This window comes from Pontibacter actiniarum (genome assembly GCF_003585765.1).
GTDB classification, from domain to species: Bacteria; Bacteroidota; Bacteroidia; order Cytophagales; family Hymenobacteraceae; genus Pontibacter; species Pontibacter actiniarum.
In genome coordinates this window covers 3334411-3391487 of record NZ_CP021235.1, presented here as the reverse complement: position 1 = coordinate 3391487, position 57077 = coordinate 3334411, and the positions used below count along the sequence as shown (strand labels likewise).

The 57077-nt window shown below is 53.4% G+C and carries 50 protein-coding genes (1 of these 50 running past the window's edge); 18 read left to right on the top strand and 32 right to left on the bottom strand.

Translation table 11 applies throughout. From position 1 onward, the window contains the following. The first annotated feature begins 185 nt into the window (after positions 1-185). From CA264_RS14500 to CA264_RS14490, 3 genes are all read left to right on the top strand, one after another. Positions 186-1319, top strand: coding sequence for an endonuclease/exonuclease/phosphatase family protein (locus tag CA264_RS14500; protein WP_025608115.1), 1134 nt, complete (start codon positions 186-188; stop codon positions 1317-1319). 106 nt (positions 1320-1425) lie between these two features. After that, entirely contained in the window at positions 1426-2922 is a 1497-nt protein-coding gene (cysS, locus tag CA264_RS14495; protein ID WP_025608114.1) for a cysteine--tRNA ligase, read from the top strand. After that, positions 2912-3922 carry a M28 family peptidase gene (locus tag CA264_RS14490; protein ID WP_025608113.1) on the top strand — a complete coding sequence of 337 codons (1011 nt, stop codon included), beginning with the start codon at positions 2912-2914 and terminating at the stop codon, positions 3920-3922. The genes cysS and CA264_RS14490 overlap by 11 nt, the downstream gene beginning before the upstream one ends. Before the next feature lie 78 nt (positions 3923-4000). On the opposite strand, the gene CA264_RS14485 is transcribed toward CA264_RS14490, so the two are convergent. Continuing rightward, a complete protein-coding gene (locus tag CA264_RS14485) occupies positions 4001-4663 on the bottom strand; it encodes a DUF4136 domain-containing protein (protein ID WP_051364445.1) in 663 nt (220 codons plus the stop codon). Between the two features lie 426 nt (positions 4664-5089). Here CA264_RS14485 and CA264_RS14480 point away from each other — a divergent pair, with 426 nt between their 5' ends. From CA264_RS14480 to CA264_RS14465, 4 genes are all read left to right on the top strand, one after another. Then, a complete protein-coding gene (locus CA264_RS14480; protein WP_036776254.1) occupies positions 5090-6148 on the top strand; it encodes a class I fructose-bisphosphate aldolase in 1059 nt (352 codons plus the stop codon). A gap of 154 nt (positions 6149-6302) precedes the next feature. Then, positions 6303-7199, top strand: coding sequence for an acetyl-CoA carboxylase, carboxyltransferase subunit beta (gene accD, locus CA264_RS14475; RefSeq protein WP_025608111.1), 897 nt, complete (start codon positions 6303-6305; stop codon positions 7197-7199). A 255-nt stretch (positions 7200-7454) separates the two neighbouring features. Then, complete coding sequence (locus CA264_RS14470) at positions 7455-8165, top strand: YiaD family glycine zipper/OmpA-like lipoprotein (RefSeq protein WP_036776787.1); 711 nt, start codon at positions 7455-7457, stop codon at positions 8163-8165. A 315-nt stretch (positions 8166-8480) separates the two neighbouring features. Beyond that, the gene (locus tag CA264_RS14465) at positions 8481-9167 is read left to right on the top strand and encodes a YiaD family glycine zipper/OmpA-like lipoprotein (RefSeq protein ID WP_036776249.1); all 687 of its coding nucleotides are present in this window, start codon (positions 8481-8483) and stop codon (positions 9165-9167) included. A 318-nt stretch (positions 9168-9485) separates the two neighbouring features. On the opposite strand, the gene CA264_RS14455 is transcribed toward CA264_RS14465, so the two are convergent. Both CA264_RS14455 and CA264_RS14450 read right to left on the bottom strand, forming a co-directional pair. Next, a complete protein-coding gene (locus CA264_RS14455) occupies positions 9486-10121 on the bottom strand; it encodes a DUF2238 domain-containing protein (protein WP_025608107.1) in 636 nt (211 codons plus the stop codon). Positions 10122-10226: 105 nt separating this feature from the next. Then, a complete protein-coding gene (locus tag CA264_RS14450; protein WP_025608106.1) occupies positions 10227-10919 on the bottom strand; it encodes an MBL fold metallo-hydrolase in 693 nt (230 codons plus the stop codon). Positions 10920-11114: 195 nt separating this feature from the next. Here CA264_RS14450 and CA264_RS14445 point away from each other — a divergent pair, with 195 nt between their 5' ends. Further along, complete coding sequence (locus CA264_RS14445; protein WP_025608105.1) at positions 11115-11822, top strand: endonuclease III domain-containing protein; 708 nt, start codon at positions 11115-11117, stop codon at positions 11820-11822. A gap of 18 nt (positions 11823-11840) precedes the next feature. Here CA264_RS14445 and CA264_RS14440 read toward each other — a convergent pair whose 3' ends face one another. Both CA264_RS14440 and CA264_RS14435 read right to left on the bottom strand, forming a co-directional pair. Further along, positions 11841-13505, bottom strand: coding sequence for a MutS-related protein (locus CA264_RS14440; RefSeq protein ID WP_036776245.1), 1665 nt, complete (start codon positions 13503-13505; stop codon positions 11841-11843). A gap of 70 nt (positions 13506-13575) precedes the next feature. Further along, positions 13576-14469, bottom strand: a complete 894-nt coding sequence (locus CA264_RS14435) for a S66 peptidase family protein (protein WP_025608103.1) — start codon at positions 14467-14469, stop codon at positions 13576-13578. 195 nt (positions 14470-14664) lie between these two features. On the opposite strand from CA264_RS14435, the gene CA264_RS14430 reads away from it, so the two are divergent. After that, positions 14665-16191 (top strand): AbgT family transporter, encoded by a 1527-nt coding sequence (locus CA264_RS14430; RefSeq protein ID WP_025608102.1) that lies wholly within the window; start codon positions 14665-14667, stop codon positions 16189-16191. Between the two features lie 58 nt (positions 16192-16249). Here the strand turns inward: CA264_RS14430 and CA264_RS14425 are convergent, their stop codons facing one another. Together CA264_RS14425 and CA264_RS14420 are read right to left on the bottom strand one after the other, a co-directional pair. Then, positions 16250-16858: a porin family protein gene (locus CA264_RS14425; RefSeq protein ID WP_036776241.1), complete on the bottom strand. Its 609-nt coding sequence runs from the start codon at positions 16856-16858 to the stop codon at positions 16250-16252. 372 nt (positions 16859-17230) lie between these two features. Further along, positions 17231-17650: a RidA family protein gene (locus tag CA264_RS14420; protein ID WP_025608100.1), complete on the bottom strand. Its 420-nt coding sequence runs from the start codon at positions 17648-17650 to the stop codon at positions 17231-17233. A gap of 104 nt (positions 17651-17754) precedes the next feature. Here CA264_RS14420 and CA264_RS14415 point away from each other — a divergent pair, with 104 nt between their 5' ends. Both CA264_RS14415 and CA264_RS14410 read left to right on the top strand, forming a co-directional pair. Next, positions 17755-18753, top strand: coding sequence for a radical SAM protein (locus tag CA264_RS14415; RefSeq protein ID WP_025608099.1), 999 nt, complete (start codon positions 17755-17757; stop codon positions 18751-18753). Between the two features lie 43 nt (positions 18754-18796). Next, the gene (locus CA264_RS14410; protein ID WP_025608098.1) at positions 18797-19321 is read left to right on the top strand and encodes a gamma carbonic anhydrase family protein; all 525 of its coding nucleotides are present in this window, start codon (positions 18797-18799) and stop codon (positions 19319-19321) included. A gap of 32 nt (positions 19322-19353) precedes the next feature. Here the strand turns inward: CA264_RS14410 and CA264_RS14405 are convergent, their stop codons facing one another. The 3 genes from CA264_RS14405 to CA264_RS14395 all read right to left on the bottom strand — a co-directional run bounded on the left by CA264_RS14405 (position 19354) and on the right by CA264_RS14395 (position 21636). After that, entirely contained in the window at positions 19354-19809 is a 456-nt protein-coding gene (locus tag CA264_RS14405; RefSeq protein ID WP_025608097.1) for a hemerythrin domain-containing protein, read from the bottom strand. 3 nt (positions 19810-19812) lie between these two features. Next, positions 19813-21126 (bottom strand): hemolysin family protein, encoded by a 1314-nt coding sequence (locus tag CA264_RS14400; RefSeq protein ID WP_025608096.1) that lies wholly within the window; start codon positions 21124-21126, stop codon positions 19813-19815. Positions 21127-21327: 201 nt separating this feature from the next. Further along, on the bottom strand, positions 21328-21636 hold the full coding sequence (locus CA264_RS14395) for a hypothetical protein (RefSeq protein ID WP_025608095.1): 309 nt from the start codon (positions 21634-21636) through the stop codon (positions 21328-21330). A gap of 474 nt (positions 21637-22110) precedes the next feature. Between CA264_RS14395 and CA264_RS14390 the strand changes: the two genes are divergently transcribed. After that, positions 22111-24300 (top strand): protein-disulfide reductase DsbD family protein, encoded by a 2190-nt coding sequence (locus CA264_RS14390; RefSeq protein WP_025608094.1) that lies wholly within the window; start codon positions 22111-22113, stop codon positions 24298-24300. Positions 24301-24356: 56 nt separating this feature from the next. On the opposite strand, the gene CA264_RS14385 is transcribed toward CA264_RS14390, so the two are convergent. The 5 genes from CA264_RS14385 to CA264_RS14365 form a co-directional block, all read right to left on the bottom strand. Then, positions 24357-25619, bottom strand: a complete 1263-nt coding sequence (locus tag CA264_RS14385; protein ID WP_025608093.1) for a DUF3999 family protein — start codon at positions 25617-25619, stop codon at positions 24357-24359. Beyond that, positions 25606-28044 carry a DUF2339 domain-containing protein gene (locus CA264_RS14380; protein ID WP_025608092.1) on the bottom strand — a complete coding sequence of 813 codons (2439 nt, stop codon included), beginning with the start codon at positions 28042-28044 and terminating at the stop codon, positions 25606-25608. The genes CA264_RS14385 and CA264_RS14380 overlap by 14 nt, the downstream gene beginning before the upstream one ends. 163 nt (positions 28045-28207) lie before the next feature. Next, positions 28208-28816: a superoxide dismutase gene (locus CA264_RS14375; RefSeq protein ID WP_025608091.1), complete on the bottom strand. Its 609-nt coding sequence runs from the start codon at positions 28814-28816 to the stop codon at positions 28208-28210. A gap of 78 nt (positions 28817-28894) precedes the next feature. Further along, positions 28895-29353: a nucleoside deaminase gene (locus CA264_RS14370; protein WP_025608090.1), complete on the bottom strand. Its 459-nt coding sequence runs from the start codon at positions 29351-29353 to the stop codon at positions 28895-28897. A 130-nt stretch (positions 29354-29483) separates the two neighbouring features. Then, positions 29484-30038, bottom strand: coding sequence for a hypothetical protein (locus CA264_RS14365; RefSeq protein ID WP_025608089.1), 555 nt, complete (start codon positions 30036-30038; stop codon positions 29484-29486). Between the two features lie 189 nt (positions 30039-30227). Between CA264_RS14365 and CA264_RS14360 the strand changes: the two genes are divergently transcribed. Next, the gene (locus CA264_RS14360; RefSeq protein WP_025608088.1) at positions 30228-30662 is read left to right on the top strand and encodes a hypothetical protein; all 435 of its coding nucleotides are present in this window, start codon (positions 30228-30230) and stop codon (positions 30660-30662) included. A 118-nt stretch (positions 30663-30780) separates the two neighbouring features. Here CA264_RS14360 and CA264_RS14355 read toward each other — a convergent pair whose 3' ends face one another. Then, on the bottom strand, positions 30781-34413 hold the full coding sequence (locus CA264_RS14355; RefSeq protein ID WP_025608087.1) for an ABC transporter permease/M1 family aminopeptidase: 3633 nt from the start codon (positions 34411-34413) through the stop codon (positions 30781-30783). 68 nt (positions 34414-34481) lie between these two features. Between CA264_RS14355 and CA264_RS14350 the strand changes: the two genes are divergently transcribed. Then, entirely contained in the window at positions 34482-34841 is a 360-nt protein-coding gene (locus tag CA264_RS14350; protein ID WP_025608086.1) for a four helix bundle protein, read from the top strand. Between the two features lie 3 nt (positions 34842-34844). Here the strand turns inward: CA264_RS14350 and CA264_RS14345 are convergent, their stop codons facing one another. Further along, a complete protein-coding gene (locus tag CA264_RS14345; RefSeq protein ID WP_025608085.1) occupies positions 34845-35756 on the bottom strand; it encodes an ABC transporter ATP-binding protein in 912 nt (303 codons plus the stop codon). 250 nt (positions 35757-36006) lie between these two features. Between CA264_RS14345 and CA264_RS14340 the strand changes: the two genes are divergently transcribed. Next, complete coding sequence (locus CA264_RS14340; protein WP_025608084.1) at positions 36007-36402, top strand: GtrA family protein; 396 nt, start codon at positions 36007-36009, stop codon at positions 36400-36402. Positions 36403-37267: 865 nt separating this feature from the next. On the opposite strand, the gene CA264_RS14335 is transcribed toward CA264_RS14340, so the two are convergent. Next, positions 37268-38902 (bottom strand): glycosyltransferase family 39 protein, encoded by a 1635-nt coding sequence (locus tag CA264_RS14335; protein ID WP_025608083.1) that lies wholly within the window; start codon positions 38900-38902, stop codon positions 37268-37270. Positions 38903-38987: 85 nt separating this feature from the next. Here CA264_RS14335 and CA264_RS14330 point away from each other — a divergent pair, with 85 nt between their 5' ends. Next, a complete protein-coding gene (locus CA264_RS14330) occupies positions 38988-39884 on the top strand; it encodes a glycerophosphodiester phosphodiesterase (RefSeq protein ID WP_025608082.1) in 897 nt (298 codons plus the stop codon). 74 nt (positions 39885-39958) lie between these two features. Beyond that, positions 39959-41719, top strand: a complete 1761-nt coding sequence (aspS, locus tag CA264_RS14325; protein ID WP_025608081.1) for an aspartate--tRNA ligase — start codon at positions 39959-39961, stop codon at positions 41717-41719. 690 nt (positions 41720-42409) lie between these two features. Here the strand turns inward: aspS and CA264_RS14320 are convergent. Genes CA264_RS14320 through nuoK form a run of 4 tightly spaced genes read right to left on the bottom strand, consistent with a single transcriptional unit; the run spans position 42410 to position 47630 of the window. Then, entirely contained in the window at positions 42410-43795 is a 1386-nt protein-coding gene (locus CA264_RS14320) for an NADH-quinone oxidoreductase subunit N (protein ID WP_025608080.1), read from the bottom strand. 39 nt (positions 43796-43834) lie between these two features. Beyond that, positions 43835-45286 carry a complex I subunit 4 family protein gene (locus CA264_RS14315; RefSeq protein WP_025608079.1) on the bottom strand — a complete coding sequence of 484 codons (1452 nt, stop codon included), beginning with the start codon at positions 45284-45286 and terminating at the stop codon, positions 43835-43837. Positions 45287-45298: 12 nt separating this feature from the next. After that, entirely contained in the window at positions 45299-47260 is a 1962-nt protein-coding gene (gene nuoL, locus CA264_RS14310) for an NADH-quinone oxidoreductase subunit L (protein ID WP_084196238.1), read from the bottom strand. Between the two features lie 40 nt (positions 47261-47300). Continuing rightward, positions 47301-47630 (bottom strand): NADH-quinone oxidoreductase subunit NuoK, encoded by a 330-nt coding sequence (gene nuoK, locus CA264_RS14305; protein WP_025608077.1) that lies wholly within the window; start codon positions 47628-47630, stop codon positions 47301-47303. A 255-nt stretch (positions 47631-47885) separates the two neighbouring features. On the opposite strand from nuoK, the gene CA264_RS14300 reads away from it, so the two are divergent. Next, positions 47886-48932 (top strand): DUF6929 family protein, encoded by a 1047-nt coding sequence (locus CA264_RS14300; protein ID WP_025608076.1) that lies wholly within the window; start codon positions 47886-47888, stop codon positions 48930-48932. Positions 48933-48994: 62 nt separating this feature from the next. On the opposite strand, the gene CA264_RS14295 is transcribed toward CA264_RS14300, so the two are convergent. From CA264_RS14295 to CA264_RS14250, 10 genes are all read right to left on the bottom strand, one after another. Continuing rightward, positions 48995-49513 (bottom strand): NADH-quinone oxidoreductase subunit J family protein, encoded by a 519-nt coding sequence (locus tag CA264_RS14295; RefSeq protein WP_025608075.1) that lies wholly within the window; start codon positions 49511-49513, stop codon positions 48995-48997. A gap of 4 nt (positions 49514-49517) precedes the next feature. Continuing rightward, positions 49518-50027 (bottom strand): NuoI/complex I 23 kDa subunit family protein, encoded by a 510-nt coding sequence (locus tag CA264_RS14290; RefSeq protein ID WP_025608074.1) that lies wholly within the window; start codon positions 50025-50027, stop codon positions 49518-49520. Between the two features lie 84 nt (positions 50028-50111). Further along, positions 50112-51167, bottom strand: a complete 1056-nt coding sequence (gene nuoH, locus CA264_RS14285; RefSeq protein ID WP_025608073.1) for an NADH-quinone oxidoreductase subunit NuoH — start codon at positions 51165-51167, stop codon at positions 50112-50114. 2 nt (positions 51168-51169) lie between these two features. Further along, positions 51170-52150, bottom strand: coding sequence for an NADH-quinone oxidoreductase subunit G (locus CA264_RS14280; RefSeq protein WP_119570448.1), 981 nt, complete (start codon positions 52148-52150; stop codon positions 51170-51172). A 258-nt stretch (positions 52151-52408) separates the two neighbouring features. Beyond that, positions 52409-53755, bottom strand: a complete 1347-nt coding sequence (nuoF, locus tag CA264_RS14275; RefSeq protein ID WP_025608072.1) for an NADH-quinone oxidoreductase subunit NuoF — start codon at positions 53753-53755, stop codon at positions 52409-52411. Positions 53756-53907: 152 nt separating this feature from the next. Beyond that, entirely contained in the window at positions 53908-54441 is a 534-nt protein-coding gene (locus tag CA264_RS14270) for an NADH-quinone oxidoreductase subunit NuoE family protein (protein ID WP_025608071.1), read from the bottom strand. Between the two features lie 67 nt (positions 54442-54508). Further along, positions 54509-55753, bottom strand: coding sequence for an NADH dehydrogenase (quinone) subunit D (gene nuoD / locus CA264_RS14265; protein WP_025608070.1), 1245 nt, complete (start codon positions 55751-55753; stop codon positions 54509-54511). 57 nt (positions 55754-55810) lie between these two features. Beyond that, positions 55811-56317, bottom strand: a complete 507-nt coding sequence (locus CA264_RS14260; protein ID WP_025608069.1) for an NADH-quinone oxidoreductase subunit C — start codon at positions 56315-56317, stop codon at positions 55811-55813. A 5-nt stretch (positions 56318-56322) separates the two neighbouring features. Then, complete coding sequence (locus CA264_RS14255) at positions 56323-56877, bottom strand: NADH-quinone oxidoreductase subunit B (protein WP_025608068.1); 555 nt, start codon at positions 56875-56877, stop codon at positions 56323-56325. Between the two features lie 80 nt (positions 56878-56957). Continuing rightward, a protein-coding gene (locus CA264_RS14250) for an NADH-quinone oxidoreductase subunit A (protein WP_025608067.1) crosses the window boundary here: on the bottom strand, positions 56958-57077 show its 3' portion. 261 nt of this gene lie beyond the right edge of the window; only the last 120 of its 381 coding nucleotides appear in the window; the start codon falls outside the window, past its right edge; the stop codon is at positions 56958-56960.

Below are 57077 nucleotides of genomic sequence, written 5' to 3'. Positions count from 1 at the left end.
GTAAAAGCGTACCGCACACCGGGGTGTAGCAGCCGAAGCCTTGTTGTGTAACATGAGGTACTATATTTTAGTTCGCCTATGGTTTATATGTACGCACAGGGGGCTTTGTGCCGTTGGGCAAGGGAGGCAGATATTCTGCCTCCGGACATGGTAGAGATAGGTGCATAATTCGTAAGTTTGCTTTTGTGACGGGTACATTCAAAAAAATACGCAGGAGGGTTTGGCTCATTCTGAACATCCTGGTGGTGTTCTGGATGCTGGCGGGGGTGCTGTGCATGCAGGTGCCGCCGAGCGAGTTCTGGCCCGCAGGGTTCGTGGCGCTTTCGCTGCCCGGCGCGCTGGTGCTCAATTTTCTGTTCCTGCTCTACTGGGTGTTCCGCCGCTCCTGGCTGCTGGTGCTGCCGCTGGCTGCGCTCCTGCTTGGCTGGAACTACTACGGCCGCTTGCTGGCCATCAACTTTGCGGAGGAGGTGCCGAAAGAGGCCAAGACCCTGCAGGTGCTGAGCTTCAACACGCACGTCTTCAATGCTTACGATAAGATTGTGGAGGGGGTGCCACAGGTCTCCAACGACATGGTAGACTGGGTGGCCACGCACCCGGCAGACGTGTTTTGCCTGCAGGAGTTCTACAGCCGCGTCAACTCCATTGAGTACAACAACTTTAACAGGATCGGCACCCGCTACGGCAAGTACAAGTTCGTCTCCACACTTGAAACAGATCGTATCAAGGCAAACCTTGGAATTGTCATTTTCTCTAAGTATCCCATTTTGCAGGGAGGAACGATACACTTTCTCAACAAGCAAAGAGAAAGTGCCAACAGAGCTGCCTGGGCAGACCTGGATGTGAACGGGGACACGGTCCGAATCTATGCCGTGCACCTGCAGTCCATGAGTATAAAGTCTGAGGACATTGAGAACACCTATTCGGCCATCGGTAATGAGGAGAGTTTTAAGAAAGAGGGCCGGAATGTGGCGCGGCGCCTGAAGCGCGGGTTTATAGCCCGGGCCCAGCAGGTGGAGCAGTTGCTGGAGCATGTGCGGCAGTCGCCTTACCCGGCGATCGTGTGCGGCGACTTTAATGACATTCCCTTTAGCTATACGTACCAGGAGCTCGCCGAGGAGTTGGAGAACGCTTTTGTGAAAGCCGGTAATGGCGTGGGGGCGACGTACAACGGGCCGCTACCTTTTTTGCGCATCGACAACCAGTTCTACAGCCCCGGGCTGAGGGCGGTTAGCTTTGAGACTCACTACGAAATGGGCCTGTCCGACCACTTCCCGATCTCTGCTACCTATGTGCTGGAGCCAAAGGCGGCTGAATAGCGTTAGGAGAAAGGAGGCAAACTTTTTAGTTTTGAACAACCATTGGCCTGTATGGCCATAACCATAGCAAGTGCGGCACCCACGCGGTGTTTATACTTAGTAAACCATGCAACAGAAACTGAACCTGTACAACACGCTGACGCGGAAGAGAGAGGAGTTTGAACCGCTGCACGCCCCGTTTGTGGGGATGTACGTTTGCGGCCCGACAGTATACGGAGAGCCGCACCTGGGCCATGCCCGCAGCGCCGTGACCTTTGATGTGCTGTACCGCTACCTGAAGTACCAGGGCTATAAAGTGCGCTACGTGCGCAACATAACCGATGTGGGGCACCTGGAGAACGATGCAGACGAGGGAGAGGACAAAATCCAGAAGAGAGCTAAGCTAGAGCACCTGGAGCCGATGGAGGTGGTAAATCACTACACCAACATCTACCACGAGGAGATGCACAAGCTGAACGTGCTCTCGCCGGACATCGAGCCGCGCGCCTCCGGCCATATCATCGAGCAGATAAACATGATACAGGAGATACTGGACGCTGGCCTTGCCTACGAGGTAAACGGCTCGGTATACTTTGATGTGGCGGCTTACAACAAAGACCATAACTATGGCAAGCTTTCCGGCCGTAACATTGAGGACCTGATCGGCAATACCCGCACGCTGGAAGGGCAGGATGAGAAACGCTCGCCGTTTGACTTTGCCCTCTGGAAAAAAGCCTCCCCGACGCACATCATGCGCTGGCCTTCGCCCTGGAGCGACGGCTTCCCGGGCTGGCACCTGGAGTGCTCGGCCATGAGCCGCAAGTACCTGGGCACTTCCTTTGACATCCACGGCGGCGGCTTAGACCTGATGTTCCCGCACCACGAGTGCGAGATTGCACAGAACCAGGCAAGCTGCGACCACAGCGACGGTGCCCGCTACTGGGTGCACAACAACATGATCACCGTGAACGGCCAGAAGATGGGCAAGTCGCTGGGGAACTTCATTAACCTGAGCGAGCTGTTCAGCGGCAACCACGAGATGCTGGAGCAGGCCTACAGCCCGATGACCATCCGCTTCTTCATCCTTCAGGCCCACTACCGCAGCACACTGGACTTTAGCAACGAGGCGCTGCAGGCGGCCCGCAAAGGCTACACCAAAATGATGAACGGCCTGCGCGTGCTCAAGAAGCTGAAGTACACCGAAGAAAATGCGGCGGCGGAGCCGGACGCAAAGCTGAACGAGGAGCTTCAGAAGCTGGCACAGGATTGCTTCCGTGGCCTGAACGATGACCTGAACACGGCCAAAACCATTGCCTCCCTGTTTAACCTGTTGAAGAAGATCAACAGCCTGTACTTAGGGCAGATACAGGTAGAGCAGCTTACCAGAGGCACTTTCGACCTGGTGCGTGACACCTACCAGGAACTGGTGCTGCGTGTGCTGGGCCTGGAGGAAGAGCAAATCGGCGACATGGATGAGGTGCTGAACCTGGTGCTGACCTTTTACAAAGAAGCCAAGGAGCAGAAGGCCTACGATAAGGTAGATGCCATCCGCGCTGAGCTGAAAAAGCAGGGCATCGTTATCAAAGACATGAAAACCGGCATCGACTGGGCTTATGAAGAATAGAGTGAAGGCACTGGCGGCGTTGCTGTGCGGTGCGCTCCTGACCTGTGCCAGTTGCGACTCGCCGGAGAACGGCAGTAGCCAGGTGGCCAGGGAAGGGGAGGAAGCCGTGGCCACAGTGGCAGTTCCGGTGTTTAACGCGGATTCGGCTTATGCCCTCGTGGAGCAGCAGGTGGCTTTCGGCCCGCGCGTGCCCAACACAGCCGCCCATTCCCAAACGGGCGAGTGGATTGTTTCCAGGCTGAAGGCGTACGGGGCGCAGGTGCAGGAGCAGAGGTTTCAGATGCGTGCCTATGACGGCACCATGCTGAACCTGCGCAACGTGATCGCCTCCTACAACCCGGAGGCGGCAAACCGCGTGCTGCTGGCCGCCCACTGGGACACCCGCCCCATTGCCGAAAAAGATGAGAACGACCCGGAGTCGCCGATCGATGGAGCCAACGACGGAGCCAGTGGTGTGGGCGTGCTGCTTGAGATTGCCAGAACCCTGCACCAGGCACAGCAGAAGCCGGACGTGGGCGTAGACCTTATCTTTTTTGACGGAGAGGATTACGGCCAGCCGGACGGAAGCACGCAGCCTTACATCGCCGATTCGTGGTGCCTGGGCTCGCAGTACTGGAGCAAGAACAAGCATACTCCGAACTACAGCGCCAACTATGGCATCCTGCTCGATATGGTGGGAGCCAGAAACGCTCGCTTCGCCCGGGAAGGCTATTCGATGCAGTACGCAAAGGAAATCGTTGATAAGGTGTGGAAAGCGGGCAACAGCATCGGGTACTCCGACTACTTCCAGTATGTAAATGCGCCCGCTATTACAGACGATCACTTTTATGTGAACACCCTGGGCAACATCCGCATGATTGATATTATTGCGCTGGACGTAAACGGTGCCGATCTCTTTGGGCCGTACCACCACCGCCACACCGACACGATGGATATCATTAGCAAAAACTCGTTGGAGGCAGTGGGGCAGACGGTGCTGCATGTGCTCTACAACGAATAGAACACACCGGCCTCACAAAAAGCAAGGGGAGCTACTTTAAACGGTAGCTCCCCTTGCTTTTTGTAGCTGTTGCCCTGCCTAGGGGATTATACTTTCCCGGGCCATCTGGGCAACCGTTAGCTCCGCCAGTGTCTCAGAGGCTTTGCGCAGGCTGGCCGGGCTGTAGGACTTGGACTGGGCAGACCACAGCAGACGCTCTGTTTCCGTATCGTAGAGGTTGGTCTCCAGGAAGTATACTTTCTCTTCTGTGTAATAGCCCGGGTCGTAGAGCGTGGGGTACCAATAGGTGTAATAGCCCCGGAACCTGCCGTACCAGCCATACCGGGTCATGGGGGTGTAGCCGTAGCCGCCGGGTACATAGCGGGTGTCAGTCTCCTCATCCAGCAGGGCCACTGTTAAAATAGCGCCGTAGTGCTGATCCTTTACCTTTTGCAGCAGCAGGTTAACGTCAGGCCCGCTCCTGCTCACGGTGGGCGGAAACAGGTCTATACTTCGGGTGGCGGTGATGCCGCGCTGCTGCAGTTGGTTTTGCATGTCCGTCTCCACGGTTTGCCTGGCCCGTATGTTGTCTGTCAGGGCAGCTACCACAACTTTATCATAGCTCCTGCTTTCGACCTCGGGGTTCTTCCAGGTGCCTGTTATCCGGGTAGATGGCGTGCAGCCCCACGAGCAGGCAAGTATAAGTACGGCAAACACGCGTGCTGCAATTCTTGCTGGGGCGGAGGCGGTTGTTTTAGTCATCACAAAACGGCTGCGTTGTACCTGAGTGCCTTTCCTGTTTAACGGAATCGCGGTGCATTGGGCCACCCGGCGCGCCCAGAGTTGGGGAGTGCTGGGTGTGGGCGGGTGGGCGCAGCTCATAGCTGGTTCATTGGCTATGCCTTATTATGCCTTATAAAGAGTGTTCGGCCGCGGACATGCGCAGCAAGCTGTCTGCGCCAGGTGGGGGCGTAATTTATACCGGCTGCAGGCACAACTTTTTTAGGGATGTTAAAGTATAGGTGTGGGCAAGCCACTGGCTTGCCCACACCTAATTACTGGTGCCTGCCATGCTATGAAAAACACTGCGGCATTAAGCCTTTTAGGCTTTGCTGCAATGGTAGATTTGTATCGTATCCTATTTATTTACCATACACAGTTAAGTATCTACCCAAAACTATCAACCCAATGACCTACGATAACATCGTTTCGATGCTCGGATCTGAAGCAGAGAGCCTGCTGCAGTATGAAAGTAAAACTATTGCCAGGGAGCAGCTGCATTTGCCGGGGCCGGACTTCGTGGATAGGATCTTCGCCCAGTCGAACCGCAGCCCGCAGGTGATGCGCAGCCTGCAGCAGCTCTACGACCACGGCCGCCTGGGAGGTACGGGCTACCTGTCCATCCTGCCCGTAGACCAGGGCATTGAGCATACGGCCGGTGCCTCCTTTGCGCCAAACCCAATCTACTTCGACCCGGAGAACATCATTAAGCTGGCGATGGAAGGCGGCTGCAACGCGGTGGCTACTACCTTCGGTAACCTGGCCATGATGTCGCGGAAGTATGCGCACAAGATCCCGTTTGTGGTAAAGATCAACCACAACGAGCTGATGACCTACCCAAACAAGTATGACCAGATCATGTTCGGCTCCGTTGACGAGGCCTGGAACCTGGGCGCAACGGCTGTGGGAGCCACCATATACTTTGGGTCAGAGGAGTCTACCCGCCAGATAATGGAGGTGGCCGAGGCTTTTGAGCGCGCCCATGAGTTAGGTATGGCCACCATCCTGTGGTGCTATACCCGCAACAACGCCTTTAAGAAAGACGGCACCGACTACCACGTGGCCGCCGACCTGACTGGCCAGGCCAACCACCTGGGGGTAACCATACAGGCCGACATCATCAAACAGAAGCTTCCGGAGAACAACGGCGGCTTTAAGGCCATCGGCTTCGGCAAGACGAATGAGAAAATGTATTCGGAGCTCTCCAGCGATAACCCGATTGACCTGTGCCGCTACCAGGTGGCCAACTGCTACATGGGCCGTGCCGGCCTGATCAACTCCGGCGGCGAGTCTAAAGGCGAGTCTGACCTGGCGGACGCGGTGCGTACGGCGGTGATAAATAAGCGCGCAGGCGGCATGGGACTGATCTCGGGCCGCAAGGCTTTCCAGAAAGACATGAAGGTTGGCGTGGAGCTGCTGAACGCAATTCAGGACGTATATCTGGCAAACGAGATTACTGTAGCGTAATTTGTAGCACAACTGCTGATTATTACATATTTTTGTGGCCTGCTTTAGCTAACATCCTTACAGGGTGGCTGGGGCAGGCCACTTATTTTTGTACCTTGCCTTGTGGCAGAGTGCCCATTAACTAAAAAGTGCGGAAAGCACGCTGATAACTATGATGCCTTGGTTTAAAAGAGCAGATAAAGGAATCCAGACGCCAACGGAGCAAAAGAAGGAAACCCCAGACGGATTGTGGTACAAGTGCCCGAACTGCAAAACCGTGACAAGTATGGCCGAGCACCGCAAGAACCTGAACACCTGCGTGCAGTGCGACTACCACGACCGCATTGGTTCCAAAGAGTACTTCGCTATTTTGTTTGATGATAACGACTTTACGGAGCTGGACGAAAACCTGACCTCAGGCGACCCGCTTAACTTCGTGGACTCAAAGCCATACCCGCAGCGCATTGCCTCCACCCAGAAGGCCACCGGCCTGAAAGATGCCGTGCGCTCTGCTTACGGTAAGATAAACGGGCAGAACATTACCATCGCCTGTATGGACTTCGCCTTTATCGGCGGCTCTATGGGCTCGGTGGTAGGCGAAAAGATAGCCCGTGCCATAGACCATGCCCGTAAAACACGCACGCCTTTCCTGATGATATCCAAGTCAGGCGGTGCGCGGATGATGGAGGCCGGTTTCTCGCTGATGCAGATGGCCAAGACCTCTGCAAAGCTGGCACTGCTGAGCGAGGAGAAACTGCCTTACATCTCGTTGCTGACAGACCCGACTACCGGTGGGGTAACGGCCTCCTACGCCATGCTGGGCGATTTTAACATTGCTGAGCCGGGCGCGCTGATCGGTTTCGCCGGGCCGCGCGTTATCAAAGAAACCATCGGGAAAGACCTGCCAAAAGGCTTCCAGAGCGCTGAGTTTGTGCTGGAGCACGGCTTCCTGGACTTTATCGTAGACCGCAAGCAACTGAAGAACAAGCTGAGCGAACTGCTGAGCATGGTGCTGTTGCCACAGGATATAACCACTGCCCCTAAGGCAAAAAAAGTAGCAAAGGCATCATAAAAACGTTGCCCTGATGAAGTGAAAAAAGCCTGCTGCCATAAGCCAGCAGGCTTTTTTATTGCCCTGGCCTAAGAATAGTTTTCCTAAATATATTCAGTTTAAAATATTTTACGGAGCTTGCCATACGTTTTGGCACAGGACTTGCGTTTGCTGTGGTAAGCATGAAAAAGAACCGTGCCCGAGACATCAACTTTAAACTAAAAACATTTACCAAACTCTACTACCATGAAATTTATCAAACTATCCCTGAGCTCTATGCTGGCTGCTACTTTGCTGTTCTCATCTTGCCAGACAACAGCACCAGTGGCTGGCTCAGGTAATACCCAAACTACCACCCAGGCCAAGACCGGTGAAAAGCAGGGCATGTCCAAAACCACGAAAGGCGGCCTGATTGGTGCCGGTGGCGGTGCCGTGTTGGGTGGCCTGATAGGTAACAGGCTGGGCAACACAGCGGCCGGCGCCATTGTGGGTGCAGCCGTGGGTGGTGCTACCGGCGCCGTGATCGGCCGCCGCATGGACAAGCAGGCCGAGGAGCTGGAGAAGTCTATGGAGAACGCCAATGTGGAGCGTGTGGGCGAAGCCATCCGTGTAAACTTTGACTCAGGTATACTTTTCGCGGTTAACTCTGCCGAACTAAGCGCCACTGCCAAGCAGGACATCCAGAAGCTCGCCAAAACGCTTCAGGACTACCAGGGTACAAACGTGATCATTGAAGGGCACACAGACAACACCGGCTCTTATGAGCTGAACCAGAAGCTGTCTGAGCGCCGCGCCGAGGCGGTGGCCTCCTATGCGCGCAGCCTGGGTGTGGCCGGTTCGCGCCTGCAGGCCAAGGGCTATAGCTACGACCAGCCTATCGCTGACAACAGCACGGTAGAGGGCCGCAAGCAAAACCGCCGCGTGGAAATCATTATCGTGGCGAACGAGGAGCTGAAGCAAGCCGCCGAAAACGGTGAACTGAAATAAGCTGCCTTTTACATACAGCCTACAGCGCCTGCCTCTGCAAAGGGGCAGGCGCTGCTGTTTTTGGGGCCTTTTAAACAGATAGGGGCACTTTTATAACTCGATCCGGAGAATGTCGTTTATACTTAAAAATTAATGTGTTTTATACTTAGGCTTAAGTGTAAGATGCTTGTGATCAGGTATTAGTGCGGGTCTGGAGATGTGGCATGAAGCCAGTGCAAAATGTTGTAGGGAATTTAATATAACATTTGCGCAATATATGGAGTACAAGTGTCAGAATCTTCGGATTCCTTAAAAGAAGATTTAAAAACGAGAACTATGAAGAATTTTAGAATAAGTCTATCCATAATTGCCCTTATCGCAGTGTTCCTTTCCTCATGTGCCAGCTCCCAGAATGGCGGCGGCATGAGTAAAACAGCCAAAGGCGGCATTATTGGTGCCGGTTCCGGTGCCGTGGTAGGGGGTGTAGTAGGTAAAATAGCCGGTAACACAGCCGCTGGCGCCATTATAGGTGCAGCTGTGGGCGGTACGGCAGGTGCTGTGATCGGCCGCCGCATGGACAAGCAGGCCGAGGAACTTCGCCGCGACCTGGAAGGCGCTAACGTAGAGCGTGTGGGAGAAGGTATCAAAATTACGTTCGACTCCGGTATTCTCTACCCTATTAACTCTGCGGAGCTGCAGGCAAACGCGAAAACAGAGATTTCGCAGCTGGCGCAGACCCTGAAGAAGTACCCGGATACCAACATCCTGATCGAGGGCCACACAGACAACACCGGCTCCCGTCAGATCAACCAGCCGCTGTCTGAGCGCCGTGCACAGTCTGTTGCCGATTACTTGGCCTCTATGGGCGTGGATCGCAGCCGTATGAGCACAATGGGGTATGCTGATGATCAGCCTGTGGCGGATAACAGCACAGCGGAAGGCCGCAGACAAAACCGCCGCGTAGAGATTGCCATCTACGCCAACGAAAAAATGAAGAAAGCCGCAGAGCGCGGAGATCTATAAAAGTTTAGTAGTAGTAGATTGATTGGATAATTGGTGATTTTTACCAGCCGCACGGGGGTGCGGCTGGTTTTTTTGTGGGTACTGCCGGTTGGTGTAGGGCGGTAACTTTGGCTTTCTTATGCAGGCGTGTGCCTGTTGGCCTGGTAGACACCCGGTGCTCTTGCTGCCTTAACCGGCGCTGCCCTGGCGATCTGTGCTGTGCCTTTCGGGCTTCTGCTCAGGCACGTTAGGGAAAGGCCTTCTTTGCGGAGGAGCGCTTTCGGCTGTGGTGTTGCGTTGGAGCTCTTGGCAAGAGGAGTGCCGTACATACCACCAGAGCTACTTTTGCCTCCACCTCCTCAGCAAAAGCGCTGCGGCCATCACCGCAAAGGCACCGGTAAACGCCAGGGCCATATCCTTCTGTGCATCCCAAATATCGCCCTGCATCCCCAGGAAATCCATTCCCTGCTCCCCTCCCCCGTAGACCCACTCGGCCACAATCCACTCCACCAGTTCATACAGCGCGCTGAGCGAAAGGGTAAACTCCACGGGCAGCAGGTAACTCAGGAAACGGCTTACCTTAAAGCCATAGGCCAGCACCTCATGCATCGGGAATGCCAGCAGCAAACCGAAGCCAAAGTGCACAAAGCGGTCGTAGTGGTTGCGCTCCAGGTGGTACCGGTCCTTTAGCCACTCGCCAAAGGGGTTATCGGCATACTGGTACTGGCTGCCGTACACGTGCAGTAGCAGGAACAGGAAGATTAAAGTATAGCTGGTGTCCGAGAAGCGGAAGATGTTATAAAAGGCGACCAGGAAAATAAGGAGCGAAAGCGTTAGCGTGCTTTCCAGCAGCCAGTTCTCCAGGTCGGGGGTGGTAAGGCCTGTATAGCCCCAGAACGCCAGAAACAGCACACTGTACGTGATGTGTAACGGCTGTTTCAGGTACGGCTTTTGGGCGTTGGGTGTGGCGGTCATGGTTGCGTGCCTCGAGCTTAGAGCAAGAAGGTTTTGGTCCGCTCCTAAAACTCCGAATACCGGCAAAGGTTTTAGAACTGTCTGTGGCTAAAGTATAAGCCCTGCCTAGGCTAAGAACTCATGCTGGTAAAACACCAGCCGGATGGGGTTGTCGGAAGGGTTGCGGGTGGGGTCGCAGTGATAGCCGAAAATCTCCACCCCGTTCATGTACGGCAGCAGTTTTTTATAGTACGTGTGGCCCTTGTTCTCTGGGTTAAAGGTGATGTCGTGGAAGACGCAGGTCTTTTTCTCTGCCATTTTCGCGAGCCGGTCAAAGAGCGCTTCCGGGCGGGCCAGATCGCCGGAGTAAGCGATGCGCATGGTGTCGTTGTCGAAGATGTAGGCGTAGGTCTGCATGCCTTCCGAGTGCTGCCCGTAGGTGTCTATGCAGGAAATGCCCTCGAACTGCTCCAGTGGCACGAACTCGGCGTACTTTTCAGGGTCTTTCACCTGTATCTCCAGAAACTTAAACAGCTGCTGCTTAAACTGCTCAGAAGGGTAAAGTATGACCGGTTTTGGAGACTGCTCCACGATGCTTTTGTACAGCAGCAGGTTTGCCAGGCTGCCGCTGTGGTCGTTGTGCAGGTGCGTGAGAAGGATGTGGTCTACTTTCTGCACCAGGTTCTTTCGCATAAGCGCGGGGAAAACGGTAAAGCCGCAGTCGAGCAGCAGGTTCATGCCTCTGAACTCCAGCAGCGCCGCAGAGTTGAGATAGTCGGTGTCGAAAGCACCGCCGGTACCTAAAAACTTAATCTTCATAAACTTGTGAGCAAGCAACAGCTAAGCGTTATAACAAAAAGTATAGCGTTATACAGATAAAATAGTTGTCTGGAAAGCGCTGGAGCTTCATATTCTTAGTTTAAACAGCGGTTTTGCCCCTTCCGTTGTGGAACCGGGCGCGCTAACAGAACCCTTTTGTGCACCGTAGAGATAAACCTGACGAAAGCAAAGCCTATGGATGCCCATGAACTGCCTGCGAAGGAGAAAGCGCTGCTGACCCACGAGCTGCTAAACCAAGCCTATGAGCGCCTGAAACTGGAGAGCAGGCGGGAGCCCATGCACGAGCTCATCTCCACCATGCTCTCGCACCGCACCAACCATAAAGACGAGGAGAAAGCCTACTACACCATGCTGGAGCGCTTTGGGGATTGGGAGGGGGTGATGAATGCCCCTTTCGAGGAACTGGTAGATGCTATCGCAACCACACGCTACCCGGGGCAGAAGGTGCCGCAGATACAGGAAACGCTGCGGATCATTAAAGAGGAGCGGGGAGAGGTCAGCATCGACTTTCTGGCCGACATGCCCGTGGAAGAGGCCGTGGACTGGCTCACAAAGCTCCCGGGTGTCGGCCTGAAGACAGCCACACTGCTGCTGCTTTTCAACTTTAAAAAGCCGGTGATGCCCGTGGACACGCACGTGCTGCGGATAAGCCAGCGGGTAGGGCTGCTGGGGGCAGAGGTGACGGCAGGCAAGGCACACGGCCTGCTGCTGGAGATGCTGCCCCGGGAGCCCGTCGAGCTTTACAACTTCCACATCCACATGCTGCGCCACGGGCAGCGCATCTGCACCTTCTACAGCCCCAAATGCGCGCAGTGTGTGCTCAACAGCATCTGTAACTATTACCAGGATGTGCGGGAGAAGGGTATAGACAAGGCCACATAAAAGAAGTGCCGCTTGCGGCTACCCTCTTTCCATTGCACCAATAACGCGGTTTGCCTCGGCTATGATCTCTTCGGGGTAGTGGCTCATCTCCAGAATTTTGATGGCGTTTCTGGTGGTAAGCGGGCCCGGCTTGATCTTGTGGTCGAACAAAAGCGCTGTCCCCTGCACTGACTCTGAGAAGTGATGCAGGGCAAACTCCTCCGTTAGCAACGCTGTCAGCTCTGTATCGTGCGTCGACACCAGCACCAGATGGTTGCCCTTGGCCAGGTACGACAGAATAGCCTTTCCGCCCGCGATGCGCTCCACGGTGTTAGTGCCTTTAAATATTTCGTCGAGGATAAAGAGGGCCGGCTCGGTTTGCTGGGAGCACTCCAGGAAGGCTTTGATCGTTGTCACCTCCTCAAAATAATAACTCTTCTCCGAAAGCAGGTCATCCGTTATGTTGATGGAAGTATGAATCTTCGAGAAAGGGGCCTCAAAGCGTTCGGCCGTGCAGCAGTAGAGCGTCTGGGCTAAGAGCATGTTTAACCCGACCGCCCTGATAAAGGTCGTTTTGCCGGACATGTTTGAGCCCGTCAGTAGCAGGCTCTTCCGGGAAAGCCGTAAATCGTTCGGGATGCAGTCCTTGAGAAGCGGGTGCCTGAGGCCGCTCACGTTGAGCTGCTTGGGAGGGCAGAACGTTGGCGTGCAGCACACCGGCAGGCCCGCCCGCAGCGAGGCCGTAGAGATGGCCGCATCCAGCTGCCCGATAAACACAAACAGCTCATTAAGTGGGGCCGCTTTTGCTTTTATACTTCTCGTCAGGCTAAAGAAGAAGAGTATCTCCAGGTTAAAAGCTATTTTGAGGAGCTCGAACAGCGCATAGAATATGGAGGTGCTGTCGCTCTCGAACTGGCTGCTGAAGTTTACCCACCTCATCTTTTTCTTTAGCGGTGTAAGCGCCTGCAAAAAGTCGCTGCTGGCACCATGCTCCTTTACTATGGTTTGCTCCTGTAGTTTTCCAGCTGCCGTGTAAGCCTTGTCAAACTCGCTTAGGGCAATAAGGTAGTAGTTAATGTTCTCTTTGTTCCAGTAGTGCACTAGCAGGTTAACGATAAACAGGGGCAGCAGAAAGAGCAGCAGGCCGGGGAAAGCAAAGGCAAGTACGGCGAGTGCCAGCACAGCGAAAGAAAGCACATAGACTAGCGGCAGCCATTTCGGGGCCTGCACCGGCTCGCCGTGGAGCATTTCCTCAAAGTAGTAGGAGTCGCCTTTCTCCAGGGGCTTCAGCAGAAGCTGGCACTGGGTGCGCTGCGCATCATGCTGCAGAAAGGCCTTTACCAGCCTGTCAAACCGCTTCAGTTTTTCGATATCGCTGTCCACTGCCCGGAGTTTATAGTACAGGTACTGCTGCCCGATCCTGGAGGTGGTTCTGTCAATGTACTTAAACACTTCATCCAGGTACAAATCTTCGCTTATCTGGTGCGAGATGATCTGAAAGTAGCCCGCCCCCAGCCTTGTTCTGTTCTTAAAGTACCGGCCTATCAGGTGAAAGTTGAAGTACTGCCCTTCCTTGGGTTTTGCCCAGCCAGCGCTGATCTCTTGCTCCGCCTGTTGCTTTTTTGCCTTGCCCCGGTAACGTAAAAAGAACGCTAGCAGGGACAGCAAAGCAAGGGCAGGAAGTAAAATCCAAAGAAAGCTCATATACATGCTTTAAACCACCCGCGTTTGGCCATCTGGCTGCTTTGTTTTGTAGACTGAAAGAGGCTGCAGCTTACAGGTAAAAAAGTGTAGCTCCCTCCTCACGCACCTCCAGCTTGGCCTCGCGCCCGCAGATCAGTGCCAGGTTTAGTGGCTCGTGGCCTACCGGGAAGCCGTAGCACACCGGGTAGTTGTACTTGCCGGAGTGCTCCAGTATGATCTCATAGGCGTTCTTGACAAAGGAAACCGGTGTGTCGTTCATGTCGCTCATATCGCCGATGATGAGCCCGGCCAGGTTCGCAAGTTTGCCGCTGCGGTCAAGGTGCACCATCATGCGGTCTACGTGGTAGAGGTACTCGCACAGGTCCTCCAGAAACAGGATTTTGCCCTCCGTGCTGCTATCGGAGCGGGTGCCGGTGAGGGTGTGCAGCATCGACAGGTTGCCGCCTACCAACTGCCCGGTGGCAGTGCCCGTGCGGTTAAACGGATGGGGCGCGGCTGTGTAGGTGAGCTCCTCGCCGAACAGGGCGCCGCGGAGTGTTTCGATAGAGGCTGCTGCACCCTCCTTGGGGAAGAGCAGCGGCATGATGCCGTGTATGCTTTCGATGCCGAGGTTGTGGATGTGGCTGTGCAGGGCTGTTACATCGCTAAAGCCGACGAGCCATTTAGGTTGCTTCTGAAATTTAGTGAAGTCCACCTGGTCGATAATGCGGGTGGTGCCGTAGCCTCCGCGGGCGCAAACGATCGCCTTTATACTTTCGTCGTCCAGCATCTGCTGCAGGTCCTGCAGGCGCAGGGCATCGTCGCCGGCAAAATAGTTATAGCTGGCGCCTATCGTTTGCCCCAGCACTACCTGCAGCCCCCAACTCTCAAAAGTCCGGACGGCCATCTCTATTTCAGGGAAGCTGATTTTACGGGCAGTGGCAACGATGGCGATTTTATCGCCGGGGCGAAGTGCAGGAATCATTGGTATGCTGGTTTTTGACTGTACGCTAAGGTATGGGTTTTAGGGTAAATTTGCGAACATGGCGTTTTTTAGCCAACTTCGGACACCGCTTTCAGGGCGCGGGTAGTGCAGGGCAAAGAGGAAGGGCGTGCTGTACGCTGCCGCCTGCCCCACCCGAAGCGCACCGCTGAGCGTAGCAATCAACCTAACCTTTATATGGCCGAAGTACAACAAAAGAAATCCGGCGTGGACAAGTTCCTGTCGGTGGTGGAGCGCATTGGTAATGCCCTGCCGCACCCTGCTACACTATTTGCCGGGTTCGCCCTGCTGGTCGTTCTCCTGTCGTGGGTGGCCAGCCAGTTCGATATGGCCGTAACGCACCCTGGCACAGGCGAGACGGTAACGCCCTTCAACCTGCTTTCCACTGAAGGCCTTCACATGATCCTGACCCGCATGGTGACCAACTTTACCGGCTTCGCGCCGCTGGGCACGGTGCTGGTGTCGTTGCTCGGTATCGGTATTGCGGAGGGCACAGGGCTGATCGGGGCCGTGCTGCGCCTGGTGGTGCTGTCGTCGCCAAAGCGCCTGCTCACCTTTGTGATCGTTTTTGCGGGCGTTATCTCCAACACGGCCTCTGAGGTAGGCTATGTGCTGCTGGTGCCTTTGGCGGCAGTTATCTTCCTGGCGGCGGGCCGGCACCCGCTGGCTGGCCTGGCAGCGGCTTTTGCCGGTGTCTCTGGCGGCTACAGCGCTAACCTGCTGCTCGGCACCGTCGATCCGCTTTTGGCGGGCCTGTCTACGGAGGCGGCCCGGATCATAGATCCGGCCTATGCCGTAAACCCTGCGGCGAACTATTACTTCATGTTTGTGTCTACCTTTCTGATTGCGGCCCTGGGCACCTGGGTAACGGAGCGGGTGGTGATCCCAAGGCTGGGAGAGTACGAGGGAGAGGAGAAGCCGCAGAGCATCGACCGCCTGAACGCCCAGGAGAAGCGTGGCCTGCTGTACGCAACCATTGCCATCCTGCTGATGGTGGCGTTTATACTTGGCGGCCTGATTCCGGAGTACGGCTACCTCCGCGACCCGGAAACGAATGAGATTCTGCACTCGCCGTTTATGTCGGGTATTGTGGCTTTCATCTTTCTTCTGGCAGGTGTGGCGGGCATCGCCTACGGCATTGGGGCCAGAACCATTAAGAACGACAGCGACGTGATGCGCGGCATGGCCAAGTCTATGGAAACGCTGGGCTCCTACATCGTGCTCGTGTTCTTTGCGGCCCAGTTCGTAGCATACTTTAACTGGACCAACCTGGGCCTTATACTTGCCATTAACGGGGCGGATGCCCTGAAAACCCTTGGCCTGAGCGGTATCCCGCTGATGATCATGTTTATACTGGTGGCAGCCTCTATCAACATGGTGATGGGTTCGGCTTCTGCCAAATGGGCGATTATGGCGCCGGTGTTTATACCTATGTTTATGCTGTTGGGCTACACGCCGGAGTTTACGCAGGTGGCTTACCGCATCGGCGACAGCGTTACGAACATCATTTCGCCGATGATGTCCTACTTCGCGCTGATCGTGGCCTTTATACAGCGGTATGATAAAAAGGCGGGCATCGGTACGGTTATCTCTACCATGCTGCCGTACTCTGTGGCTTTCTTGATTGGCTGGATTGTGCTGTTCATTATCTGGATCTTGCTCGACCTGCCGATCGGCCCTGGTGCAAACCTGTACATGCCGTAAGCACTACAATTCGGAAGTATAAAAAGCCGCAGGAGCATTCGTTCCTGCGGCTTTTCTGTTATTTGAGCAGCTTAAAGCCAAGGCTCACCAGAAGCTGCTCGTTTTTTACCTTCCCGCTGCTTTGCTGCGAGGTGTTGGTATACTTGCGGTTGATGTGCTCATAGCGCACATCCAGGGTCAGGTTCCAGATATCTACCCCCACGCCCGCCTGGTAGCCCCAGTCGGAGTTAGCAAAATAGTCCTCTATGTCGTGGCCGTCCTGCTTGGCACTCAGCAGGGTAGAGGCTACCGGCCCGGCCTGTACCCGCGCCACTTTCAGGAAGTTGTAGCCCAGCAGTAGGGGCACATCCATCCGGGTAAAGCGGAACTTCTCTATGTAAAGGTTTGTGCTGTTCTGGCTGTCGGTTACCTCCACTTTCCCGCCGGAGGAGGAGAGCAGGAGCTCCGGCTGCAGCAGTACGCCGAGTACCTGCAGGCGGGCAAAGGCGCCCACGTGATAGCCCGTGATTTTATCTGCCTTCGCGTACTGTAACGGGTCGTTCTGCAGGTCGCGCAGCTTTACGTGCGAGGAGCTTGCCCCTGCCTTTACGCCAGCCACAAAAGTCTGCGCCTGGGCAGCCACGCCCCATGCCAACACCATCATCGAAGTTAAAAGTATTTTTCCCATAGTCTTAGTTGTATTGCGGTGCTGCTGTCTGCTAAAACGAAGGAAGGGCAGGAGTTAGTGTACAAATGCAGAAGCCGCGTCCAAAGAACGCGGCTTCTGTCAATATCTATTATAGGTAGTAGTTTTGTAGGGATCCATACTATTTACATCTCACCTTAAACAAACGGTCCCATTGGCGTAGTGGTGCAAAAGTACGCATTAATGTTAGAACATAAAGCAGTTTTAGACGAATAGCCCTCTAGATGGCACAATATTCCTGATTATGTAGACAAACCGGTGGGTGTAACCGATGAAACAGGATAGCGTGGAGGCAACCCGGGCACGGCTCCCGGTGCTGGCGCAGCGGCGGCGAGGCAACGTCTAGGCCTGGCTTTACGGGGCTGTGGCGGGTGGCGAGGGTGCCTCGTCGGTGCTGAGCAGGGCTGTGGCCTCTATCTCCACCAGGTGCTCCGGGTTAATGAGCGCCGCCACCTGCACCAGGGTGGAGGCTGGCTTTATGTCCTGAAACACCTGGTGGTGCGCACGCCCCACCTCTTCCCAGTTTTTGATGTCGGTTACGTAGATGCGGGTGCGCACCACGTGCTGTAGCGAGGCCCCGGCCTGCTGCAGTGCCTGCTCAATCTTTTCTAAAATGTACTTAGCCTGCTCGTATGGGCTGCCTTTGCCTACCACTTCATCGCCCCTGGTGGCGGTGGTGCCGGCAACCTCGATGGTGTGGCCAACCCGAACGGCGCGGCTGTAGCCTACCCTGTCTTCCCACAAGGCTCCGGACGAAATGTTTTTTCTTTTCATAGCTGTCGTATTTTGCTCGTACTTAAAGATAACCGGAAGCGGGAGAATCTTTCTCTTTATTTCCCAATCATACTTCATAACTTTGAGTTCACTATCCCCGAAGCATGCGCATTAGGTCTAAACCGGTACTTTGCAACTATTACGTTACCTATCGTTGTAACGCAAAGTGCTCGTTCTGTGATATATGGGAGCGGCCTTCGCCTTACATCACCTTGGAGGATGTGGCGCAGAACCTCCGCGACCTGAAGCGGCTGGGGGTGGAGGTGATCGACTTTACCGGTGGCGAGCCGCTGCTGCATCGCCAGATAGACCAGATGCTGGGCATGGCGCATGAGATGGGCTTTATCACCACGCTCACCACCAATGGCATGCTTTACCCGAAACTGGCCGAGCGCCTCCAGGGGAAAATCGACATGCTCCACTTTTCCCTGGACTCTGCCGACAAGCAGGAGCACGACACGGGGCGCGGGGTGGCCTGTTACGATTTTGTGATGGAGTCGATAGAGGTGGCGCGCAGACTGGGGGAGCGGCCGGACATTCTGTTCACGGTGTTCCGCCACAACCTGCACCAGCTGGAGGAGGTGTACCAGAAGATCATACTGCCGAACAAGCTGGTGCTGATCATAAACCCGGCTTTTGAGTATAACGAGGTAGCAACCGGAGAGCAGCTGACGGAGCAGGAGCTGCGCTACCTGAGCGACTTTGGCAAGCGCCGGCAAGTATACCTGAACGAGGGTTTCGTGCAGCTGCGCCTGGATGGCGGCAACAAAGTGGAGAAGCCGGTGTGCAAAGCCGCCAGCACCACCCTCGTTATCTCTCCGGAGAACGAGCTGGTGCTGCCTTGCTACCACCTGGGCTCTAAGAGCTACCCTATCCGGGGGAACCTCTACGAGCTTTACCGAAGCCAGGAGGTGGAGGAGCTGAAGCGGCAGGAGGGCAGGCTTCCGGCCTGCGAGGGCTGTACCATAAACTGCTACATGCAGCCCAGCTTTGCTGTAGAAGTAAACAAATACTTTTGGAAGGCCCTGCCCAGCACCATCAAGTATAACTACCTGAAAGGCACCTGGAAGCGGCTGCTCCCAAACAGCTCATTGATCAACTAGCTTTTATTCTATCATTCATAATTTAGTTATTCAATTTAAAGATATGCCAGTTATACTTCCGGTTAAGGGTGTGCGGCCACAGATGGGCGAGGGCTGCTGGATTGCCGAAAACGCCACCATTGTAGGAGATGTGGTGATGGGGAGCGAGTGCTCTATCTGGTTTAACGCCGTAATCCGCGGCGACGTGAACAGCATTCGCATCGGCGACAGGACAAATATTCAGGATGGGGCCGTTATCCACTGCACTTACGAGCGCGCCGCGACCACAATTGGTAGCAACGTATCGATTGGGCACAACGCCATTGTGCACGGTTGCACGGTGGAAGATAATGCTCTGGTGGGCATGGGCTCCATTGTGATGGACAATGCGGTGGTGCAGCAGAACTGTATTGTGGCGGCGGGGGCCATTGTGCTCGAAAACACGGTCTGCGAGTCTGGGTGGATTTACGCCGGCATACCGGCGCGCAAGGTAAAGCAGCTGAGCCCGGAGCAGATCGAGGGGCTGGCGAAGACTGCCAGGAACTACGTGATGTACAGCGGCTGGTTCAGCGGAAAGCCGCAGGTGTAGGCAAGCCTACCTGGTGTAACACGCGGCGCGCCTTAGGCCAGGTGCTGCGCCACAAGCCGGTGCAACTGCAGCAGCTTACCCTCCGGTAACACCTGCTGCAGTTGCTCAAAAAACACACGCTCCTCCTGGCGGATGTGCCGTTCCAGCAGGTGCCCCACCTCATGCAGCCTGTCTGGCAGGTCGGCCTCCGGAGATGCTGGCAGGGCAAGTATAAGCTGCTCCAGCCGCCGGTGTTCTGCCATCAGCGCTTCCGTCTGCTGCTTCAGCTCCTCTGAAAAACCGGCGGCAAGTTCAAAAACCGTTTCCTCCTCCAGCTTAAAGTGGGCCAGCAGGTGCTCCTGCAGAAAGCGCAGTACGTAGTCGCGCTTGGCGGCGGGGGTGGTGGGCATGCCTTTGTAAGCAGGTGCGCCGTGCTGTAGCAGCCTTGCCGTGAGCAGCCCGCCGTGGTGCTGCCTGGAGATGGGGATAAGGCTCTCGTGGCGCTTCATGGCTTAGCTGATTTCGTCGCGGTCTTCCTCGCGCACGGTCAGGAGCACCGACTCAACCCGGCGCTCCGATTTCTCCAGAATGCGCACATCGTATTGGTTAAAGGTGGTGGTCTCGTTCAGGTTTTCCGGGATTTGCCCGTAGATTACGTTGAGCAGGCCGCCCACCGTCTCATAGTCTTCGCCTTCTGGCAAAGGGTAAGGCAGGTAGTCGTTGGCGTCGGAAATGGCGGCAGAGCCACTTACCTTGTACTCAAAGTCGCTGATGCGCTCCACCAGCGGTACCTCCTCGTCGTACTCGTCCTGGATCTCGCCTACCAGCTCCTCAATAATATCCTCTATCGTTACGATACCGGACACTCCCCCGAACTCGTCGGTGGCAATGGCCATGTGCAGGTGGCGGCGCTGGAACTGCTTTAGCAGCAGGTTGATCTTTTTGGTTTCCGGAACAAAATAGGCCGGGCGCATCAGGTCATCAATCACGATAGGTTGCCCCAGGCGCATAATGCTCAGGATGTCCTTCACATAAAGTATACCGACGATGTTATCGACGTTGCCGGTGTACACGGGCAGGCGCGAATAGCCTTCGTTAAAGATGATCTCCATGAGCTCCTCCTCCGGGATGTTCACATCAATGGCGACCATTTTTGTGCGCGGCACCAGAATCTGCTTCACCATGCGCTCGTTAAAATGGAACACATTCTCGATGAGCTCGTGGTGGGAGTCCTGTATGGCGCCGCCCTCCACGCTTTGTTCGAAGAGCAGGCGCAGTTCCTCGGCAGTGTGCACCTCCGCGCCATGCATCGGCTGTATGCCCAGGCCCCGCAGCACCAGGTTGGCCAAGCCGTTCAGCAGCCAGATAAACGGCTTAAACAGCACGTAGAAGAAGCGCAGCGGGTAAGCAACGGCCAGCGCCGTGGACTCAGAGCGCTGTATGGCCAGCGACTTAGGCGCCAGCTCACCGAAAACAATGTGCAGCACGGTGATAATGGCAAAGGAAACAGGTAGTGCGATGGTATGCGCCAGCGCCTCGCCGCCCCGGAAGCCAAAGGCCTCCATCACGTTAATCACCATTCGGGCGACCACGCTCTCGCCTATCCAGCCCAGGCCCAGCGAAGCCAGCGTAATGCCCAGCTGCGTAGCCGACAGGTAGGCGTCGAGGTGGGTGAGCATGTTCTGCGCCAGCTTGGCCATCGTGTTACCCGACTGGGCGCGCAGCTCTATCTGGGAGGAGCGTACTTTTACGATAGCAAACTCTGCGGCCACAAAGAAACCGTTGAGGAGAACCAGGAATATTGTTAAGAGGATGTCTAAAACCATAGTTGGATAATCATGCCGTGATGTGCTGGCAGAACCGTAAAATTAACTAAAATACGTACTCGTTTTATACGTGTATATGTTACAGATGCTATATTTTACGATCAATCTTGCCTACAGGGCTGCTACAACGGTTTTTAGTGCTGTAAGAAAAACAAAAAGGTGCCGTAAGGCACCTTTGTCAGTTCTGGAGGGGGCAAGTACTCAGGCGTGTAAGCGGGTGAGGGTGGCCATCGGGCTGCTGAAGAGTTCATGCGCGTTCTCCTGCGACAGCCTGTGCAGGAAGATGCTTTTGGCCCTGGCCTCAGAAATCAGCTGGTAGGAGTGCGCGTCTGTGTCCAGGAAGGGGTTGCAGAAAGAGTAGATATACTCATCCTGATAGGTTCTGTACACCACGTGGAAGTTGTGCCGCTCATCGCGCACCAGCTTTACGGCTTTAAACACGTTGCTAAACTCCCGGCCACATTCTGTGCGCAGGCTCGCTGCCTGAGGGGCGCTTACACTCTCTTTCATAGTTGGGGATGCTTTAAATTGTCTAGTATGATCTTACTACAGCACAAGTGGGTATAAGATTCCGCTGTTGCTGCTGTTGTTGCGCAATACTTGTAAAGGTGCTGATAACGCGTGTGAAGGAATCTGATAGAGGTGTGGGAATCAATTGAATACTAGTGATATACAGATCTTTCAATATGAGGCTCGGGAGGCCGCTGTAATGACAGAAGCAGCCTCAGCCGGTCACCTCCCGGGAGGCAAGAAACTAAGCCAGGAGTGGCAAGTGTTCTGAAGGGAGGGTAGGCCAGCAGCCGGCGCTTTATATGGCGCAGGAGCTAACACTGAGGCACGTATGCCGGTTGTTTAGCAAACATCAGGCGGTAGGCACGACACCGCACTTTAAAATTGTATACTTTTGTACTGCTGAATCTGAACATACACCTTGGCAGGGCGGCTGTTGCGCCTCTGCACATCGTTCTGAACAACATACGCTACATGAACCACAACATCATTGTAAAGCACCTATTGGCCACCTGGCTGTTGCTGTTAGTTGCCTGTGCTGCACAGGCGCAGGTCCTGAAGCCTGCCACCTGGAGCTACGACGTCTCTAAAAAACAGGTAGCTGTGGGTGAGGAAGTAGAGCTGATCTTTAACGCTAAGATTGACAAGGACTGGTACCTCTACTCCTCTGACTTTGACCCGGACCTGGGGCCGATGGTGACAGAGTTCAAGTTTCAGAAGCACCCGTCTTACGAGCTGGTGGGTAAGATAGTGCCGGTAAAGCCGAAAAAGAAGTACGACGACCTCTGGGAGGGGGAGTATACTTATTTTACCGGCACAGCGCAGTTCCGCCAGAAAATACGCGTGCTGAAACCGGACCTGCTCGTGAAAGGCTCCTACGAATACCAGGTGTGTACCGACGTGGATGGCCGCTGCATCCCGTTTGATGATACCTTCACCTTCACTGACAAACAGGTAAAAGTGACGGGTGCTGTAGCACCGGCCGCAAAGCCTGCCCCTGCAAACGATGCAGCTAACAAGGCGGCGGCAGCGGAGGAGCAACCGCAGGCTGCGGCACAGGAAGCTGCAACGCCCCTGGAGGAGCCAAGCACCGTTGCTCCCACTGACACCGCCGTTGCGGCCGGCCCGGCTAATGACGGCGCGCGCGTTGTAGCGGACACGGCCATCTCTGCCATTCCTGAGGAGGAGCCTACAGCTGCCGGCGGTGGTCTGTGGGCCTTTATGCTGGTGGCGTTCGGCTCCGGCTTGGTGGCGCTTTTAACACCCTGCGTGTTCCCGATGGTGCCCATGACGGTGAGTTTCTTTACCAGTAGCGGCGGCAGCCGCACACAGGGCATTGTCAAAGCGGTGGTCTACGGGCTGTCCATCATCGCCATTTATACTATCATCGGTACCATTGTGGCCAAGCTGTTCGGTGCCGACGGCGCTAACTTTATCAGCACACACTGGCTGCCGAACCTGCTGTTCTTTCTCATCTTCGTGGTGTTTGCCATGTCCTTTTTCGGGATGTTTGAGATAACGCTGCCGAGCTCCTGGCTTACCAAAGTAGACTCGCAGGCGGATAAGGGCGGCTGGGTCGGCGTGTTCTTTATGGCCTTTACGCTGGCGCTGGTTTCTTTTTCCTGCACCGGCCCGATTGTGGGAAGCATACTCGTTGCCTCTGCCGGAGGCGAAACCGTTAGGCCGATCGTTGGTATGTTCGGTTTCTCGCTGGCTTTTGCCTTGCCATTTACCCTTTTCGCCGTTTTCCCGTCGTGGCTGAGCGGGCTGCCGAAGTCCGGCGGCTGGCTTAACTCGGTAAAGGTGGTGCTAGGCTTTATAGAGCTGGCGCTGGCGCTGAAGTTCCTGAGCGTGGCCGACCAGGTGTACCACTGGGGCATCCTGGATCGTGAAGTGTACCTGGCGCTCTGGATCGTGATTTTCACGTTGATGGGCTTTTACCTGCTGGGCAAGCTCAAGTTCTCGCACGACTCTGACCTGAAGTTTATCAGCGTACCCCGCCTGTTTTTGGCTGTTGCCACTTTTGCCTTTGTGGTGTACCTGGTGCCCGGATTATTTGGTGCTCCGCTTAAAGCCCTGGCGGGTTACCTGCCGCCACAATCCACCCACGACTTTGACCTGAACAGCCTTGCGCGCCAGGGCGGAGGTGGCACGGCTGTGGCCACCGCCACAACCAACGAAAACTGTGAGCCGCCCAAATATGCTGACTTCCTGCACCTGCCCCACGGCCTGAAAGGCTACTTTGACCTGGAGCAGGCCAAGAAATGTGCGGCAGAGCAGGGTAAGCCCATCTTTATAGATTTTACGGGCCACGGCTGCGTAAACTGCCGCGAAATGGAAGCCAACGTGTGGTCTGACCCTGCTGTGCTGAAGCGCCTGCAGGAGAACTATGTAATTGCCGCCTTGTATGTAGACGACAAGACGGAGCTGCCGGAAAGCGAGTGGTACACCAGCTCCTACGATGGCAAAGAAAAGACCACCCTCGGTAAAAAGTATGCGGATTACCAGATCACGAAGTTTAATGTAAATGCACAGCCATACTATGTGTTGATGGATGCGCAGGAAAACGTGCTGGTAAAGCCCATTGCCTATGACCTGAGCGTAGAGAACTTTGTAAACTTCCTGGATGCCGGTGTGGAGGCTTATAAAGCCACACATGACTAGACTTGGCTTCAGATCATAAACGAGAGCGCCCGCTGCATAACAGCGGGCGCTCTCGTTTATTGCCTTTGGCTTCTCTCGCGGTTCATCTCATTGAGCAGCCGTACCGTCATGTAGCCTAAGCCTGCAACTACCACCCCGATTGCTGCCCAAAGCAAAACTTTAGAAGTGGCCCCTTTTGCCTGGTGGTGCTCCTCCACAGCTGTAATATTGGTGGCTATAAGTATGGGCAAATCGGTCGGAATACTACCCCGGAAAAACGGGAGATCGTAAGCTGGTGCGGTTGCATCTTTGCTGCCAAAGCGCAACGTGTATTTTTCTCCTGCCGCCAGATTAGCCACCAAATAGCGGTTTAGTTGCAGCACTTTTATATCCGACATACTTAAAGGTAGGTTATCCTCATTCTCAATAACAACAGTAAGCTCCTGTACCTGCTGCTTTGGCAGCTCAATAGTAGCTGGTTTGCCGGAGCTGAGTATAAAACTTTCGGTTACTGGCTGTCGTGCATCTTTTTTTCTCCGGCGCTTTCGCTGAGGAGCTTCAGCAGCTTTGCCAAGTATAACGTGCCCGTTTCGCAAGTATAAATCCGGGGCAGTTACCTGTAGCTGCAGCAGTTCGGGGTAAACCGGGTACTCAAACGTCAGGTGGATGTATGATCGCTTAACGGCAGAACTGTCGGTGCGGGTGGTTTGCTGCACCGGAATAACAGTATACGTGCCTTCTTCGGTGCTTGTGTTGTAGTAGCCGGCCTGCAGAATATTGAGCGGAGCGTTTGAGGAGTCGTTTAGCTGAAGGCGCAGGTAGCGGTAATCGTTCAGCGGGAACTCCAGCAGTTTTAGCTGTGCTGTGTTTTCTGTGCTGTTAATGGTGTGCAACACGTCCTGCGCTTTAAGCACATACCAGCTTTCGCGGTTGTTGCTTCCGCTCAGGCTTACTTGTTTCTGCACGTCAGCATTCTTTATAAGCAGGCTCAGGTTACTGATCTGGCGTTGCGCTGTATTTTCGATCAGCAATTCAGAGCAACAGCCAGCTTTGTGCGTGTAATGTACTATGTTGTAAGGGCTGAATGTCTGGCTACTGCGTTGCCTTTCTTCCTGCCGTAACAGGTAGGGTATCTCTTGCTGCTGCCTATCATATAGGCGCAAATCAGCCAGGTTGGGTTGCAGGTATCCAGTTACAGCCGGAGGAAGCAAAATACGATGGTAGCCGCTTTGCGCTGGCGCGGGTACAGTAGCCTGCCGTTTATACTTTGGCTGCGCCACTACAGGAGCTACTGCAAAGTATAAGAACAGGTATAAAACTATGTTTTTACAGCGAAGCATCAGGCGCAGGCTTTTCAGTATGTGACTCGTCCTCTAAAATCAGAGTCTTTAACTTTTGGTACATAAACGATACCACCAGCAAAAGCACGCCAAGGCAGATAAAGGCTGCTATTTTGCCTCCTTCCGAAATACCCCTGATATCGAACAGAAACAGCTTGAGCAGCGTGAGGAAGAACAGCGTAAGCGAGATAACCCGGAGCGTTTTCAGCTTCCGTTGCATGCCTATCATCATCAGCACAAAAGAACTTACTCCCCAAAGTATGGCAAAGCCTATCCTGCGGATCTGGGAGAGCTGCGCCTCCAACGGCACATCACCTTCATAAGAAGATAGAAGTGCTATGTGCTCCAGCTCGGCACTTGCCAGAAACACGAGGGCAAAGCTGGCAAACCATAGGCTGAGTTTGCCTAACCTGTGCCTGTAGCCGTAGAGCCCCTGAACCAAGTAAAGGAACGCTCCAAGTATAAGCACAACCAGCAGCAAGGGCAGGTAATGCCACCAGAAACCGGTAAGGGTGCCGGAAGCGCCGAGTAAGTATAAATCTCGGCTGTCGGACACCAGCGGGTGTAGTACCAGCAGGTAAACTGCTACGCTTATTGCCGTTGCAGCCGCAATGCCTTTTTTAATGCTGGCGTTTTGCTGACGCACGCTCCAGTACACAAGGCCGAGTAAGTATAAATAATTGTATGCGCCAAGTATAAATGCCCTGGTGCCATAGGTGGTGGTAGCCTGTAAAAGCTGATAGTTCAGTTCCAACAGCAGGACCAGGTACAGGAAAGCAAAAAGCAGAACCTTAACAGCTTTCTTGTATGTGCTGATGTCAAACCCGATAAAAGACTCTTCCTGTTCCTGCCTAAGCAAATAATTCGTGGCAGCCAGAGCCGCTACCGTTACAAGCCCTGTAATAAATAGCTTGTTAAAAATAACAGGAAGCACAGTGGCAAAAGCAACATCAGTAAAGGAGTAAAGCCGCCAATCCAGGACAAGGCTAAACAACATGAGGCCCAGCACCAACACTGATGCTATCCGAATCAGCTTTATACCAGATTTCTGCCACAGCCACAGTAGTAGCACAGCCTCCAGTGCCCAGAAGAGCGTGATGTAGTTGCCCTCCAGCTGCACAGGTGCCGTAAGGCTCAGGAAGGTTAGCACCAGCCCGATGAGCAGGTATACCAGGTTGCGGTCAGTTTTAGGATTCTTGTACAGCAGGTAAGCAAACACAAAGTTAAACGCCGCCAGCACAAGGGTGAACACTCCTTTATAAGCACCATCTGCCATGTTGTGTAATACAAACATGCCAGCTGAGTAGTACAGGAAGGTATTGCTCAGCAGCATCATGATTTCCGGGGCAGTGAAGCGACGCTGCTCTTTTACGTTGTTGATGATGTTCATGAGGAAGAACACCAGGTAGAATAGCGTGGCAAAAAGCAGGGCCCCGAAGTATGGCGGGTTGGGTGCGCCTACTACTCTAGTACTTAGCCAGCCACCATAAAGTATAATCGTGAAAACGTAGGCGATAATGTTGAGCAGGTTCCATTTCTTAAAGTAAGCCAGCACCAGGATGCCCACATTCAGGATCAGCACAAAAGTAAAGAGTACCGCATAGTTGCCCTCGCCGGTACTCACCATAAACGGACTGCCGAAGCCTCCGATAAGCGCCAGCACGGCCAGCTCCATGCGGTTATAGGCCAGCGACAGGAAAATGGTAAAGCCCGTAATGCCTACCATCAGTATAAACGCTACTGTTTGGCTGAAAAGGGCGTACTCATGAAAAGCAATAGCTATAGTGAAGTATAACACGGCCATACCGCCACCGATCAACACGGAGCTAAAGGCTTGGTAAGGTTTCCGCAGCCGGTGCGCAATGCCCAGCAGCAGTCCACCAGCCAGTATGCCAATGGCTACACGGCCTACTTCATTTATCCATTCCTGGTCTATGGCGTATTTCACGAAGAAGCCGATGCCCAGCACCAATATGGCAATGCCTAGTTTGTTGATAAGGTTCTCGCCGATAAACTTCTCCCAATCAGGGTTGCGCTGAAAGAAAGATAGCTTTGGTATGGAGGGAGCGGTACTATGTTCCTGTGGAGCCTCGAAAGCAGCGATTGGCTCCGGCTCAAACATAGGTGCTGGCTGCTCAACTACTGGCTCTGGCACCACAGGCTCCGGAGCTGGTGTAGGTGCTGGCGGTGGAGGCGTAGGCCTTAAGCTTCGCTTTACTTCCTCCACACTCTCTTTTGCTGTTTCTGTTTGTTTGGTAGCAGGAGGGGCTGATGGAGTAGCCTGCTTTTCCAGCTGCTCCCGCAGTAGTTGCATTTCCTTTCGCATATCCTGCAACTCATAGTTCTGTTGCCCTAGTTTGCCGGATAAGTGTTGAGAGAACCAGACGACGACGAAAATAAGTATGAGGAGCAGCGTAATTTCCATGTTTGTTTTCAGCTTAGGCCATGTATATTACAAATTTCCGGGCTGTTTTAAAATTACACTTGCTCCCAACAAAAAAGCCCCACCGTTTCCGGCGGGGCTTTATACTTTATTTCGACACAAGAGTCTTACATCTTATGTCTAATAGCTAACGTCTAAAATAAGACTACTTCGCTTCGTTGTAGCGACGCGTTACCTCCTCCCAGTTTACCACGTTCCAGAAAGCGTTGATATAGTCTGGGCGACGGTTTTGGTAGTTTAGGTAATAAGCGTGCTCCCACACGTCCAGGCCAAGAATTGGCTGACCGCCACAGCCTTCTGCGAATGGCATCAGGTTGTTGTCCTGGTTAGGAGTAGAGCAGATTTCCAGCTTGCCGTCTTTTACGCAAAGCCAGGCCCAGCCTGAACCGAAGCGAGTAGCAGCAGCAGCGTTGAATTTCTCTTTAAACTGGTCGAAAGAGCCGAAAGCAGAGTTGATTGCGTCTGCCAACTCGCCAGATGGCTGGCCACCACCGTTCGGAGAAAGGATCGTCCAGAACAGGTTGTGGTTGTAGTAACCGCCACCGTTGTTGCGAACAGCCTTATTGTCTTCTTTCACGCTGCGCATGATTTCCTCGATAGACTTACCTTCCAGCTCAGTGCCTTGGATGGCGTTGTTCAGGTTGGTAGTATATGCCTGGTGGTGCTTGGTATGATGGATTTCCATAGTACGCGCATCGATGTGTGGTTCCAGTGCATCGTATGCGTAAGGTAGTTTCGGAAGTTCGAAAGCCATAGTTTTATATATGTTTTATGTTGAAAATATTACGTTTTTATACTTTGTTCAAAGTTTACGACGTCCCGCCAAAGTTAGTTAATTTCTTTTAGCCGCAAAGAAAGACGACATCAGCTCGGCACACTCCTGGGCCATAATGCCGCTCACCATTTCGGTTTTGGGGTGCAGCAGGTTGCCTACCCTTCTATAACCGCGCTTGGGCTCCGATGTTCCGAACACCACCCGCTTTAGCTGTGCCCAGTAGCTGGCCCCGGCGCACATCACGCATGGCTCCACGGTAACGTAGAGGGTGCAGTCGTTTAAGTACTTATTGCCCAGGTACTCGGCCGCTGCCGTCAGGGCGAGCATCTCGGCGTGGGCCGTTACGTCGTTCAGCTTTTCGGTTTGGTTGTAGGCCTTGGCAATAATGCGGTTGTTGGTCACCACTACGGCTCCGATCGGAATCTCGCCCTCCTCAAAGGCGTACTGCGCCTGCTTGTACGCCTGCTGCATAAAATGCTCGTCGCTGTGGATCGATAAAAGAAAATCTGCTGCCATAGAGTAAAGATGGCCACGAAGCGCCTAAAAAGCAAGTGCAAACCCGGTGGGCAGGGCAGGGGCAGGCCGATAAAAAAAGCCCCTCCGAGTGGGAGGGGCTTTTAAGTAGTAGATAGATAGGTAGTAGTGTTTACTTAATATTGATAGAGCCCATGATCTCGCGGGCTGTGTCCTGCCACTCGTTCTTGAGCATAAAGGGCACGTGCATGGTAAAGATGTAGAGCTGGTCGCCTTTGATGGTGTACTGCACCACGCTGTACTTCTGCACCGGCGCCAGGTTGGAGGCACCGCGCTCATCGGCCATTTTGCTGACGAACTCAAACACCAGGTAGTTTTTGCCCTTTACCTGCGTTACCTCCTGACGGATAAAATCCACCTGCGTAAAGGTTTCCAATAGGTTTGCCTTGTAAAACTCACGCAGCATGTCCAGGTCGGCCTCCTTAAACTGCGATTTCTTTTGGGTAACGCTAAAGTCTATCTGGCCATTAGGGCTGGTGTACACGGCAAGCGGTTTGGTAGACGCCGGATATTTACGGGCAATGCCATCATCTGGCATCGGTGTAAAGTCCTGCGGCAGCATCACGCTCAGCTCTTTGCTAATCTGGGTCTTTTTCAGTTTAGGCTGGGCAAAGGCAACTCCGGCAATTAAAATAATGGCTAAGAAGGCTAAGTATCGCATGTTCATAGGTAAAGTGTCGGCAAAGCTAAAAAATTATGGGCAAAAAGGTCCTGTTTCCCCAATGGATGCAATAATTACGCCAAAGCAGCCTCGCTTGTGCCTCAAATAGCGCCTAAGCGAAAAATATCTTATCCGCTGGCATCTCCGTTATACTTGTAGGTAAACTTTGTGAGAAAGCATCAAAAAGCAGATACTATGATTGAGAACTTAATAAACAATTTAAAGGGGCAGCTGACCGGCGAGCTCCAGAGCAAGTATAATTTACAGCCTGACACGGCAAACAAATCGGTGGACCTGGCGAAGGAGAACCTGACGGACGAGCTGAAGCAGCGGGCCTCCAGCGGCGACCTGGGCGGTATCATGGATGTGTTCAAAGGAAACAAAGCCCCCGGCGAAAGCAGCGCGGTCAATAACGTCATCAACAAGTATGTTGCTGACCTGACGGGCCGTTTAGGCATTCCAGAAAGCGTTGCCAAACAGGTGGCGCCGTTTGCGATCCACTTTATCATGCAGAAAGTAGGCGGCCAGGTTAGCTCCGGCAACGTGAGCCAAACCGACTTGCTGGGCGGCCTGATAGGCGGAGGCCTCAAAGACAAGCTGGGAAAAGGACTCGGCGGGCTGTTTAAGTAAAAGCAGGACGTGCAGAAATAAAAGAAGCCATCCTCGAAAGGGGATGGCTTCTGCATTTTGATGGGCACCTACTTAACTCTCACCTTAATTATGTGCCTAACTTGGCGGGGTTACCTTTTTAACTGGCCGCCAATGTCTTTGTATTGTCATCCGGGTTCCGGTCTATCAGCAGGTTGTAAGGATCGATACCGGCCTTGTCGGGCTTTTGGTCCACTACAAACTCAAACTTGTTCTCGCCAGACTTTAACCTGTGCTTTTTCATGTAGAGCGGCTTGTCCTGCCAGTGTTCGCCTACTTTTTCGCGAGCTATTACGCCGATGTCTATCCAGTCATTCATCTTGGCTTCGCTTTCTACGCCCAGGCTGTCAGCATAAAGTTTCTTGGCATCCACAGTAAGTGTTACTTTATACTTGCCGTTCTTCAGTTTCTCATACTTTGCGTCATTAGCCTTATTCTCATACAGGGTTATGTTCTCGAACATATCCGTTACCAGGTATTGTAGCGAGTCTGGGGTGGCGCTGCGGATGTATTGCATAAACTCCAGCGAATTGGTATAAGGTGCCTCCTGGAAAGCTACCTGCTGCACATACTTTTTAAGGGCGGCGTTTAGCTTGTCCTCGCCGATGTAGTCGGCTAGTGCATACATTACCAAACTGCCTTTGCGGTAGTGGATGTAGCCTTGGTTCTCTACACGGTAGAGCGGCATTTCCTTTTTGCGCTCCGTTGTGCGGCCCAGCAAGTATGAATTCAGCTCATACTCCAGGAACTTGTTCATCTTATCTTCGCCATACTCGTGCTTCATCACCATCAGGGCGCTGTACTGGCTCATGGTTTCCGACATCAGCACCGAACCCTGCACATCCCCGCCAATTACCTGGTGCGCCCACCACTGGTGTGCCACCTCGTGCGAGGTTACATAGAACGGGTAGTCGATATCCTCTGGGTTGTTGTCATCCACATCAGCTATAAAACCAATGGCCTCTGAGAATGGAATCGTGTTCGGGAACGATTGCGCGAACGATGCATAGCCCGGGAACTCCAGGATGCGCACCTGGCGGTGCTGGTAAGGGCTGAAGTTGGTGGTAAAGTAATCCAGCGACTTCTTCACGCTCTTAATCATACGGTCGAGGTTGTAGTCGTGGCCCGGGTGGTAGTATACTTCTATCGCTACCTCTTTGCCGTCTTTACCTACCCACTTGTCTTTTTTAACAGCATAGTCCGCCGACAGGAAAGAGTAGAAGTTAAGTATAGGCGCATCCATTTTGTAATGGAAGTAGCGGCGGTCACCTTTTGTCCACTCGCGCTGCAGGTAACCCGGTGCAATGGCAATCTGGTCAGGCGAGGTGCTAACGGTAGCTTCGAAGTTTATCCAATCGGCTTCGCTGCTGATGTAGGTGTTCATGCGGGCCACAGAGTCGGCTACATCGGCCATACGTGGTTTTGGCTCCAGGCCATACTCTTTGCGCACATCATCCTGGCTCAGCTCTATACCAGATTGGTACCCGATTTTAGGCAGATATTCGCTGTTGATGAAAGTACCGTTGTACACAATGCCTGTGTTAGAGCCGCTGTTTCGGAAGCCTTTAGTTTCGTAGAGCAGGTCCATGTTCAGCTGCATGGAGTCGCCGGGCTGTAGCGGCTGTGCCAATTTGTAGATGTAATAACCGTTATCCTTATCTTCCAGTACCAGCTTAGCCTGTTTGGAGAAAGTCAATCGCTTCACCTCAGCCTCGTCACTTAGCATCAGGTGTACCGAGTCTATTGGCTGCGTGTGCTTGTTCTTCATCCAAAAATATCCTTCAAAAGCATAGGCACGCTCTTTCGGGTAGATGTCTACGTCGAGTTTTACATCCGTAATGCGCGGCTGCGGAATACCATCATACTTCTTATAAGTCTTCTCGAAATTGGCCTGTTGCTCTTCCTGCTCATCAGAAGTTTTGTAGGTGTTCAGGATGTTAGTGTTATAGAAGATATAGCCACCCGTTACCATAAATATGGCTAAGCCTACTCCGGTAACTGCCATTGTCGGGCGGTTAAGTTGCAGGGCCGCCAGCTTAAAGCGCCACTTCAGCATCGACTCAGAGCCACGAACCCACAGCATATTTGCCAGCACCGCCAGCAGTAGCGCAAACACGGCCCAGTAAATTTTGAACACCGTATATGGCCACACAAAATGACCGTAGCCGTTCATGGCTGAGTAGGTGATGCCAGGGTCAGAGTTGAAAGAGTATAGATTGTGCTCAAAGCCCAGCTGCCCCTTAAAGATGTTGAGCAGGTAGTATACCACCATCACGAAGTGGCCCAAGTACTTGTTGTTCACGATTACCTGCACCAGCATCGCCAGCACACACAGCAGTACATAATCGATTAGCTGTATACCAAACAGGCCTTTAAGGTACACACCCGGTTCAAAGTTAAAGTAACCTTTAGAGGCCTGGATGATCATTCCGCAAACCATAATCACAGCCAGCAGCGCCACTTGCACAAACACTAAAGCGGTGAGTTTAGAGGCAAACGGCACCCAGTTCGGAATAGGCAGCGCATCATAAATCTGATTCATGCGGTTGTCCCGCTCTCTCCAAACCAGCTCTCCGGCATAAAAAGTAATGATGATCAAAAAGAACAGTGCAAAGGTGCCGCTCAATATCTGTACTACCTCTGAGGTTACCGGAAAGAAGTTGGTATCATACATTTTACCTATCTGCGCACCCGACACAAACAGGAAGATAACACCTGCTGCGGCAATGGCGATAAAGTATAAACTCTTGATAATGCCTTTGAACTCCAGCTTGCTTAGCCTTACGTATTGCTTAAAGCTCAGGTCAAAAGAGAAGTTCTGCTGTACCTTAGGCAGCTGTAAACGTTCCGATGGCACAAATGCCCCGGCTGCCTCTTCGCTGTTGCGTTTACGGAATAGCTTGATGCCCACATTAGAGAAGGAGAAGCTGAACCTGAAGTAGCAGAAGGCCAGTAGCGCCAGGCCTATACCTGTCCAGAGGGCGCGGTTAAGGAGCACATGCTCGCTGAAAGGCAGCATGAGCGTGTTTCGCTCTGCGGTGGTCCAGTAGCGTTGTGTAAAATAAATGGCCGAGGCACCCATTGGGTCCAACAGGTTTGCCAGCATCTCGTTGTCCAAATCGCCGGTAAGGCTGTTAGACACGCCATAAAGCACCAGAAAAATCACTCCGCCAACATAAATGGAAAGTGCGCTACGGGTAAGGGTGGCAAGGGTAAAGAAGATGGCTCCGGTAAGCAGTAGGTTTGGAATGATGATCGTTAGGAATGGCTGCAGGTACCACATCAGGTTAAAAGGTCCAATTTTGTCTGCCTCTACCCATGGCATTATAGTGCCTGCCATTGCGCCAAAAGCTACGCCCGTAAATACCAACAGCGTAATCAGGAAAGATCCCCAGAAACGGCCAAACAGGTAGCCTGCTTTGGAGATAGGTGTGGTATAGTAGAGCGAGTGTGTCTTGTGCTCAAAATCACGGAAAATAGGCGTACCCATCATAGAGCAGGTAATCAGCACACCAAACCAACTCAGTAGCGTCACGATCCAGTTGATCTGGTACGGGGAGTTGGCGTATACTTTTCCGCCGCTGGCGTCGCCGATAATCACGCTGGCACCAAACGCACCGGCTAAGCCCAGCATGGCCAAAAACGCCATCAGGAACAGCAGCCCGAAGTATATGTAAGTCGCAGGCCGCTTTAGCCTGTACTTTAACTCGAAAAGGAATATCTCTTTGAACATCTCTTAATAATTATGAATGATGAATTATTAATTATGAATTCGTGTCTTGCTTCAAATTATGATGAAGTATGAAGGAGAATGTTGTGGCGGATAAATCTTATGCTTTTGCGCTTCGGATGGTGAAACTCTACAAGCACCTCAGTTTTGAGAAAAAAGAATTTATACTTTCAAAACAGGTGCTGCGAAGCGGTACATCCATCGGAGCCAACGTAGAAGAGGCCATTGCTGCCAGTTCCAGAGCTGACTTTATCAACAAACTGAATATTGCTGCGAAAGAAGCCCGCGAAACCATCTACTGGCTCAGACTGCTCAAGGACAGTAGCTTTATCTCTGAAACTTCTTTTGAATCAGTATATCAGGATGCTGTTGAGTTAAAGAAAATCCTCAGCAGTATCCTTCTCACCACCAAATCCATTCATAATTCATAATTTCTAATTCATAATTGCGTTAGCAGGCGCAGCCTGTTCACGTCGCGCTGCTTCGTGGATTTTGCTGAAGTATACATCCTCCAGGTCTGGCGCTACGGCTTCGAACTCAGGGGCGGGTTGTACTTCTGCCAGCACATGTATGATGGTTTTGCCAGCGAAGAGACGAGAGGAGATGACCTCATGCTGCAGTTGGTGTGCGACCAATTCGTCTTTGTTGATAAACTTGCGCCAGATGCGGCCGCGCAGGCTATCGATTACATTAAGAGGGTCTCCTTCCAGTAACACTTCGCCTTTATTGATGATGGCGAAGTTGCGGCATAGGTCGGTTACGTCCTCCACGATGTGCGTAGAAAGTATAACGATGATGTTCTCGCCGATTTCACTTAGCAGGTTATGGAAACGGTTACGCTCGGCAGGATCCAGGCCGGCTGTTGGCTCATCTACAATAATAATCTTTGGGTTGCCGAGCAGGGCCTGAGCAATCCCGAAGCGCTGCTTCATACCACCCGAGTAACCACCCAGGTTCTTCTTGCGCACGTCATACAGGTTTGTTTGCTGGAGCAGCGCCTTTACCACCTCTTTGCGCTCTTTGGAGTTACTCACACCTTTAAGTATGGCAAAATGATCCAGCAACTCCTCTGCCGATACCTTTGGATAAACGCCAAACTCCTGTGGCAGGTAGCCCAGCACCTTTCGCATAGTCTCCTTTTCACGCAACACATCCAGATCACCCAGCATGATGCTGCCCGTATCGGCTTCCTGCAGTGTGGCGATAGTGCGCATCAAAGATGATTTTCCGGCTCCGTTGGGACCAAGCAACCCAAACATGCCTTTCGGAATAGTCAGGTTGATGTTTTTGAGCGCCTTGGTACCGTTAGGGTAGGTTTTGGAGAGGTTCTGAATAACTAGTTCCATAATTTTATATGAGGTTAGAAGGTGAGAAAGCTCATTCTGAAGTAACTAAACATAGATTGGATATAAAAATAAACTATACCAACCACTGCCTTTTATCGACAAATACGTGAGGGCCAGTAGCCTGTACCGGAAAAGCAGGCTGTGCTTTATTTGATGATCCAAAAAGGGAGGGGTTGGTTGCCTGCGCTAAGACTGTTACTTTTGTAGCGCCTGTGCTATAGCCAGTAAAAAAACGCAACGAGGTAACCGGATGTCAGAAAGTTTACAGAGCCTTTTTTTTAAGTTCTTGAAGTTTGGGGTGGTAGGCTTTTCTGGCCTGGTGCTGGATTTTGGCTTAACTTTTCTGGCCAAAGAGGTGCTGCGCTGGAACAAGTATGTGGCGAACAGCCTGGGTTTTGCTGTGGCATCCAGTAGCAATTACTACCTCAACCGCGTCTGGACGTTCCATAGTGCAGACCCTGAGATTGGCTGGCAGTTCTCTAAGTTTTTGGTTGTGGCGCTGGCGGGCTTGCTGCTCAATAACCTGGTTATTTACCTGCTTACGGAGCGGTTCCGGTTTAATTTCTATATCGCAAAGTTCTGCGCCATTGTGCTCGTTTTCTTCTGGAACTTCTCCATTAACTACCTTTATACTTTTACGCAGTAGCAGCGTGTGAGGCGTTTGGTACAACTGCCCGGTTGATTGCCAGGAGCTTTACATTATCCAACCTGCTTCTGCCCCTCCTTGCCTTTTTGCGAGGCTTTCTATTCCTGGGAGGAAAAAACTAAGCAACAATTATAAGCTCGATCAGCTTTGGCGACCGGAACTAATCTCAGTTCTTGGGTTGAGTGCCTTGTGCCTGTTGCAGTGCCCGTAAGGGCAACCCGCAGCGGAGCGAGTGCAGCTTCAGGCACACAGCGCGATGCGCTTATCGAGGGTCCCTGTCCCCAGGACGAGGCCCCGCGGCCGTGAGAACTCCAAAGCAAGAGGTGAAACAGTAGGCAAGTGGGAACTTGAGCATGAACGGAAGCTAGAAAGAATAGCTTGGCCGGAGATGCGGAAAGCAGTTACTATGGAAGTGTAACTGTAGCAAGTGTAGCCAACGCTGAACAGGTATGGCTCTGCAAGCCAGTCGAGTTACAGACTCGACATCATAATAAGTCACAAGTCTGAAGACTTGCGCCAGCAGGGGAAACAGTAGGTATTTAGGAGCTGGAGGATGAGCGGCAGCTAGAAAAGATAATTTGGCTGAAGATACAGAAAGCAGCGACTATGAAAATATATCCGTAGCAAGTACAGCCAAGGCGGTTGGAGGCACAAGCGGACGCTTGCGCCAGGGAAGTTGTTTCAAGCATCAACGGAAAGTATGGCTTTGCAAGCTAGTAGAGCTGGAGGCTCAACATCATAAAAGGCACCAGCTGCAAGCTAGCGCCAGCGGGCGAGGAGCAGAGCAACAGGCTAAAAGCAGAAGTCCTTTCGCACAAACAGAGTTCATGCGAAAGGACTTCTGCTTTTAGCATACGTCAACACTTTACCTCACTACCTCATAAATCTGCACGTGCTCATCTTTATGCACACGCGGGTTAAGCAGGTGCAATAGCTGGTCGTAAAGCGACGGGTTGATGGTGTGGTCCAGCTTGAGGTTCGGGAAAAGTTGGTGGAGGCGTGCCATGCGTTCCTCCATATCGTCGGTGCCTACCACCACCACATAGTCGGGCTTGTAAGGCGAAGACGAAACTTGCTCTTCCAGTTCCGCAGGCGTCTTATCTTCATTTAAAGTATACGTCATCACAAAGTTCTCAGGCAGTTGCTTTTCCCCCTGCAGATACTCCTGCCACACCATGTCGCTATCTGCTTCATACTCCTCGTGTACTGCGCTTATGCGGCCCAGGTAAAACAGAGGCGCTTTCTTTACGCTGTGGTTACCAAACTCCAGCACGACAGCATCGAAATCCGGCTTCTCAGACAGGTACACCAGCGGGGCCACGCGGCTCTTCTTGGTATAGGTAAAGGCCATGCCAACGGTTGCCAGCAGGTTCAGTACCCAGAAGAAGCCCCAGCACCAGGCCAGTAGCCTGCGGCGGTTCTGCCAGAAACCAGAGCTGCGTACGAAAGACTGCCAACCGATCACACCAAGAACCATGATGAGCGGCAACAGCGGAAGTATAAAGCGCTCCTGCTTGTTCGGGAACAGCGAGTGCGCCACAAAAAAGATCAGGCCGCCCCAGAAAAGCTTAGGCGCCAGTTTAGCCGTACGGGCATACCCCACCACCAGAAAGGCACTAACCGGCGGCACCAAAAAGCCAAGTATGGTCAGGGCGAAGCGGTAAACGGGGCCAGAGCTGAAGTCGTTGGCATGCGCGCTGTTGTACTGGTAATACGCTACGATGGAATGGAAAGGGTAGTCGAAGAAGAAAATGTCGATAGTGCCTTGTATCAGGAAAGCAGCCACAACAAAGCCCAGCAGCACGGCTATGGCCTCACGCCACTGGCGTTTATACAGCAGCACCAGGCCTGCGCCCGCGCCGAACAGCACCGTGTGGTAACGAAAAGTAAAGGCCAGCGCAAACAAAGCGCCAGCCCAGAAGTACGGCAGCACCCGCTTTCTACTCGACTGATCCTCCTTCACCATCAGGTAAAAAGCAGCCAGGTACGGCGGAATACACACCATCTCCACCAGGTTGCGCACGCTCATAAACGGCATAAACCAAACCAGTGCCAGCATCAGGCCCACAAGCCGTGCGTTGGCCTTGTTAGAGAGCCTTTCGGTGAGCTTATAGCCATAGTAAACCACCAGCAGCGAGTACAGCCCGTGTACCAGCCTGACCACCGTCATCTTCACCTCGGGGCTAAAGATGCCCACTGCCTCCAAAGTATAGAAGATGGCGTAGTGAATGAGCACGTAGAGCATGCTGTGGCGCGGCGGCATCTCTTCGTTCAGCCACAGCGGCAGCCCGTCCAGCCAGCCCTGCGCAATGGTAATCACGTCGAAATGGTCATCGCTGAAGGCAAAGCCCTTCGAGAAAAAGGCTGCCAGCAAACGAATGGCCAGGGCAATGAGAAGTATAACCGACAGCGGGATAAGGTAACGCTCCCGTGGCTGGCCTAAAGTTGCAGCGTCGGCAGTAAAGACCTTTGCTACAGTTGATTTTGTGGTACTTTGCATGAGACTAAAATTGTCCGACTGCAAATTTAAGGGTAATTATAAAGATTGTGTGTTACCTTCGCAGTTTAATTATAGATTTACAGAATTGGCTCATATACATCAAACGACAAAGAGGCGGGCGCCGCGTAAAGCGTTGCTGGTGGGGCTGGCGATTGTGCTGCTGGGCCTTGCCGTGGGAGGCTGGCTCCTGTACCGCCACGACGAGCTGCAGTACAGGCAGGTGCTGGTGCTCGGCCATGCCGGCTCCGGCTTTCTATCGCCGCTAAACCCCTTCAACCCACTGCCACCCAACAGCAAAGGCTCGCTGGTGCAGGCCATGGAGCTTGGGGCGGACGGCCTGGAGGTGGATGTGCAGCTGAGCAAAGACGGCGTGCCGGTTCTGTACCACGACGTAACCCTGGCCTCCATGACGGTAAGGCAGGAGCCGGACACCATCGAGAACCTGAATGCCACGGAGGTCGTTGGGCTGGCGTATAAAGGAGGGGCTCCCTATGATCTCTTTCATGAGGAGAAAATCATTACCCTAGAAGAACTGCTACAGCTGCTTGGCTCTTACGAGGAGGCCCCGTACCTGCACATAGACCTGCGCAACCACGACCCGCAGCGCTACGCCTACTATGCCCAAACGCTGCTGGCACTGCTGCGCAAGTATAACTATCCGCTGCAGAGGCTGGTATTCATCTCGCCGGACCCAAGTTTCCTGCTGGCCTTCAGGCAGGAAGAGCCAGCCGCACAGCTGATGCTCGATGCCGGTGGCGACTTTGAACAGGCGCAGGCGCAGGCCCTAAAGTATAACTTAAACGGTATATGTGCCAACGGGCGCGATGCCAGCGCAGCGCTGGTGGCGCAGGCGAAGCAGCAGGGGCTGCAGGTAGCCCTTTTTGGCGGCAAGTCTCGCTCACGCATCGCCCGCATGATCAACATGAGGCCCGATGCCATACAGGTAAACAACGTTGCCGCCATGCGCGCCATGCTCGACTAACATCTTTGTCCCTGATCAGGTAAACGATCTGTAAGATTATTACATTTGCATTAAACTATACAGTACATCATATTATGTTCCGAACACACACTTGCGGTGAGCTTCGCCTGGACAACGTTGGCGAAGAGGTAATACTAACAGGTTGGGTACAGCGTATCCGCGATAAAGGCGGCATGCTGTGGATTGACCTGCGTGACCGATACGGCATCACACAGCTGTCTTTTGAGGAGGGGGTTACGCCTGCCAGCCTTTTTGAGCAAGCCCGTAGCCTGGGCCGCGAGTATGTGGTAAAGGCAGTTGGCCGGGTAGTGGAGCGCGAGTCTAAGAACGATAAGATCCCTACCGGCGATGTGGAGCTTCGGGTACTGAAGCTGGAGGTGCTGAACCCGGCTAAGTTGCCTCCTTTTATGATTGAGGACGATACCGACGGCGGAGATGACCTGCGCATGCGCTACCGTTACCTGGACCTACGCCGTAACCCGGTGCGCCGCAACCTGGAGCTGCGCCACCGCATGATGCGTGAAACCCGTAACTACCTGGATAACCGTGGTTTTATTGAGGTAGAAACGCCGTACCTGATCAAATCTACACCGGAGGGCGCCCGCGACTTCGTGGTGCCGAGCCGCATGAATGCCGGTGAATTCTATGCTTTGCCACAGTCGCCGCAGACGTTTAAGCAGCTCCTGATGGTGGGTGGCTTCGATAAATACTTCCAGATCGTAAAGTGCTTCCGCGACGAAGACCTGCGTGCCGACCGCCAGCCGGAGTTCACCCAGATCGACTGCGAGATGTCTTTCGTATCGCAGGAGGATATCCTGAATGCCTTCGAGGGCTTTATAAAGCACCTGTTTGAGCGTGTGAAGGGCATCCATATCGAGAAGCTGCCACGCATGACCTATGCCGATGCCATGAAGTTCTACGGCTCTGATAAGCCGGACACGCGTTTCGACATGCGTTTTGTAGAGCTGAACCCGCTGGTGAAGGACAAAGGCTTTAAAGTGTTTGATGAGGCTGAACTGGTGTTAGGCGTTTGTGCCGAAGGTGCTGCCAGCTTTACCCGCAAGCAACTGGATGAATTGACTGACTTTGTGAAGCGGCCACAGGTGGGGGCTACCGGCCTGGTGTATGCCCGCGTAAACGAAGACGGCAGCATCAAGTCCTCGGTAGATAAGTTTTATACAGCAGAGGACCTGCAGGCTTGGGCTGCTGCCTTCAACGCTAAGCCCGGCGACCTGCTGCTGATACTGGCCGGAAATGCCGACAGAACCCGCAAAGCCCTGAACGAGCTGCGCCTGGAAATGGGCACACGCCTTGGCCTGCGCGATAAGAACGTGTTCTCGCCACTGTGGGTAGTGGACTTCCCGCTGCTGGAGTGGGATGAGGAGACGCAGCGTTACCATGCAATGCACCACCCGTTCACGTCTCCCAAGCCTGAGGACATCGATCTGATCGATGATCGCCCGGGGCAGATTCGTGCCAACGCGTATGACATGGTGATTAACGGCGTGGAAGTAGGAGGAGGCTCCATTCGTATCCACGATCGCCGCCTGCAGGAGCAGATGTTCCGCCTGCTGGGCTTCTCTAAAGCAGAGGCAGAGGCACAGTTCGGCTTCCTGATGAGCGCGTTTGAGTACGGAGCGCCGCCGCACGGTGGTATCGCCTTTGGCTTCGACCGCTTGTGCTCGCTGTTCGGTGGCTCTGACTCTATCCGTGATTACATCGCTTTCCCGAAAAACAATTCGGGCCGTGATGTGATGATAGATGCGCCAGCCCCAATTGCCGATGAGCAGCTGGATGAGTTACACATAAAGATGAAAAACCTGCCCAACAGGTAACAGCAACTGATCCACAAATTGCCGAAGGCCTGCTGCTTGTTTCAAGCGGCAGGCCTTCGTTTTTATCCACAGGCACTAGCACAGCAGGCTAATTATGTGGATAACCGTGTGGATTGTGGATTAAAAGCGGCCTTTATCCACCAAATAAGCTGCATTATACTTTAGGAGTGTGGAAATGTGGATAACTGCTGTTGATAGTGTATTGTGCAAGGTTGTTGTTGGGGTTTACAAGTGTTACCCGTTTTTGTAAAGGCCATTCTAGGGCTGCTGACATCTTATGGGCCACCCAGCATCAGGCGGAGTAGGTTTGAAAGCATCTTGTGCCAAGACAGGCTCTAAAGTCTAATAACTCTAGAACCACAATCCTGCTCTGTAAACCAACTGGCAAAAGCGCCCTGCACAGAGAGCGTACCCGTTGAACTTCAACTAAAGTATAAACTAGCCAAAGGAGCGAACTGTAGCTGCCGTGGAGAGAAAAGAACTACACCTGCCAGTGTGCGATGTAGCGGGCGTTGCCAGCGTTTAAAAAGGGCTGTACTAGTGCGCAGGTACTTTACCCACTTTACTGCGGCAGGCGCGCCGGCACAGCTGGTAGGCACATACACCGTGCTTCATTTTCATAAAAGGTATAAAACACAAAGGGGCTGCCTTTACCAAGGCAGCCCCTTTGTTCCCGTATAATATGTTATTCTAAAGCAGCAGGTCGCTCACCAGGGCGGGAGCAATGCCAAGAAGAATAGTCAGTACAGTTATGAAGATCAGGGTGAAGGAGGCGAAGCTGCCAACCTTTACTGTCTCGTAGTTTCCTGCCGGTTGCATGTACATCGCAATCACCACGCGGAAGTAGTAGTAGATACCCACGGCCGCCAAAATCACCGCCAGCACTACCAGCCACAGCATGTCTGGGTTCTGCAGAACGGAGGTAAAGATAAAGAACTTACCAAAGAAACCGGCTGTAAGCGGAATACCCGCCAGCGACAGCATGGAGACTGTCATGGCAAAAGCCAGCAGCGGGTTTGTTTTACCAAGACCGTTGAAGGTTTCGTACTGCTCGCCACCGCGCTGGTCTGCTACCATCTTAAGCACGCCGAAAGCAGCGATAGAAGCCGAAGAGTAAGCCAGGGAATAGAACAGGATAGAAGCATCCGATTTTTCGTTGAAGGCAACCAGGGCCATGAGCAGGTAACCGGCGTGCGAGATACTGGAGTATGCCAGCATGCGCTTCAGGCTTGTCTGCACTACGGCTCCGATGTTACCAACTACCAGCGTCAGCACGGTAATGGCAATCAGGGTCGGGAACCAGGTGGCGTAGGAGGCGGCGAAAGCGGCTACCATCAGTTTGTAGAAGGCAGCTACACCAGCCGTTTTCACAACCGTTGACATAAAGGCTGTGAAGAAAGTCGGTGTGCCATCGTACACGTCCGGAGTCCAGAAGTGGAACGGAGCGGCAGATATTTTAAAGGAGATACCGATAACCAGCAGCAGCAGGCCCAGCACAAACATGGTGTTCATCAGGCCATCTGCGGCAACCTGCACGGCTCCTATTTCAGTCACGTTGAAAGTGCCCGTGGCACCGTAGATCAGCACAATGCCAAACAGCATGAAGCCTGTAAAGAAAGAGCCCATCAGGAAGTACTTTAGCGAGGCCTCGTTAGAGCGCAGGCTCTGCTTGTTGCTTCCCGCCAGCACATACATGGCGATGGAAAGGATTTCAATACCGACAAAGAGCATCAGCAGGTTCTCATAGCTGACCATCATAACAGCGCCAACCAGGGAAAACAGCAACAGCGAGTAGTACTCGGCAAGGTTTGAGTCGCTGTTATCCACGTAGCGCTGTGAGAAAGGAAGCAGGAGCAGCGTTGTAAGCGTCATGATGCCCGTGAAAGCCACCGAATAGTTGTCGATGGTGATCATGTTGTTGAAATAGCTCTGCGTATCGTTCCAGCTGAAGAGGTTTACCCCAAACACTACGATCAGGAACAGCAGCGCCAGTGGCAATAACACTTTCTTTGACTTCATAAACCCTACGAAGAGGTTGATGATGCCGAAAGCGGATAGAAGTATGATCGATATCATGTCGTCGTATTTCTTAAAACTCGTTTTACTTTTTGCTGCTTAGCGGTTAATAATGCTCAGCAGGTTGTTTACCGCAGGCTCCGAAATGCTCAGGAAGGTGTTCGGGAACAGGCCGATCCAGAATACCATCACCACCAGCGGAATCAGTACAGCTTTCTCGTTCAGTGTCAGGTCTGTAAAGTTTTCAGTCAGCTCAGACTTGGTGCCGAACATCACGCCCTGGAACATGCGCAGCATGTACACGGCGCCGAGTATAATGGTTAAGCCAGCCACAGCACCGAACCAGCCGTTGTACTGGAACACGCCGGAAAGCAGCAGGAACTCACCCACGAAGCCGTTTGTAAGCGGCAGCGCTACGGAACCCAGCAGCAGGATCATGAAGTAGATAGACAGCGCCGGTGTATTCTGCGTGATACCGCCCAGGCTGGTGATCTCCCTTGTCTGGGTGCGGCTGAAGATGATATCGATGATAAAGAACAGGCCCACCACGTTGATACCGTGGCTCAGCATCTGGATGACGCCTCCCTGCAGGCCCTGCTCGTTCAGGGTGAAGATACCGGCGGCGATCAAGCCCACGTGCGCAATAGAAGAGTAGGCGATGAGGCGCTTCAGGTCGCGCTGGCGAATGGCGATGATAGAAGCGTACACGATGCCGATGATGGCCAGTATAAGCACCAGTTCATCCCACTGGCTCACGCCGTATGGCACCACCGGCAACAGCCAGCGCAGCACCCCGTAGATACCCATCTTCAGCATAATGCCCGACAGGAGCATGGTAGCCTGGGCAGGCGACTCGGTATAGGTGTCCGGCTGCCAGGTATGGAACGGGAACACAGGCATCTTAATGGCGAAGGCAACAAACAGGAACCAGAAGATCCAGCTCTGCGAATCGCTCGAGAGCGCCAGTTGATAAAAGGCGTTAACATCCGATGAGTGCGTGCCCGGCGTCTGCAGGTACAGGTACACAAACGCAGCCAGCATGAAGAGCGAGCCGAAGATTGTGTACACAAAGAACTTAAACGTCACGCGGATTCTGTCAGCGCCACCCCAAACGGCGGCGATAAAGTACACCGGGATCAGCGCAACTTCCCAGAAGAAGTAGAAAAGGAAGGCATCCATCGCCACAAACACCCCGATCAGGCCGGTCTGCATGAACAGGATCAGCGCATAGAAAACGTTCGGGTTCTTGTACTCGTGCTTAAAAGAGGAAAGAACGATCAGCGGAATCAGGAACGTCGTCAGGAGGACCATCAGCAGGCTGATGCCATCCATGCCAACGCTGAAGTTGATACCGGCACTCGCTACCCATGGAAAGCTCAGGGCAAGCTGCGTGGCACCACTATGTGTATTGAATTCAGAGAGGGCAAAAAGTGACAACGCAAACTCTACGAGCGCTGCTACAAAAGCCACTTTCTTGGCACCTTGTCCTTTTATCAGCAGCACCAGGAGGGCAGCTAAGGCAGGCCAGAAAAGTAAAAGAGCTGTAATCATCTTCTAAGAACCTTATCCGATAAAGAAGTTTAAAAATAGAATCAGAGCGATGCTGAACACCATTACCAGGAGGTAGAACCCGATGGCGCCGCTTTGTGCGTAGCGCATCGTGCGGCCGCTCAGCATGGTCAGTTTGCCAACGCCGTTCACAATGCCGTCCACTACTACTATATCCAGCACGCGGTGGAATGTTGATGACATCCACATCAGCGGCCGAATGATGATGGTGTCATACAGCTCGTCGATATAGTATTTGTGGTAAATCAGGTTGTGGATAGGGGAGAGCTTGGTGCCTTCCGTCGCCGGAACAGACTTCTTGCTCACATACATCACGTAGGCGATAATTGCAGCCACTACAGCCACGGCAACCGACAGCCCCATCAGCATCCATTCCGTAGCGTGGTCCAGGTGAAGCGGTGCCACAGCGGCAGCGTTTGCCACACGGGCGTAGCCGTAGATCGGGCTCAGGTAATCTGCTAGCACGTGGTTTGCGCCGAACACCGCCGGGATTCCGAGGAAGCCACCTACGGTAGAAAGTATAGCCAGCACGATCAGCGGAATGGTCATGGAGGCAGGCGACTCGTGCAGGTGGTTCTTCTGCTCCGTTGTACCGCGGAAGGTTCCGAAGAAGGTCAGGAACACGAGGCGGAACATATAGAAAGAGGTCATGAAGGAGGCCAGCATACCTAAGCCCCACAGCAGTTTATTGTGCTCCCACACATGCGCCAGCAGTTCGTCTTTAGAGAAGAAGCCAGCGAAGGGGGGAATACCGGCAATAGCCAGCGTACCGATCAGGAAGGTAACAAACGTGATCGGCAGGTATTTTCTCAGGCCACCCATGCTGCGGATGTCCTGCTCGTTGCTCATGGCGTGGATCACAGAACCGGCACCCAGGAACAGCAGCGCTTTGAAGAAAGCGTGTGTGAGTACGTGGAAGATAGAGGAAGAGAAGGCCATCACACCCAGCGCCAGGAACATGTAGCCCAGCTGCGATACGGTGGAGTAAGCCAGTACCTTCTTAATGTCGTTTTGTGCCAGGCCGATAGTGGCCGCCAGTACAGCGGTAGCCACACCCACAACGGCGATCACCTCGAGGGTTGTAGGAGCCAGCACATAGAGAACGTTTGAGCGCAGCACCATGTAAATACCGGCCGTTACCATGGTCGCGGCGTGGATCAGGGCAGAAACCGGCGTAGGGCCTGCCATGGCGTCCGGCAGCCAGGTAAACAACGGAATCTGCGCGCTTTTACCCATCGCACCCACAAACAGGAGCAGGGTAATGGCGATCATCACGGTAGAATCGATACCGCCGGTGTACTGTGCCGCCTCAGCGAACACCTGCGGGTAAGAAACAGAGCCGAAGGTGATGAAGATCAGGAAAATGCCCAGCAGGAAGCCCAGGTCACCGATACGGTTCATAACGAAGGCTTTCTTCGCGGCGTTGTTGTAGCTGGTGTTCTTGTTCCAGAAGCCGATCAGCAGGTAGGAGCAAAGTCCCACGCCTTCCCAGCCAACGAACATCATCACGTAGTTAGAACCCATCACCAGCAGCAGCATGGAGAACATAAACAGGTTGATGAAGGCGAAGAACTTACCGAAGTTCTCGTCGTGGCTCATGTAGCCGGCAGAGTACAGGTGGATGAAGAATCCGATACCTGTTACCATCAGCATCATCAGCAGCGTCAGCTGGTCGATCAGGAAGGAGAAGCCAATGCGCATATCGCCCACTGAAATCCAGTTATAGTAATCCACCACATAGGCGCTGCTGCCGTTGGCGGTGAAGTCCAGGAACAGGTAGGCAGTGATGAGGAAAGAAGCCAGCACTGTGCTGCAACCAATAAAGCTTACCAGGCCTTTGGAAACTTTGCGGTTGCCTAGTCCGTTTATGATGAAGCCTGCGAGCGGCAGCAACGGAATAAGCAGACAAAGCAGTGCCATCCCCTGGTTGTTAATCGGCATTACAATCTCTTGCATCTGTATAAGGGTTTAAGCTATTCAGCGTAGTTGGGGGCTGTTACCACTTCAGGTAGTTCAGCAGTTGCACATCAGTTGAGCGGATATTTCGGTAGGTCATCACGATAATGGCCAGCCCGACGCATACTTCGGCCGCTGCCACCGCCATAATGAAGAACACGAATACCTGTGCGTTGGCGTCAGCGCGGTAGGCAGAAAGGGCTGTAAGCAGCAGGTTGACCGCATTCAGCATTAGCTCCACGCACATAAAAATCACGATGGCGTTGCGGCGTGTAAGTACACCGATCACTCCGATCACGAAAAGAGCTGCGCTGAAAAAAAGGTAATAGTCTAGCGGAATGGTTCTGATGACCTCAGGTATGTGGTTCATTTTCTGTGTGACTGAACGTACTACTCTTAAATTACGATCCAAAAATCAAGTCGCAAAGTTATCCCCATTTTTGTAAAAACCATAACATATTTCCAATCTTCTTCTGGCCGCGAAGGCCGCTCTAAACTGCCTTCCGTTGCGTTTTGGGCTTTTCTGCTATATTGTTAGGTTTTCTTTTTCTGTGGGCGATCCGGGCTGCCGTTTTATACTTTTAGCGTGTGTTTGCGTAGCTATGGGAATTACAAACTATAAACCATGAAGCCACAGTATATCTTATACCTTTTGCTGCTATTGCCGCTCACACAGGCCTGTAAATCCAATAAACCTACGGCCAGTGATTACACGGCCACAGCCGTTTCCCGCATGAAGAACATGAACTTAACCGCTACCACGCGTGCCAAGCGCCTTTTCGAGGAAATCCCCTCCGCCTCCGGTGTTGCCCATGTCCAGAACGCTTTTTATGTCGTGGGGGATGACTCTCCTTTCCTGTACCAGCTTAACGAGGAGTACCAGCTGGTGCAGCGGCATGCGCTGTTTGACTCCTCCGGGGTGGTGAACGGCCGCATCCCCAAGGCCGCCAAGCCGGATCTGGAGAGTATGACGCACTTCTCCTATGGGCGCGACGAACTGCTGCTGCTGCTCGGCTCCGGGGCCAGCGAGGCGCGTAACAAGGCCTACCTGGTGAATTTAACAGATGATATGGCTGTGCAGGAGCTGGACCTGAGCCGCTTTTATACTTTCGTGAAGCGTGTGCTGCGGATTGAGAACGAAGGCGTGCTCAACATTGAGGGACTGGCCATGGACGACGTGTACACGTACCTGTTGCAGCGCCCCGCCGGCGCTGGCAGCAACATCCTGATTCGGATGGATACGGATGACTTTAAGCAGTTCGTGCTGAGCAAAGGTGATATTCCTGCCGCCGCCGTTTACTACTTCAAGCTTCCGGTGCTAGGGCAGAGCCCTGCCGGCTTTTCCGGGGCTTACACCCTCGACGACAAGCTTTTCTTTACTGCCTCGGTGGAGGATACCCCCAATGCCATTGATGACGGGGAGGTGCTGGGAAGCTTTATCGGGGTGATTGACCTAAACGCCCTGCCTTACGCTACTGATGAACTAAATCCGTTGGAGGTGCCGGCCACTAAGCTGCAGAACCCGGACGGCTCTGCCTACATTGGCAAGGCGGAGTCTTTGGTGGTGAACAGGCTGGAGGAGGGGCAGTACCGGGTGGTGGTGCTGTCTGATGACGATGCGGGGCACTCGGAGCTGTTGGAAGTACAGCTGGGGGTAACCGAGCAGCTGTAACAGAAAAGAGGCGCCGGAAGTATACTTCCGGCGCCTCTCCATATTTTATTCGACGGTGAGTCTTAGAAATGCTGCTCGCCTGTTTCTTTCTTGCCCAGCATCACAGCGCCAACCATTGCCACCAAGAACAGCACAGAAGCCAGCTCGAAAGGCAGCAGGTACTGCGTGTAAAGCACAAAGCCCAGGTTTTCCACCATCCCTACCTGTGAGTTATAGGTTTCGGGGTTGTAGCCTGCCACGCCAGCGTCTTTCAGCGCCGCAATTAAAACGACAAACAGCAGCCCTCCGGCAATAGCACCGGCAAACTTACTTAGGGTGGAGGTTTTAACCTTGTTCTCCGACTCTTTACTCATGTTCAGGAACATGATCACGAACAGGAAAAGCACCATGATGGCCCCTGCGTACACAATGATGTTCACGGCAGCCAGGAACTGCGCGTTCAGCAGAATGTAGTGGCCCGAAATAGTAAAGAACGTGATGATAAGGAACAGCACGCTGTGCACCGGGTTTTTGGAAATAACAACCATCAGGGCGCAAAGCAGTGTTAGCGAAGCAAGAAAATAGAACAGACTCTCGGTCATCGTGTTATTTTGTTTCAGTGGTTTTAAGAGGCTCAACTAAACGGTCTTTGCCGTAGATAAATTCGTCACGCTCGAAACGGGCCGGTGCAATCTTGTCGTCCTGCAGGAAGATGGCTGCTTTCGGGCAGGCTTCCTCGCAGAGGCCGCAGAAAATGCAACGCAGCATGTTCACCTCGTACGTTACCGCATATTTCTCCTCGCGGTACAGGTGCTCCTCGCCAGCCTTGCGCTCGCCGGCTGTCATGGTGATGGCCTCGGCAGGGCAGGCTACGGCGCACAGACCACAGGCCGTGCAACGCTCTGCGCCTTTCTCGTCGCGCTTCAGCACGTGCAGCCCGCGCCAGTGCTCACTGCGCTCGCGTGTCTGCTCGGGGTACTGTATGGTCGCTTTCTTCTTGAAGAAGTGTTTCAGGGTGATACCAAGCCCCTGGGCAATAGCAGGCAGGTACGCTTTCTCAGCGAACGTCATCTCCTTCTTCTCCAGTTGCTTTCTTCTATTTGATAGTGGTTCCATCTCTTGGTCAATTATGAGTGTCGGTGTATAGCTATACCTGTAACAGGTTGCTGGCCATCAACATTCAAATTTCGGTACTATAGTTTAAAATAAGAAGTCTTTCAGCAGAATTCCGCCGCCTGTCAGGATGATGTTCAGGATCGCCAGCGGGATCAGGATCTGCCAGCCCAGCTTCATCAGCTGGTCGTAACGGAAGCGCGGAAGCGTCCAGCGTACCCACATAAAGAAGAAGATAAACAGGAAGATCTTCGCAAACATGGCCACCACGCCAACCAGCGTCACTACGTTGTTAGCCAGCACCGGGTCGCTGATCGCCTCCCGCAGGTTCTCCATGAACGGGAAGTTGTAAGCGCCAAAGTACAGGGTCGACATCACGGCTGAGGCCACAAAGATGTTGATATACTCCGCAAACAGGTACATACCCAGCTTCATAGAGCCATACTCCGTGTGGTATCCACCGATCAGCTCGGCCTCACTCTCTGGTAAGTCGAACGGCGTACGGTTACACTCGGCAAAGGCGCACACCAGGAAGATGATAAAGCCCAGCGGCTGATACCAGATATTCCAGTTAAAGCCCGCCTGCTGTGCCGCAATCTCTCTCAGGGAAAGGGAGCCCGTCATCATCAGGATAGCGATAAGCGATAAGCCCATGGCCAACTCGTAACTGATGTTCTGCGAAGCGGCACGAATCGCACCCAGCAGTGAGAATTTGTTGTTAGAAGCCCAGCCGCCGATCATCAGGCCGTACACGCCCAACGACACGACACCAAATACATAAAGCACACCGATATTCACCTCAATGGCCTGCAGGAACACTTCGTGTCCGTCTATCAGGAGCATATCACCGAAAGGTATAACGGCGCTTGACATGGTGGCCACCAGCATGGCGATACCCGGCCCGATAATGAAGAGCGCCTTGTTCGACCTGGCAGGTATAAAGTCCTCCTTAAAGAACAGTTTACCGGCATCGGCCAGCGGCTGCAGCAAACCAGCAGGTCCTGCGCGGTTTGGCCCGACGCGGTCCTGGATGAAGGCAGCTATTTTACGCTCGAAATAGGTTGAGTAGGTCGCTATCAGCAGGGTGATACCGAAGATAACCAGAATGTAAATTGCTTTATATAATAGGTCTACAGACTCCATAATTAGTGCTGAGGCAGGTTTTTCTTAGTAGATGTTGGTAAGTTCGGTACAATCGGCACGTTTATAACCGGCAGCTCATAGTGGTTTGCCGAGATAACAGACTGCCTGTCGATGTGGCGTGGGCCTTCGATCGTCCAGTCGTTCATCTCCTTCTTATCAAAGCGGCACGTGTTACAGATAAACTCCTCTACCTCGTTGTACTGGTCTTTGCGAGCCGTTACACGCAGCACCTCTTCGCCACGCGCCCACAGCGTAACCTTACCCGAGCAGGTAGGGCAGTCGCGGTGCGCATCCATTGGCTTGGTAAACCACACACGGTTCTTAAAGCGCCAGGTTTTGTCTGTGAGGGCACCAACTGGGCAAACATCGATCACGTTGCCTGAGAAGTCGTTGTCGATCACGTTCTCGATGTACGTCCCGATTTCTGCCGCATCACCACGGCCTAGCACACCGTGTACACGCTCCGGGGTGATCTGGTCAGCGGTGTACACGCAGCGGTAGCACAGGATGCAGCGCGTCATGTGCAGCTGGATGTACGGGCCCAGGTCTACTTTATTGAAAGAGCGGCGCTCTTCCTCGTAGCGGGTCGCGCTCACGCCGTGCTCGTAAGACAGGTCCTGCAGGCTACACTCACCGGCCTGGTCGCAGATAGGGCAATCCAGCGGGTGGTTGATCAGCAGCATTTCCACGATGCCTTTACGGGCATTCAGCACTTCTTCGTTGGTGGTGTTCTCTACTACCATGCCGTCCTGTACCTGCGTGATGCACGAAGCAACCAGCTTAGGCATAGGGCGTGTGTCTTTGGCAGAGCCTTGGGTTACCTTTACAAGGCACACACGGCACTTACCGCCGCTGCCTTTTAGCGGACCGTAATAACACATGGCAGGAGGCACTACACTACCCCCGATTTTTCTTGCAGCCTGGAGAATGGTAGTTCCGTCTTCTACCTCTATCTCGATGCCGTCAATTGTTACTTTAGCCATTTTTAATATCGTTGTTCGTTATTCGTTGTTCGTCAGAAGCCGAGCAACAAACGATTTAAGCTATACTTATTTATACTTCGTTTTGGCATCCTGTCAGGATCCTGTGGGCGAGCCGCAACGGCTTACAACCCCTTCAACCAGGCTTCTTTCAGAATGACAGATAACGAGCTGTGTGTTTCCTGTACTTCTGTATCAAAACAAATGCGCGTAACTCCTAAAAGTCCTGTGTCTTACGTCTTGATACTTATATCTAAAAAACTAAGCTGTTACCGCGTCCAGCTGGCCTCTGTACACCGCACCCGGGGCTGTTGCCTCTTTCGGATGGTTGATGTGCCACTCGAACTCGTGTCGGAAGTGGCGGATAGCGGCTGCTACTGGCCATGCGGCGGCATCACCCAGCGGGCAAATGGTATTTCCCTCAATCTGCTTGGCAACGCTTACCAGCAGGTCGATGTCCTGCTGATGGCCGTGGCCGTACTCAATGCGGTGCAGCACTTTCTCCATCCAGCCTGTACCTTCGCGGCATGGGCTACACTGGCCACAAGACTCGTGGTGGTAGAAGCGGGCATAGTTCCACGTGTTACGGACGATGCACTGGTCTTCGTCGAACACGATAAAGGCACCTGAGCCCAGCATGGAGCCGCTCACAAAGCCGCCGTCCGACAGTGACTCGTAGCTCATGAGGCGCTGCTCGCCGGCAGCGGTCTTCAGGATCAGTTCAGCAGGCAGAATCGGCACGGAAGAACCTCCCGGCACTACAGCCTTCAGTTGCTTGCCTTTCCAGATGCCGCCGCAGTACTCGTCAGAGTAAATGAACTCCTCCACCGGTACACCCAGCTCGATTTCGTAAACGCCCGGCTTGTTGATGTTGCCGCTGGCAGAGATCAGCTTCGTGCCTGTGCTTCGGCCGATGCCGATTTTCGCGTACTCAGCGCCCGTGTTGTTCACGATCCAAGGCACCGAAGAGATGGTCTCCACGTTGTTTACCACCGTCGGACTCTGGAACAGACCCTTCACCGCCGGGAAAGGGGGCTTGTTACGCGGGTTACCACGCTTACCTTCCAATGATTCCAGCAGGGCTGTCTCTTCGCCGCAGATATAGGCACCGCCACCCGGCGCTACGTGCAGGTCCAGGTCGTAACCAGAACCCAGTATGTTCTTGCCCAGCAAACCGGCCGCGTACGCCTCAGCGATCGCTTTCTCCAGAATGCGCAGCACAAACAACAACTCGCCACGGATGTAGATATAAGACGTGTTGGCTCCCAGCGCGTAGCTCGACGTGATCATGCCTTCGATCAGCGCGTGCGGATTTTTCTCCATGAACCAGCGGTCCTTGAAGGTGCCCGGCTCTGATTCGTCGGCGTTGCACACCAGGTAGCGCGGAACGCCCTCCGGCTTCGCCAGGAAGCTCCACTTCATACCCGTCGGGAAGCCGGCGCCACCACGGCCACGCAGGCCCGATGTTTTCACCTCTTCCACCACCTCTTCCGGAGACATCGTTTTCAGGGCTTTTTCTACTGATTTGTAGCCGCCGTGCTTCCGATACACTTCCAGCGTTTCGATGCCGGGTACGTTGATATGTTCAGTTAATATTTTAAGTCCCATTGTAGCAGGATATATAGCTTGGCAGTTGCTTTACCGGCTTCTGCCTGTTTATACTTTATTAGTGACTGACAAAGGAGCTTTTGACAAAGAACAAAAGAGGTGATGCAAGTATAAAGTCTTTTGTCTGATAGGCTTTTGTCACAAGGTCCGGTTTACTTAGCCCAGGTAGGGGTTTCGTGCTCTTTGTGGCGCATCATCTCCAGGAACTGGTCCAGCTTCTCCTCGCTGTCGATGTTCTCGTAGAAGGTTTCGCGCACCTGCAGCATCGGGCCTGAGCCACAAGAGGCCAGGCATTCCACCGGCTTTAGGGTAAACATGCCGTCGGCAGTCGTTTCGCCTTCCTCGATGTTCAGCTTCTGCTTCAGCATGTCGATCATCTGGTCGGCACCGCGCAGGCAGCAAGGGCCTGTGCGGCATACTTCCAGCACGTGCTTGCCAACCGGCTTCAGGTTGAACATGGTGTAGAAAGTGGCTACCTCGTATACTTCAATCGGCTGGATGTTCAGGATCTCAGCCACCTTGTCCATCACCTCGGGGCTTACCCAGCCGCCGAACTCTGCCTGCGCAATGTGCAGGATCGGGAGCAGGGCTGATTTCTGACGACCCTCCGGGTAGTGGCTGATGTAGCGCTGGATCTCGGCCATGGCCGCGTCAGAAAACTTCACTTCGTTTATTGTTTCTGCCATTTTTCAGTTGTCATTGGCCCGTTGGTACAGGCCAATGTTAAATGGTAAATGATTCTTGTTGTAAGTATTATGCGTCTAGCTCCCCTGCAATCACATTCAGGCTGCTCAGCGTCAGGATCGCATCAGCCAGCTGGCCGCCCTTGATCATCTCTGTGTAAGCCTGGTAGTAGATAAAGCAAGGTCTGCGGAAGTGCAGTCGGTAAGGTGTTCTGCCACCGTCGCTGATCAGGTAGAAGCCCAACTCTCCGTTGCCGCCCTCTACGCTGTGGTACACTTCTCCAACCGGAGCGTCCGTCTCACCCATCACTATTTTAAAGTGGTAGATCAGCGCTTCCATGTTGGTGTACACTTCCTGCTTTGGAGGCAGGTAGTAGTGCGGGGCGTCGGCGTGGTAAGAACCCTCCGGCAGGTTTTTGTAAGCCTGCTCGATGATCTTTAAGCTTTGCCACACTTCCTCGTTGCGAACCAGGAAGCGGTCGTACGTGTCGCCGTTAGAGCCTACCGGAATTTCAAACTCAAAGTCTTCGTATGACGAGTACGGGTTCATCACGCGCACATCGTAGTCTACACCGGCGGCACGCAGGTTAGGGCCTGTGAAGCCGTAGTTCAGGGCACGCTCCGCAGAAATAGCGCCCACACCGGTTGTTCTGTCCATGAAGATACGGTTACGCGTCATCATTTTCTCGAACTCCGCCCATACTTTCGGGAACCGGTTCAGGAACTCGCCAATCAGGTGCAGGGCTTTCGGCGACAGGTCGCGCTCCATCCCCCCGATGCGGCCCATGTTCGTGGTCAGACGGGCGCCGCATACTTCCTCGTAGATATCGTAGATGTGCTCACGCTCCTGCATCACGTACAGGAAGCCCGTAAAGGCGCCGGAGTCCACACCCAGGATCGAGTTACAGATCAGGTGGTCGGAGATACGGGCCAGCTCCATCATGATCACGCGGATGTACTGCGCGCGCTTCGGCACGGTAATGCCGAGCAGCTTCTCTACCGTCATGTGATACCCCATGTTATTGATAGGGGATGAGCAGTAGTTCATGCGGTCCGTCAGCGGCGTGATCTGGTAGAACGGCCGGCGTTCTGCTATTTTCTCAAAGGCACGGTGGATGTAGCCGATCGTGGGAACAGCGTCCACAATCTTCTCCCCGTCCATTTGGAGGATGTTCTGGAAAATACCGTGCGTGGCCGGGTGGGTAGGGCCCAGGTTCAGCGTGGTAAGAGGCCTCTCCTCCTGCAGGGCAAGTCCGTTGTCTTTGCGGAATTGCTCCAGTTCAGTGAGTTCAGCGGTTTTACTTTCAGTAGCCATTGTTATTTTCGTTGAATGCTTGCCGCGCTCCTTCGCAGGGGCAACAGCCAAACTGGCTTAGCGTCCGAAATAGGTATCTATCTTGTCTTCCCGTGTCTGGTCTTCCAGCGGGTACTGCTTCAGCATCGGGTGGTACTCCATCTCCTCGATGTTCAGGATGCGGGTCAGGTTCGGGTGGCCCACAAACTTGACGCCGTAGAAGTCGAATGTCTCGCGCTCCATCCAGTTAGAGGTGGCATAGAGGTTGGTGAGCGTCGGCATTACGGCATCATCAGCAGGCATAAACACCTTAATGCGGATGCGGTAATTATGACGCAGGCTATGCAGCTGGTACATCACGCACAGTTCCTTGCCCTTGTGGTCCGGGTAGTGGATGCCGCACATGGTGGTCAGGAAGCGGATCTGCAGTTCCTCGTCGTCGTACAGGTACTGGATCAGGTCGATGATCGACGCACGGTTGGTGGTGATCGTCATGATGCCATCGGGGCTAAAGGCGTCCCAGATGTTCTCTTCCCCAAACTTGCTGATGATTTTGCCGAGTACGTTTTCGTTCGTAAGCTCCATTCTGCTTATTTAATGTTGTAAGAGGCTAAGAGTGCCTGGTACTCCGGAGAGTTGCGGCGGCGCAGCGATTCGTTTTCTGCCAGCTCCTGCACGCGCATCAGGCCGTCCAGGATCTGCTCAGGGCGTGGCGGGCAGCCCGGCACGTACACGTCCACCGGCACTACGCGGTCAATGCCCTGCAGCACCGAGTACGTATCGAAAATACCGCCGGAGGAGGCACAGGCGCCAACGGCGATAACCCAGCGCGGCTCGGCCATCTGCTCGTACACCTGCTTTACCACTGGGCCCATCTTCTTGGCAATCGTGCCCATCACCATCAGGATGTCTGCCTGGCGCGGGGAGAAGCTTGGGCGCTCCGACCCGAAGCGGGAGATGTCGTAGTTGGAGCCCATGGTGGCCATGTACTCAATACCGCAGCAAGAGGTGGCAAAAGGCAGCGGCCACAGCGAGTGCTTGCGCGCCAGTCCAATTACTTTCTCAAACGAGGTGGCGAAGAAACCAGCACCCGATACGCCGTCCGGCGCGTCTACTAATTTAATATCGTTGTTTGAATCGCTCATTTTAAGGAGAATTTGATTTTACAAGCAGGCAGATGAATGCCTTTTCTGCAACAATAGTGCGCTTGTAAAAGTTTAAAGTCCTATTCCCAATCTAGGATGCCTTTTTTTATCACGTAGAAGAAGCCGGCCATCAGCAGGGTTACAAACACCAGCATTTGCAGGAAACCCTCCAAGCCGAAGCCTTTGAAGTTAACAGCCCA

What these genes read in the sequence shown, in the direction of transcription:
- cysS (WP_025608114.1), top strand. Translation starts at nt 1,426, where the DNA reads ATGCAACAGAAACTGAACCTGTACAACACGCTGACGCGGAAGAGAGAG.
- CA264_RS14440 (WP_036776245.1), bottom strand. Translation starts at nt 13,505, where the DNA reads ATGAGCTTTCTTTGGATTTTACTTCCTGCCCTTGCTTTGCTGTCCCTG.
- CA264_RS14470 (WP_036776787.1), top strand. Translation starts at nt 7,455, where the DNA reads ATGCTGGCTGCTACTTTGCTGTTCTCATCTTGCCAGACAACAGCACCA.
- nuoH (WP_025608073.1), bottom strand. Translation starts at nt 51,167, where the DNA reads ATGGAGTCTGTAGACCTATTATATAAAGCAATTTACATTCTGGTTATC.
- CA264_RS14355 (WP_025608087.1), bottom strand. Translation starts at nt 34,413, where the DNA reads ATGTTCAAAGAGATATTCCTTTTCGAGTTAAAGTACAGGCTAAAGCGG.
- CA264_RS14295 (WP_025608075.1), bottom strand. Translation starts at nt 49,513, where the DNA reads ATGACCGAGAGTCTGTTCTATTTTCTTGCTTCGCTAACACTGCTTTGC.
- CA264_RS14340 (WP_025608084.1), top strand. Translation starts at nt 36,007, where the DNA reads ATGTCAGAAAGTTTACAGAGCCTTTTTTTTAAGTTCTTGAAGTTTGGG.
- CA264_RS14260 (WP_025608069.1), bottom strand. Translation starts at nt 56,317, where the DNA reads ATGGAGCTTACGAACGAAAACGTACTCGGCAAAATCATCAGCAAGTTT.
- CA264_RS14410 (WP_025608098.1), top strand. Translation starts at nt 18,797, where the DNA reads ATGCCAGTTATACTTCCGGTTAAGGGTGTGCGGCCACAGATGGGCGAG.
- accD (WP_025608111.1), top strand. Translation starts at nt 6,303, where the DNA reads ATGCCTTGGTTTAAAAGAGCAGATAAAGGAATCCAGACGCCAACGGAG.
- CA264_RS14365 (WP_025608089.1), bottom strand. Translation starts at nt 30,038, where the DNA reads ATGAACATGCGATACTTAGCCTTCTTAGCCATTATTTTAATTGCCGGA.
- aspS (WP_025608081.1), top strand. Translation starts at nt 39,959, where the DNA reads ATGTTCCGAACACACACTTGCGGTGAGCTTCGCCTGGACAACGTTGGC.
- CA264_RS14360 (WP_025608088.1), top strand. Translation starts at nt 30,228, where the DNA reads ATGATTGAGAACTTAATAAACAATTTAAAGGGGCAGCTGACCGGCGAG.
- CA264_RS14480 (WP_036776254.1), top strand. Translation starts at nt 5,090, where the DNA reads ATGACCTACGATAACATCGTTTCGATGCTCGGATCTGAAGCAGAGAGC.
- CA264_RS14345 (WP_025608085.1), bottom strand. Translation starts at nt 35,756, where the DNA reads ATGGAACTAGTTATTCAGAACCTCTCCAAAACCTACCCTAACGGTACC.
- CA264_RS14415 (WP_025608099.1), top strand. Translation starts at nt 17,755, where the DNA reads ATGCGCATTAGGTCTAAACCGGTACTTTGCAACTATTACGTTACCTAT.
- CA264_RS14390 (WP_025608094.1), top strand. Translation starts at nt 22,111, where the DNA reads ATGAACCACAACATCATTGTAAAGCACCTATTGGCCACCTGGCTGTTG.
- CA264_RS14270 (WP_025608071.1), bottom strand. Translation starts at nt 54,441, where the DNA reads ATGGCAGAAACAATAAACGAAGTGAAGTTTTCTGACGCGGCCATGGCC.
- nuoF (WP_025608072.1), bottom strand. Translation starts at nt 53,755, where the DNA reads ATGGGACTTAAAATATTAACTGAACATATCAACGTACCCGGCATCGAA.
- CA264_RS14450 (WP_025608106.1), bottom strand. Translation starts at nt 10,919, where the DNA reads ATGAAGATTAAGTTTTTAGGTACCGGCGGTGCTTTCGACACCGACTAT.
- CA264_RS14455 (WP_025608107.1), bottom strand. Translation starts at nt 10,121, where the DNA reads ATGACCGCCACACCCAACGCCCAAAAGCCGTACCTGAAACAGCCGTTA.
- CA264_RS14300 (WP_025608076.1), top strand. Translation starts at nt 47,886, where the DNA reads ATGAAGCCACAGTATATCTTATACCTTTTGCTGCTATTGCCGCTCACA.
- CA264_RS14400 (WP_025608096.1), bottom strand. Translation starts at nt 21,126, where the DNA reads ATGGTTTTAGACATCCTCTTAACAATATTCCTGGTTCTCCTCAACGGT.
- CA264_RS14395 (WP_025608095.1), bottom strand. Translation starts at nt 21,636, where the DNA reads ATGAAAGAGAGTGTAAGCGCCCCTCAGGCAGCGAGCCTGCGCACAGAA.
- CA264_RS14425 (WP_036776241.1), bottom strand. Translation starts at nt 16,858, where the DNA reads ATGGGAAAAATACTTTTAACTTCGATGATGGTGTTGGCATGGGGCGTG.
- CA264_RS14445 (WP_025608105.1), top strand. Translation starts at nt 11,115, where the DNA reads ATGGATGCCCATGAACTGCCTGCGAAGGAGAAAGCGCTGCTGACCCAC.
- nuoL (WP_084196238.1), bottom strand. Translation starts at nt 47,260, where the DNA reads ATGCAAGAGATTGTAATGCCGATTAACAACCAGGGGATGGCACTGCTT.
- CA264_RS14255 (WP_025608068.1), bottom strand. Translation starts at nt 56,877, where the DNA reads ATGAGCGATTCAAACAACGATATTAAATTAGTAGACGCGCCGGACGGC.
- CA264_RS14380 (WP_025608092.1), bottom strand. Translation starts at nt 28,044, where the DNA reads ATGGAAATTACGCTGCTCCTCATACTTATTTTCGTCGTCGTCTGGTTC.
- CA264_RS14385 (WP_025608093.1), bottom strand. Translation starts at nt 25,619, where the DNA reads ATGCTTCGCTGTAAAAACATAGTTTTATACCTGTTCTTATACTTTGCA.
- CA264_RS14430 (WP_025608102.1), top strand. Translation starts at nt 14,665, where the DNA reads ATGGCCGAAGTACAACAAAAGAAATCCGGCGTGGACAAGTTCCTGTCG.
- CA264_RS14320 (WP_025608080.1), bottom strand. Translation starts at nt 43,795, where the DNA reads ATGATATCGATCATACTTCTATCCGCTTTCGGCATCATCAACCTCTTC.
- CA264_RS14490 (WP_025608113.1), top strand. Translation starts at nt 2,912, where the DNA reads ATGAAGAATAGAGTGAAGGCACTGGCGGCGTTGCTGTGCGGTGCGCTC.
- nuoD (WP_025608070.1), bottom strand. Translation starts at nt 55,753, where the DNA reads ATGGCTACTGAAAGTAAAACCGCTGAACTCACTGAACTGGAGCAATTC.
- CA264_RS14435 (WP_025608103.1), bottom strand. Translation starts at nt 14,469, where the DNA reads ATGATTCCTGCACTTCGCCCCGGCGATAAAATCGCCATCGTTGCCACT.
- CA264_RS14315 (WP_025608079.1), bottom strand. Translation starts at nt 45,286, where the DNA reads ATGATTACAGCTCTTTTACTTTTCTGGCCTGCCTTAGCTGCCCTCCTG.
- CA264_RS14350 (WP_025608086.1), top strand. Translation starts at nt 34,482, where the DNA reads ATGAAGGAGAATGTTGTGGCGGATAAATCTTATGCTTTTGCGCTTCGG.
- CA264_RS14375 (WP_025608091.1), bottom strand. Translation starts at nt 28,816, where the DNA reads ATGGCTTTCGAACTTCCGAAACTACCTTACGCATACGATGCACTGGAA.
- CA264_RS14290 (WP_025608074.1), bottom strand. Translation starts at nt 50,027, where the DNA reads ATGGAACCACTATCAAATAGAAGAAAGCAACTGGAGAAGAAGGAGATG.
- CA264_RS14280 (WP_119570448.1), bottom strand. Translation starts at nt 52,150, where the DNA reads ATGGCTAAAGTAACAATTGACGGCATCGAGATAGAGGTAGAAGACGGA.
- CA264_RS14420 (WP_025608100.1), bottom strand. Translation starts at nt 17,650, where the DNA reads ATGAAAAGAAAAAACATTTCGTCCGGAGCCTTGTGGGAAGACAGGGTA.
- CA264_RS14485 (WP_051364445.1), bottom strand. Translation starts at nt 4,663, where the DNA reads ATGACTAAAACAACCGCCTCCGCCCCAGCAAGAATTGCAGCACGCGTG.
- CA264_RS14370 (WP_025608090.1), bottom strand. Translation starts at nt 29,353, where the DNA reads ATGGCAGCAGATTTTCTTTTATCGATCCACAGCGACGAGCATTTTATG.
- nuoK (WP_025608077.1), bottom strand. Translation starts at nt 47,630, where the DNA reads ATGAACCACATACCTGAGGTCATCAGAACCATTCCGCTAGACTATTAC.
- CA264_RS14405 (WP_025608097.1), bottom strand. Translation starts at nt 19,809, where the DNA reads ATGAAGCGCCACGAGAGCCTTATCCCCATCTCCAGGCAGCACCACGGC.
- CA264_RS14465 (WP_036776249.1), top strand. Translation starts at nt 8,481, where the DNA reads ATGAAGAATTTTAGAATAAGTCTATCCATAATTGCCCTTATCGCAGTG.
- CA264_RS14335 (WP_025608083.1), bottom strand. Translation starts at nt 38,902, where the DNA reads ATGCAAAGTACCACAAAATCAACTGTAGCAAAGGTCTTTACTGCCGAC.